The following is a 56,808-nucleotide window of genomic DNA, read 5'->3' as shown; positions in this document are numbered from 1 at the left end:
ACAGTGCGGTGCTCTACCACTGAGCTACTTCGGAATAATGTTTTAGTACTTGTCGACTTTTTCTATTATAAAGAGCTGCAAGACAATCGTCAATACCTTTTTCATTTATATTTATTATCCGCCGTTCTTTTCTGAAACTAATGAACCCGACAGCAATTAGAAAAGAAGATGCCCATAGGTGGACATCTTCTTTTCTCTGGAAAATATTATCGCGCGGCCAGTTTTCCGGAGCAGCGGCCGCACCTGTAACGCTCTGTGTTCATCCGGATCTTGCGCGTGTAATTTGTCTTGCATGCTACACATTGATAAACATACGACTTGGCGGAACGCCGTTTTGCTTTGTTTTCGAGCATGGAACAAAAACGCGGCGATCCGGTTTTCTTCAGCAGTTCTCTGAAGTCCTGGTCGCGGTGCTTGTAGCCTCTTCCTTCTATATGAAGATGGTAATGGCATAATTCATGTTTAATAATGCCTTCAAGTTCGGCATAGCCAAACTTTTCATAAGAGCTAGGGTTGATTTCGATATTGTGGGAACGCAGCAAGTATCTGCCTCCCGTGGTCCGAAGCCGGGAGTTGAAAACACCTTCATGCCTGAACTCTTTGTGAAAGCTCGTCCATGAAATCTCCCTGATCAGTCCAGTCAGTTCTTCGTTGGTCATGTTAACTCCCCTATGTTCAATGTTAAAGGGTCTGCTCTTTCGGCTGCAGCATCGTCAAAGCGATACGCCCCTTATCTTTTTCCACTTTCTCCACCCACGCCGTAACGATGTCTCCGACCGCTACCACTTCCAGCGGGTGCTTCACAAAGCCCTTTTTCAATTTCGAGATATGAACCAGTCCATCCTGCTTCACTCCGATATCAACAAACGCGCCAAAATCAACTACGTTGCGGACAGTACCTTGCACTTCCATGCCTGGAAGCAAGTCTTCCATTTTCAGAATATCATTTTTCAACAACGGCTGCGGAAATTCATCGCGAGGATCGCGAAACGGTTTTTTTAAGGCGTCTACGATATCTTTCAAGGTAATTTCCCCAATGTCCCATTTACCGCTCAGCTCTGACAATTGGAGTGCTTCGAGTTTTTCGGAGATGCCTGCTTTCCCGACAGATTTCTTATCTTCTCCTACCAGGTTCAATAGTTTCTCCGCGACGTCATAGCTCTCGGGATGGATGCCTGTTGCGTCCAAGGGATTCTTGCCTTCGGGGATCCTGAGGAATCCGATTGCCTGTTCATAAGTTTTCGCTCCTAAGCGCGGAATCTTTTTCAGCTGGACGCGTGAAGTAAAGCGGCCATTCTCATCCCGGACCTTAATGACATTTTCTGCTACGGTTTTGCTTAAGCCCGCTACGTATTGCAGTAAAGAGGACGACGCCGAATTGACATTGACGCCGACCTGGTTTACAGCTGTCTCTACAACAAAGGTCAGCTGATCCGCCAACTTCTTTTGAGAGACGTCATGCTGGTACTGTCCAACACCGACCGCTTTCGGATCAATTTTCACCAATTCAGACAGCGGATCCTGCAAGCGGCGCGCAATCGATGCCGCACTTCGCTCTTCAACTTTCAAATCCGGAAATTCCGCACGTGCGATATCAGATGCTGAATAAACGCTGGCACCCGCTTCGTTGACGATAACGTAAGAAATATCCGCAGTAGTTTCCGAAAGGAAGTCTGCAACAAATTGCTCCGTTTCACGCGACGCAGTACCGTTGCCAATTGCCATGATTTCAATCGGATATTTGGCGGTCAATCGCTCCATGATTTTCTTCGAGCCGGCTTGATCTGATTTAGGCGGATGCGGATAAATGACCGCGACTTCCAGCAGTTTGCCGGTCTCATCGATGACTGCCAGTTTGCAGCCTGTCCGGTAAGCCGGGTCGACACCCAATACCATTTTGTTTTTCATCGGCGGCTGCAACAATAGATTCCGCAGGTTTTCCGAGAAAATATGGATGGCTTGAGTTTCACCTTTTTCACTCAGTTCCGTACGGATTTCCCGCTCAACTGACGGTTGGATCAGCCGCTTGTAGCTGTCTTCAATGGCTGCAGCTACAGATTCGCCTGTTGAACGCGCTTGCTTCATCCACTTGTTTTTCATCAATGTTACGATGCGGTCGGCCGGCGGATTGATGGAAACTTTCAGTACATCCTCTTTTTCACCGCGGTTGATAGCCAAAATTCGGTGCGGCACAATTTTCTGGATGGCTTCTTCGTATTCGTAATACATTTGAAAAACTTGCTTCTCATCTTCATGGTTTTTCTTAGCGACGGTAGCGATCGTTCCGTCTTTCCGTGTCATGTAACGGATTTTTTCACGGATATCTGGATCATCAGCAAAAAGTTCCGCCAAAATATCCTGCGCTCCTTGAATTGCTTCTTCCGTTGACGCGATGCCCAATTCTTCATTGACAAATGCCTGCGCTTTGTCAGCCAACTTTTCGTTGCCCGGTTCCATCAGCCAGTCTGCCAACGGCTGCAGGCCTTTTTCTTTTGCAATGGTCGCTTTGGTCCGGCGCTTTTGCTTGTATGGCCGGTATAAATCTTCGACGCGCTGCAGGACGGTAGCATTATGAATTGCCTTTTCCAGTTCATCCGTCAGTTTTTCCTGTTCCGTGATGGAACGGATCACGTCTATTTTCCGCTGCTCTAAATTCTGAATGTATGTATACCGGTCATCGATTGCTTTAATCTGGACTTCGTCTAAAGAGCCTGTAGCTTCTTTTCTGTAACGTGCGATAAAAGGCACGGTGTTGCCATCTTCAATCAATGCGATGACTTGCGCGACCTGATTGTTTCGCACGCCAGTTTCTTTTGCGATCAACGTATGAATCTGTTGCATTTCCATCTGGACACTTCCCTTCAGTTCTCTTTTATTTTAACACATTAGGAAAAGAGGAAGCGGCCGTGTAGCTCTGACGGATATAAGAACTAGGGAATGGTGTCTGGACATAAAAAAGAAGCCTTCTCATTTGAGAAGGCTTCCTGTTATGAATGTCGCATCGTCACCCGTTTGGATGGATGCCAGGATGTCGCGGTATAATTGCTCAGGAACTGCAGCTTTACGCATCATGGCTTTTGGATTTCTTAAATCCACCCCATCGGAATGGATGAGGAATAAGTCGTCCTCGACATATGTGTAAAGCTGAGTCCGCAACTTTTGCGGCCGCCCTGACAAATAACCCATTACCGGCAACGGATAGATGATCTCATCGGTTGCTTTTCGGTACAGATAAAATCGGATATTACCGACACAGCTGTATTCAAGCGTTTTTTCTTTGAAATCCACTTTAAATATGGCTACGGCAGCTCCGCGTTTCTGGAGCATTAGTCCATTAAAGCGGAACATTAATTGATCGATGGTTTCATGATGATATTCTCGTAAAATTTGAGGAATGACCTGAGACGATTCACGCGCTACAGGACCACTGCCTAATCCATCGGCTACTGAGCAAATGAAATAATCTTCCGTCAACACTGTATGGTAACTGTCGCCGGATTCATAATTCCCTTTCTTTGCTTCATTGAAAATAAAAGCATCTACAAAACTATGCTGAATTTTTTCCACTACGAAACCCCACCGGCTGCCAATATAGCTTCCTGGAGTTTTTTGATGGCTTTTCTTTGCAGACGGGAAACATGCATTTGAGAAATACCGAGTTTGTCTCCGGCTTCTTTTTGGCTCAGCTGCTCTATGTAGGTGAATTGGATGATCTGCTTTTCCCGTTCAGAAAGCACGCTCATCGCTTCAGCTACAAGCATCCGCTGGTCCGCTTTCTCATACCCGTCATCTTCCTGGCCTACTACATCAAATAATGTAACTGTACTGCCGTCTGAATCTGCCTCCAAAGAGTGGTCCATTGAAAGTGCTTGATAGCTTTTGCCCATTTCCATTGCTTCCAGTACATCGTCTTCTTCAACATCCAGATATTCAGCAATTTCCCAAACCTGCGGTGAACGCTGAAGCTCTGTTGTCAGCACTTCAACGGTCGCTTTAATGCGGGGGCCCAACTCTTTTATGCGCCGTGGAACATGGATCGCCCATGTTTTATCACGCAAAAAGCGTTTGATTTCGCCGATAATCGTAGGCACAGCAAAAGCCTCAAAGCTACGGCCATATGAAGGATCGTAACGTCTGATAGCTCCTAAAAGTCCCAGCATGCCCACTTGCGCAATATCTTCGTGGTAAGATTTACCATTAGAATATTTTCGCGCAATGGATTCGACAAGACGCTTGTAATTCATAACTAAATTTGTTTGGGCTTCTTCATCTTCTGTCTTTTGATAAGCTTCAATCCATTCAAGCACCTGTTCTTTAGTAGGCTGATTAGGATGAGACTGTTTCGACATCCTTCTCCACCTGCTCTCCTTCAACATGCTTTGTCATGAAGATTGTTACTCCTTCTTGATGATGAACCTTAACTTCATCCATTAATGTTTCGATCAAATACAAGCCGAGACCTCCTTCGCGAAGAAAAGCACCTTCTTCTTGATCGTGATAAGGACCCACTTTTGCCTTGGTTTCTTCAAAGTTAAAGCTTTGGCCATGGTCTGCTACCATGATTTCGATCTTGTCTTCATAAAGTGCGCAGCCAATAACGACTTCGCCTTCTTCGCCTTCTGCGTAAGCATGCTGGACCGCATTGGTCACCGCTTCACTGGAAGCGATTTTCAAATCCTCTATATCATCAAACGAAAAACCGATACGACTGGCTAAACCTGAAATGGTAAGCCTGGCAACGCCAACATATTGGGATTTGGCAGGAACTCTCATTTCCACATAATCGAAAGGACGCATATCAATTACCACCCTTCCCGGCAGATTCGATATCCATAATATCGCCTAAACCTGTAATATCGAAAAGCCGTTTTAAACGTGCAGAGAGTCCTTTTAACTTTACATGGCCGCCATTGGCATTGACCGATTTATAAAAAGCTACAAAAACTCCCAATCCAGTACTGTCCATATAATTAACGTCGGAAAGATCCAACTCTGCTTTTAACCCTTGGTGACTCTGGTAAGTTTCTAATTTTTCACGTAGGACCGGTGCAGTGTGCGCATCGATTTCCCCGCGTATAAAACCCTCTAGGACATTATTCGATTCAGTTAAATCCACTTGAATATTCATTGTGATTCGACACCCCGTTTTTTTAAATTCTATCCCGTTCTAAAAAAAGCTATTCTAAGCCTAAATACCACAATATACCTACAACTAAACCTCGTCCTACACTTTTTTATAAATCACCAATGTAAAGTCATCTTGGAATTGCGCACTTTGCATACGTTCAAGCTCGTCATACACATACTGAACAATCGTTTGGGCAGGCTCTTTTTTCTTTCGTTCAATCAATTCATAAATAACTTCACGCTCAATAAAGCCGTCGTCATTCCGGCCTTCCGTCACACCATCAGTCATCATAATCACCAGGTCGCCTTTTTCCAGATCGACCGTATGCTCTTCATAGACGGCAGCGGGAGATACACCAAGCAGCAACCCTTTCGCAAACAGCTCGCTGAATTCCTTGTCCCTGGCACGATAAAGGATGGCTGGTTCATGTCCTGCAGAGCCATAAGTCAACCGGGCCTGTTTGGCATCGTAATTGCTGTAAAACATCGAGACAAACATCGAATCATCGACACTTTTTTCAACAATTCGGTTGATGACGCCTAAAACGTCTTTAGGAAGTGCATGCGAACTATTTAAACTGTCCATGCCGAATTTGATCATGGACATGCAAAGGGCAGCAGGCAGGCCTTTGCCGATTACATCCGCAACCGCCACTCCGGCATAGCCGTCATGATCACTGACAAAATAAATATAGTCTCCGTTCATTTTTCGCGCAGGAATAGAAAGAAGGCCGATATCCAGACCTTCCAGTACAGGTAATTTAGTTTTCAGCAGCGTTTCCTGAACATTTGCCGCAAGATCCATTTCCACTTTCAGTTCTTCCTGCTGTTTCAAAAGGCTTTGCCGCTCCTGAAGTGCCAACCCGTAATTGATCATCATTTCAATCAAAAAATCAAAAGAATGCCAAACGACATCCGGCAATTCACCATGAAGCTCTTGAATTGCCGCTTTGTGCATGCTGATGACTTCTTCGGGCGCAATGTTCTCCAGAATAAGCTGACGACTGAAATTTTGGCCGACATATAAATTTTGCTCTGTCTGCTTTTTTGTGTATTCCTCTAGAATCTCTTTGTATTGAACCTCAATTTCTTGAGACATTAGGCGTTCCCCCTAACGAAGCCACTTGGTAGCTCTTATATCTGTACCTTCGCCCAAAATTGTTTCGATTTTGAAATCGTCCATTAACCGTTTGACACCCGGAAGCCCCGCTCCTAGTCCGCCGGAAGTCGTAAAACCATCTTCCATCACTTTTCGGATATCCGGGATTCCTGGACCGCTATCTGCAGCAATAATCAAAATTCCTTTCATGCCATTTTCAGTCAATTGCTGAATTTCAATTCTGCCTTTACCGGCATATAAATAAATATTGCGAGCAAGCTCGCTGATGGCCGTCGTAATACGGGCCTGGTCAACTGTACCAAAGCCAAGCTCTTTCGCTACATTGCGTCCGAGTTGTCTTGCAGCCACAATATCCCATTCTGTCAAAATTTCCACCGAGGACTGGTCGCTCATTTTTAAGCCTCCAATTCCAATTGAAGTTTATCCAAACCATTTTCTAAATCTAGCGCTGTCATAACATCTTCAAGTCGAATTCCTAACTCGATCAAAGTGATAGCAACTGCTGGCTGGATACCGGTAATGACTACTCTAGCCCCCATCAGGCTTGACATACTGATGACGTCTCCCAGAACTTTCGCGATAAATGAGTCGATGAAATCAATGGATGTCAAATCGATAACGACGCCCCGTGCACTTGTTTCATGCAGTTTGGTCAATAAATCCTCTTGAAATTGAAGAGCCGTCTGATCATCTAGTTCCCACTGAATCGAAACAATTAATGTATCTCTTAACTTTAAAATTGGAATTCTAAAATTCATTAGTCTTCAACCTCCACAATTTTTCGGTTTGTCCAAGCAAGCGCCTGTTCCACGCCCCGTTGCAATGTGCTTGTTGTTGTAAAGTCGTTCAAGTTGATGCCGAGCGTGACGATCGTCTGTGCAATTTCCGGACGTATTCCAACGAGCATGCATTTTGCTCCGACAAGGCGGACAGCATCTGCGGCCTGAATGATATGGTGCGCGACCATCGTATCCACTACAGGAACTCCCGTAATATCGAGCAATACGACTTCCGCACGGTGCTTGACGACACCTTCCAGCAAATTCTCCATAATCAATTTCGCTCGCTCTGTGTCGATTGTTCCGACTAATGGCATAACTGATACTTTCTCAAAGACAGGAATAAGCGAAGCCGAAAGTTCCTGCAGCGCAATCTTTTGCAGGCTGACTGTACGTTCCCACGTTTTGGAATAAGCTTGAATTGTACTTTCGCGAATCGGTACGATCCAATTGCTGAATTCTTTTACATAAGCGGCAATATTGCCTTCATGAATGATTTCTTCTTGAGTCATGTTTTCATAAATAATTTCAGCAAAATGAGTAATTGCTTTTGTCACGAATGTAATGGACCATCCGAGGCGAACCACTTTTTCTGAAAAATCGTTTAATCGGCTTTCATACGCTTGATGGCTTTCAAGTAAATTTGAAATCATCAGCTCCGCAAACTCATGGCTTGTTTGGGTCATCAATTCTTCAGACATCATCTGAAAAGAACGTTCATTTTCTTCATTCTTCATTTTTTTCTGCCATTGCGAAATGATTTCGGTTAAATTGCCCTGTATATATTGAGCCATCTGTTTATTCATACTGGTTAAAAACCCTCCCTGTGACACTATGTATCTCAAATTTTATCTGCTACTCTTTATTGTATCGGAAATTCGTTTTTTTCACATCTTTTTTGTCGGCAAGACCATTTACTGGAATAAAAGGCACCTTGAGAAAAATCCTCAAGGTGCCTTTTACGGAGTATGTATGCTTAAAATTTTACGAGGCCGACACTGATTTCCAGTGCTTCGTCCACTTTTTCCATCAACGTGTCGTCAAGTTGAGTGATTTTATCGGTCAGTCGCGACTTATCAATGGTCCGCAATTGTTCAAGCAGAATAACAGAATCACGTTCAAAACCATATTTTTTGGCGTTGATCTCTACATGAGTCGGCAATTTGGCTTTTTGAATCTGCGCTGTAATTGCAGCAATGATTACAGTGGGACTGAAACGATTCCCTATATCGTTTTGAATCACCAGAACCGGACGGGTCCCACCTTGCTCAGACCCGACAACCGGTGATAATTCTGCAAAAAAAACATCCCCGCGTTTTACAATCAAGTTGTCACCCTCCGCTTACGAGTCGCACTGTCGTGTGCTCCGCTTCGTACTCAGCGTGAGAACATTCACAAGCAATCGATAGATTGATCTGTGACATCTCCACGTAGCCCTTGATCATCGCTTCCCGAATATGATATGAGTCGTACAGATTCTTAGTCACCCGATGCGTGGAAACATAAATGTAATCTCCACTTTCTTGAACACGTTCATCTGAATGAGTTGTCAACTCCGAAATAAATTGTTTTGGCAATTTTACAACCACTTCTTTTGTCTTTGACTTCTCGTACACAGCCGACACCTCCGAAAATCCCGTTCTTCTGTCTTTATCTTTCCCATCTTAACATTGTATCGGGCTCCTGAAAAGGTAAATCGGCAACTTTGGTGCTGTCCGAGTAAACCCGGGGCACCCTTTTTGTTAAAATACAAGGAATTTCATAGGGGATTGTTTCCAGTCTGCGCGCCCATTCATCAATGAAAATACGCTGGCCGCCCTGGCTTCCAATTAACTGCACTTTTTCTCCGACCGGTAATTTTTCAGACAAGCGAATCATGCATTGGTCCATGCAAATCCTGCCCACAACCGGCACGCGCTGTCCTTGCACTAGAACATCCTGCCCTTGCAGCCCTCGGAGCATGCCATCCGCATAACCGATCGGCAAAGTCGCAATCCACTCATCCTTCTCAGCGCGGTATGTCGCTCCATAGCTCAGTCCTTCACCGGCTTTCACTTTTTTCACATGGATGATTTCCGTTTCCAGGCTTAGAGCCGGCTGCAATTCAAAATCCATTTCCTGTCCGACATAAGGAGATGGGGCAATGCCATACAATGAAATCCCGACACGGACCGCATCACAGGCAATTTCCCTGTGCATAATGGCGGCAGCACTGTTGGAGACATGAACCATCACAGAAGGATCGTCCACTTTGTCTATAACAGTTCTCATTGCGCTTACCTGCTCCAGGAACAGTGAAGAATTCTCTTCATCGGCAGTTGCAAAGTGCGTAAAAATCCCTTTAAAGGAAAAATCATGGTCACCGATAAACCCCAGCGCCTCATCCACTTCATCCACCTGAATGCCGATGCGCCGCATTCCGGTATCGACTTTCAAATGGATATTTAACCGGTTTAAATTTGGCGACACATGCATCGCCGCCATCGACAGCCAATCCAAAGAAACTGCAGTAACGATAATGTTGCGCTGCTGTGCGACCGAAATAAAGCTCGATGGAGTCGCCCCCATTACGAGCAAATCGGTTTCAATGCCCTTGTCACGCAGAAAAAGAGCTTCGTCTGGCGTTGCAACCGCCAGCATAGTGACACCATTTTCAATCGCAGTCTTAGCCACTGCCAAAACCCCATGGCCGTATGCATCAGCTTTTACGACCGCGATTACTTGCGCTTTTCCGCTCCTTTGTTGAAAAGCCGTTAAATTCTTTTTGATTGCACCTAAATCTATGACCGCTTTTGTCGGCCGATATTGTTCTGTCATCGTAACACCGCCCAGTTAAATTGTTTGTATGAGAACTTGAGCCGCCGCAAAGTCCTTTGAATGCGTAATGGACACCATGCCCGTTTCGATGTCCTGAAAATAAACACTTGGCTTGCCCTTGGCATCTTTTCTGATTTCGATATCCTGAAAAGAACAGGCTCGGCCAATTCCCGTGCCTTTTGCTTTGGAAAAAGCTTCTTTCGCTGCAAAGCGGCCAGCTAAAAACTCCACTTTACGCGCCGCTGTTAATTGGTTATATTCATTTTGCTCATATTCGGTTAAAATACGTTCCCGAAATTTTGGTGATTTAGTATCCAATCGACGGATTCGTGACAATTCGACGACATCCAAACCGATTCCTGTAATCATAAATGTTTCTCCTTTCAATCGCAAACAAGTAACAGGTATAATTATAAATATGAAATAGAGGTGACAAAATGTTTATTCGAACAGAAAGTTTTAAGCAATACTTGCGTATGTATCCAGTCGTTTCCACTTTAATTGCACTTAATTTATTGGTTTACCTACTGGGATTACTGCCTTTATTGGGTGATTGGCTTTACTTTTATGGTGTCGGCTCCAACTTTTACATTGCGGAAGGCCAATGGTGGCGCTTCTTTACACCCATTTTTCTGCATGGCGGATTGATGCATTTGCTGTTTAATATGTTTTCATTGTTCCTATTCGGACCTGAATTGGAGCGTTTAACAGGCAAAGTCCGTTTTATTACAATCTACCTGTTGGCAGGATTATTCGCTTCAGCGGCTACCTACTTTTTGCAGCCGCTCGATTATGCCCACGTCGGAGCCAGCGGTGCCATTTTTGGTGTTTTCGGTGCATTCGGTGCGTTGGTGTATTATGGGGGACGCGCTTTGCCGCAACTCAAACAAATTATACTCCCAATTATCGTTATTAGTATAGTCATGACTTTCCTGACGCCAAACGTCAACGTTACAGCACACATTGCCGGAATGATTACCGGATTCCTGATCGGCCTCAGCTATTTCCATCCAAAACGGATAGTCAGCTGGCGCGCCAAAAAATAAAGACAGCCGGAATTAAAAATTCCGGCTGTCTTTTTTCGAGGAATTATAATTGTTCAGCTTTCAATTTCTTTTGTGCCAGATGGTTCATACCAGGCCAAAATCCGGCTGGCGTCATCTTTTTCCATATGCGGAGTGGCCGCAACAGCACCCATCATGCCCGATTTGATTGTCGAACTGATAGAAGCGATTTCCTTGCGCCTCTGGAAATAACTTTGTGTCACTTGGATTACCTGCACCCGTTTTTTCAGCATGAAGAAACGGTGCTTGCTGAACCCTCGGAATTGCATCGTTAATTGTTTTTCGCCAAGCGCATAACCGGCTGTCCGGTGCTGCCAAATCCCGACAGCAATAACAATCGGCACAAGAATCAGCGACAGCAGACCATAAGGATAGAAAAAATACCCCACAGCGGCAAACAAAGGCAACAGCCATAGCAAGTCTAGCCGGTAGAAAAAATGAACGCTGCGTTTCGGTGCCTTGATCAATTCCGGCGTCCATTCCAGCTCAGGGAACAAGTCTGCCAGTATCGGCAACATCCGCTCTGTCTTCACCAAAGGAAACAAACGAATTTTTTCATCTTTGTCCCCAATGGAACCGCCTGCACTTTCAACCAGAACCGTGGCATACCCGAACATTTCACGCAACGGGTTTTGGCTCACTTTGATTCCTTGTACGCGCTTCAATGGTACCGATACTTTCTTTTTCTCCAATAACCCTCTGGTAATATAGATGTGGTCCTCGTCACGCTGAATGGTGAATTGGTAATTCGCTACAATGGTCATAATTACTGAAATAATCCACGCAATCAACAGCACCAAAAAGATTGTCAAAGCCACGATCAATACACCAAAACGAAGAAACAGCATGACCTCCTCGTAAATTGCATCATACGGAATCAATTCCGAAAACTGCGACAGGAAAAGCGCAACTGCTGAAATTACTACGCCAATCCCTCCGGAAGTCGTAGCAAGAATCAATAATTCCTTCATAGACATGGTGTAAAGCACTGTTGCTTCTTTTTTAGCCGGCGCTTCTACATATTCCACTGGACCCATAACTGGAAGGGCTTCTTTCGGAAGCTGGTATTTGGCCTTTTCCATTTCGCTTTCGATGCGGTCTGCATCTTCTCTTGATATTGCTGTCAGTTCAGCCTCTGCCTGCCCAACTTTCCCAGAACCCCCTGTTTCCACTTTCACCTTCACCAAACCGAGCGGCCGGTGGAAAATGCCTTCCGTGTAATTGAGGCTTTGAATCCGGTCAAAAGGGATATATCTCTTTTTCTTTACAAAAAGCCCATATTCAATGCGCAATTCTCCATCCTCAAACCAGTATACAAAGCGCTTCCACTTAATGATTCCAGCTACCAGCATGAATATCAGCACAACACTGCCTATCATAACCGGAATCAAACCTTGCCATCCTTGATTGAACATCGAACTAATGCCGCCATCTCTAAATATATTGACGCCAAAAATGATGATAAAAGGCACAATCAGCTCTTTCAAGCCTTTAATAAAATTTAAAAACGCTGAAATCGGATGCAGTTTATAACGTTCTTCATACATCGTCTTCCGCCACCCTTGCCAATACCGAAATTCTAGCTCTCAGTTCATCCGCTTCTGCCGTGACCAACGCAGGAATTGTGTGAGTCGTGGCAGCGGTTGAAATGGAGATTTCAGCTAGGTCGTACTTCCGCAAAATCGGTCCCTGTTCAGTATCCACATGCTGCACCCGCACCATCGGCACCAACGTGCGAGTAACGACGAACAATCCATGCTGCAATTCAATCTCCTGTTCCCGTACTTCGTAGCGCCAGCGCTGCCAACGGATTTTGGGAAACAAGTAAATCAACAGAAAGCCGAACAGCAAAATGACCGCCCCGTAGACAGCATACAGCCATTGCGGCCAGTCAAAGAAATACGTCAATACCCCCGCTCCAATTGCAATCAGCGCGATAACTGCAGTTTCCATGCTGCCGTATACCCGCCAAACGGTTAGCCCTTTTCGGGAAATTTGATTTTTTGGTTGGTTGTCCATTTGCTTCTCTCCAATCGCTTGCCTATCCATTATACGATTTACTAATCATAACGTTTCATTCAATTGTAACCGATATCCGGACAGCAAAAAAGGACGTATGCAAAACAGTTTCCTGTTTGCATACGTCCTTGTATGGATCGGTATTAAGATTCGCTGCGGCGAGTCGTACGTCCTGGACGTCCGCCACCGCTTCCGCCTTCACGGCGTCGGCTTGCGCCTGAGCTCGCTCCACGGCTTGATGAAGATGGACGAGATGAGCTTGAAGAGCGATTGCCTTTATAGCCGCCGCCGCTTCCGCCAGTGCGTCCGCTTCCGCCTTTACCTTTATATCCGCCGCCTCCGCGTGATGGCAAAGGACGTTCTTCGGAGATAGAAACTGGAACATCTTCCGGTTCTTTAGTCATTGTTTTAAGTGCAGCAGCAACTAAGTCAACAGCTTCAAAGTTTTCAAGCATTTTAGTCGCAAATTCGCGGTAATCGCCCAAATTGTTTTTCTCTGTCATTTCTTGCAATTGTTCCATAGCAACGCGTTTTTGGCCAAGTACAGCCTCGTCAGCAGTTGGAGGAACTAGAGCTTCCATTTTTTTCTTAGTTGTGCGCTCAACGATGCCCAAGTAGCCCATTTCACGTGGAGTTACAAACGTGACTGCGACTCCTTTTTTACCTGCACGGCCAGTACGGCCGATACGGTGAACATAGCTTTCAGGATCTTGAGGAATATCAAAGTTGTATACGTGTGATACGCCTGAGATGTCAAGTCCACGAGCTGCTACATCTGTTGCAACCAAAATATCGATTTTGCCTGCTTTGAACTGCTTCAAAACGGACATACGCTTAGCTTGGCTTAGATCGCCATGAATTCCTTCAGCAAGGTAGCCGCGGATATTCAATGCTTTAGCTAATTCGTCAACCCGGCGCTTTGTGCGTCCAAAAATGATCGCAAGTTCAGGCTGTTGAACATTCAAAAGGCGTGAAAGAACATCGAATTTTTCGCGTTCCACTGCTTTAACATAGAATTGCTCGATGTTTTCAACAGTCATTTCTTTTGATTTGATTTTAACGATTTCAGGAGTTTTCATGAACTTCTCTGCAATGCGGCGGATTGCATCCGGCATAGTTGCTGAGAACAACAATGTCTGGCGAGTGTCAGGAACACTTGACATGATTGTTTGAATGTCTTCGATAAAGCCCATGTTCAACATTTCGTCTGCTTCATCAAGGATCAATGTGTTAACATTGTCCAATTTAAGAGTACGGCGGTTGATATGGTCTAATAGACGTCCTGGAGTACCAACGATAATTTGTGGACGGTTTTTAAGTGCACGGATTTGTCGGCTAATTTCTTGGCCGCCGTATACTGAAAGGATACGCACGTTTTTATCTTGGCCCAATCTGTAAAGTTCTTCAGAAACCTGGATAGCCAATTCGCGTGTTGGTGCGATGATCAATCCCTGAACATTACCGTCTTTAGTGTCGATTTTTTCAATCAAAGGAATCCCGAAAGCGGTTGTTTTACCAGTACCGGTTTGTGCTTGTCCAATGATGTCCTTGCCTTCCATTCCAAGACGGATTGTTCCCTCTTGAATCGGTGTTGCTTCTTCAAACCCCATGCGTTTTACGGACTTTAAAGTTGTTTCGCTAATATTTAACTCTGAAAATTTTACCAAATTTTTTCAATCTCCTTTTGTCTTCATCTGATTTACAAATGGTGTACATTTTAGATGAATAGTGACAAGGGCGAGCCTTTATGAGGAAGTTTCACGTCGAAAATCATACTCTGTAGTTTTAAGTCAGAGGGGATGTGTGAACAGGAAAAGCTCGGGCTTTGCCGAGCGGTCTGATCGTCGGGTGTTTGATGCCCTATCTATAGAACAAACCGTTTTGCTCAAAAAAATACTCTTCACAGGGAAGAGTGTTTCAAAAATGTATCCATTGCTTTCAAAAGAATAACACGTTTTTTTATCATTTGCAATCAATCTGCAAAGGTTCTAATAATCAGTTTACTCTGCGCCTTTGTTCATAAACTTGAAAACTTCTTTAAACCAATCGTCGCAATCATCGCTGTAGCAAATTAAATGCTTGCCAGTTTCTGAGTGTATCATGTGCTTTTCATCCGAACCGATATGGTCGTAAATGAAGTCTGCAGCTGAAGCCGGGACCACACTGTCTTTGCCGCCCTGGACAATGCAAACTGGAACTTTGATCTTATCGTAATATGGTTCCACCATCTTGACTACTCGAAGAAATTCGACGGCCGAACTGACAGGCGTATTCGTCAGCTTGTACTCATAAAGATGGAAAGATGCATTTTCCGCTATTTTTCCAGAAAGCACATCCCGCATGGCTTCCTGCACTTCCACAAAAATCTGAGCAGGGCTAATATATTTAGCAGCTGCGCTTAACAGAACCAGCCGATCGATTTTGTAGCGCATCGCCAAATACATGGCGATCAAGCCGCCCATCGAGAAGCCGGCAATGATGATGCGATCTGCTGATTTCTTTAGCCTTTTCAGCGCCAGTTCCGCTTCCATCATCCAGCTTTCCGCTGAAATGCTCTTTAAAGCCAGTTTTTCACCATGTCCCGGTAGTGTTGGTATTTCCACAATCCAATCGGTTTGCTCCATTAAAAAATCAGCAAATGGTTCAACTTCAAACGGGCCTCCCGTGAAACCATGGATGCAAAGAACGCCAGTCTTCAAATTGTTCCCCTCTTTTCACTGATTGCAACTACACATGCTTTTCTCCTTGATTGGTAAAAGGTTCGATAATATTCTCCAGCGCCATGCCTCGGGAACCTTTCACCAAAATTACCGAGTCTTTGTTTGTGTATTTTTTCAACAGGCCGATAATCGGCCCGTAATCATTTTCGCTCCACAGCAGCTTGCCGCTGTAGTCAGGCTGGAGCTTGTCGTATAGCCATTTCATGCGCGGGCCATAGAGGCACACCCCAGTCAGACTGCCAGAAATGTATTGGCTCAACGCTTCGTGATAAGTTTGCTCGTCATCTCCGAGTTCCAGCATATCGCCAAGAACGACCCATTTCTTTTCCTTCATCGTTGTTTCACGAATGAAATTCAAAGCCGCATTCATTGATGAAGGCGCAGCGTTATAGGCATCGTTGATAAACATTGCGCCATTTTCCGCTTGAACCATCTGCATACGCATATCGGTTAAAGCCGCATCCTTCAAGGATTTCCGAATTTGTTCTTCCGACAAGCCTGCTTCAAGCGCAATCAAGATAGCTGCCAATGTATTCTTTACTTGATGTTCACCCAATACCGGAATGGTGAACGCGGCATCTATAATTCCACTAACCATAAAACTGCTGCCGTTTTCAGTAGCTTTGATATCTGTCACTGTCAGTTCGTTATTGTCATCAAACCCAAAAGAAACTCCTTGCGGAAAATCTTCCATGAACGGTTGCAGCAAAGGCTCGTCACCGTCATAGAAAAGTTTGCCATGTTGCTGAAGGCCGGCAGTGATTTCGAATTTTGCTTCTGCAATGGCTTCACGCGATCCCAGATCCTGCAAATGCGCTTCCCCGATGTTTGTGATTATGGCGTAATCAGGACGGGCCAACTCAGACAGAAATTCAATCTGCCCTTTGCCGCTCATGCCCATTTCCAGTACAGCGACTTTAGTATCTTCGTCCAAAGAAAGGATCGTCAAAGGGAGACCCAATTCATTGTTGAAGTTGCCCGGTGTTTTTTGCACTTTGAAATAAGGTTTCAACACACTTGCCACCAGATCTTTTGTCGAAGTTTTGCCGTTGGAACCTGTAATTCCAATAACCAGCGCCGATAATTCATCGCGGTAGGCACGGGCCATTTCCTGCAAAGCGGCTTCGCAGTCATCCACATACAGCAAAGGCAAATCTTCCGGGGCACCAGGTTCATCGCGCTGCCATAAAGAAGCCGCTGCACCTAATTCAATGGCTGAACGGACATATTTATGTCCATTCACATTTTCGCCACGGAAAGGAATGAACAAATCGCCTGGCTTAAGCGTTCTCGTATTAATCGAGGCCCCTGTAATGTCAAAGCCTTTTAAATTAGTTTTGATATTCAGCCATTTGGCTACTTGCTCAATCTTTTTTTTCATTTGGTTTCTCCACTCAATCTATTTTAACTTGCAGTAATTGTTTTTCTTCATGACGTTCAATCGCTAAAGCGATCAGGCGTTCAATCAGTTCCGGGTACGGCAATCCGGTGTGTTCCCAAAGCAGCGGGAACATGCTGTAAGGCGTGAAGCCCGGTAAGGTATTGACTTCATTGATCAAAATTTCGTTGGCTTCAGTGACAAAAAAGTCTGCACGCACAAGTCCCGAACAATCCAGGATTTTGAAAGCTTTCTTGGCGTCAGTTTGCAATTTCTCATAAACTGCCTTTTCCAGCTCAGCAGGAATAATCATTGCTGTATTGCCGTCTTTGTATTTGGCCTGGTAATCATAAAACGCCTTTAGCGGTTTGATCTCCCCGGCAACCGAGCAGTCAGGCTCATCATTTCCAAGCACACCTACTTCAATTTCACGGGCAACCACTCCCTGCTCGACGACAATCTTACGGTCAAACTTCAAAGCTTCTTTAATGGCTGCAATCAATTCTTCGCGAGTATCCGCCTTGCTGATGCCTACACTCGATCCTAAATTCGCGGGTTTTACAAAAACCGGCCAAGCGAGTTCCGCCTCTATTTTATCCAGCCAGAAATCCTGCTTCTTGTCCCAGTCTCTTCTTATAAAATACACATAAGGGGTTTGTTTTAAACCTGCCTGCTCGAACAATTGCTTCATGACCACTTTGTCCATGCCTGCCGATGATGCCAGCACACCATTCCCAACATATGGGATATTCATGACTTCAAGCAATCCCTGGACAGTGCCGTCTTCCCCATTCGGTCCGTGCAATAAAGGAATGATGACATTCAGGGCTTCACCGCTTTCGGCGGGAAGGAATCCGGAGATGTCATTCGGCTTCGAAGATTGTGCAGCCAACTGAAGCTGTTCAATTGTTTTTGCCGTTTCTTCCAGGCGAGCGCCTTTTCTCCATTCGCCATCCTGCGTGATGTAGATCGGATACACTTCATATGCATCAAAATCGATAGCTTTTGTAACTGCAAGGGCGGTTGACAGGGAAACTTCATGCTCTGCCGATTTGCCTCCATATAATAAACCAATTCTTTTTTTCATCCAAGAAACCTCATTTCATTATCCATATTGCTTAGTTTATCACGAACCTTCAGTAACGAATATTTTTTTCCTGCCAGCCCTCGAAATTTTTCCGGCCGGGCAGTCCTGCGATGAAGCATCGCAGAAAAAATAATTTCGCCGGCTGCCGGCTTTCGTAAAAAAATAGCGTGCCGATTAAACCATCGCCAGCCTTTCCGATGCCTATCCATACTGCATACCCTGTTCCCAAGGCAATAGTCGTCAAGGCTAAAGACAATGGCCGGAAACCGAGTGCTCCAGACAAAATGGGCGACGCTGCATGTAACTTTTCTGCTGCATCAAAAGCAACTTCAAAAATCTTGCTGCTGCCAAAATCAGCCCGAAAAAAATAATACCTGTTTCCAGGTATTATTTCCATACTTTTTGTTTTCTGTCGTAGACGATCTTACGTGAAATCCCCTGCTTTGTGTATTCTTCAATATCGGACCAGAACTCGTCGAGAAAGGAGATTTCCTCTACCGGACGAATATGCAATTCGATGGTGTTCTTTGTTTTTTCGGGGTCTGCCAGTGAGATGAGCACGCCTTCACGGTAATTTTTCTTTAGGGATTGCAGAATTTCGGCAGGCAGTTCCGGAATCAGGTCTTTAGATTTTCGGCGCCAGAAATTCTGTCCATTCTCTTCCCGGCGAATTAAGTACGTGAAATAATTTCCGACAAGCTCATTCAGGCGCTCTAATTTGCGGAAGTAAATTTTTGTGGTTTCTTCTTCTTCGCTGGATAGATACACGAACTCATTTTGAAGGGTCGAGTAAAATGGCGTCTTGACTGGTTCTTTTTTATGGCCGATGTATAACAGTTCGGCTTGTTCCTGGGGCGTCAGGGAATTTAATTGTTTTTCACTTTTGAAATCAATCCAGCAAAATTCGCTTTTTTTGTTTGCCCGCGCTTTCCGCAGCTGCCCAAACTCTTCCTGTGTAGCGAATTCCATATGAGTATGCATGTTAAAAGAGGCATCTTCGTATGGGTGTTTTAACAACAACAGATTTTTAGGCAATTTCATCGCATCCAAAAAATGGGCAAAGGTAAGTCCGCTGAATAAGGCAAACTGATCAGATTCGTTCAGATAAATATATAAATGCTGTATGTAAGCATCCGTGTTCAACGGTTTTTTTACCATATCCCCCACTCCATTCCATTTTCTATTATACGACCAAAAGGGCTAAATATGAAACATCTCTGCTTCAAATGCGTCATTACTTTTGTCATGCGCATATTACAGATTTATACGTTATAATATATTCCGACTCATAATAATAAAAAGTACAGGTGAAAATACATGCAAACTAACAAAAGCTTCACCGATCGGATCGATTGGTCGCTGGCTTTCCTCTTATTTCTGTTCTTTATCGTCAGCTTGGTGGCTATTTCCTCAGCCCAGACTTCCGGTCAGTATTTAACGAATTTCGTCCCAAGACAAGCTTTATTTTACATCATTTCTACTGGAATGATTGCGGTATTGATGTATTTCGATCCAGAACAATATAAAAAGATGGCTTATTATTTATACGGATTCGGCATTTTACTGCTTGTCCTGTTAATGATTTCGCCAGACGGCGTTGGCCAAATAGCCGAACCGGTCAATGGCGCCAAAGCCTGGTTCCATACGCCATTTGTCAATATTCAGCCGGCTGAATTTATGAAAACCTTCTATATACTTGCACTCGCAAAAATGATTTCTACCCACCATGAACAAAACCTGCTGAAATCTATCAAATCCGACTTTTATTTACTTGGGAAAATTGCCCTTTGTCTAGCCATACCTCTGGGCTTTATCCTGCTGCAGCCTGATTTAGGAACTGCTCTGGTGTTTATCGCAATCACTTTAGCCATTGTCGTGGTTTCAGGAATCTCCTGGAAAATCATTGCGCCCAGCTTTGGCGGGGTTGCTGTCGTTGGCACGTTGCTGCTGTGGATGACCATCAATGCCCAGGAGTTCCTATCCAATGCTTTTGGTTTAAAGCCTTACATGTTCGAACGGATTTATACATGGCTCGATCCTTACTCTTATGCAGAAGCCGGCGGATACAACCTGATTGCTGCGATGAACGCCATTGGCTCGGGTGAAGTGTTCGGAAAAGGCTACCAGGGACGCCAAGTCTATGTACCGGAAAATCATACAGATTTTATCTTCACTGTTATCTCGGAAGACTTCGGATTTATCGGTGCCAGCGCCGTCATTATCCTATTCTTTATGCTGATTTACCACTTGACCAAAATCACACTGCAATTCAAAGACACATTCAGTACCTATGTATGTGCAGGAATTATCGCGATGATTACATTCCATGTATTCCAAAATATCGGCATGACGATTCAACTTTTGCCAATCACCGGGATTCCACTTCCTTTTATCAGCTACGGAGGGAGTTCATTGATCGGCAACATGCTGGCACTTGGCATCGTCTTCAGCATGAAATTCCATCATAAAAACTACATGTTCGATAAAAGCAAAAAATAAAAACTCCGACGTCCTGCGTCGGAGTTTTTATTGTTGAGATTGCGCTTGAATTGGTTGAGGCAAGCCAATCGCTTTTATTAATTCAACGCGGGATTTTGTGATTTTTGCTTGGATTCCAAGTTTCGATAAATTTGAAACAATATTGCGAACATCCACATTTTTCGCCATCCATATCACCTCTTTTTATTTTTCATTGCTTATAGGAACGTATATGAACTTGCCATGTTTCAGGGGCAAGGTATAAATTGTTGACTTTTCTGTGTCTATGTTTATAATACCATCATTTCAGGATTTTAAACTTATCATTTTGATGACAATTGCGAATATGATGTAAATTGCTTGATTTATATACCCCTAAGAGGTATGCTGTAGTCAGAAATAAAGATGGGAGGATCTTCAGATGAGCGAACTGATTGAAGAACCCTTTGTACTAGATAACTCTTGCCGCAAAAGCCATCATCCCCTGTCTGTTAAACGGGATTTGACCAATCGGTTGAATCGTATAGAAGGCCAGGTCCGCGGAATTAAAGGCATGGTGGAGAAGGATGTTTACTGCGATGACATCATTACGCAGCTTGCCGCCACTCAATCTGCATTAAACAGTGTCACCAAAGTTTTGCTGGAAGGCCATTTGAAGGGCTGCGTCAAAGACCGGCTGGAAAATGGAGAAGAAGAAGTGTTGGACGAATTGCTTATCACGATTCAAAAAATGATGCGTAAATAAAAGGAGGAATTTTTTATGAAAGAACAAATCAATTTGCAAGTCAGTGGCATGACATGCCAACATTGCGTGAGCTCAGTAAAAGACAGCGTTATGGCTTTACCCGGCATCGACAAGGTCGAAGTGTCTCTAGAAAACGGTTCTGTTGATGTCGCTTACGATGCAGCGGCAGTCGAAGTCAACCAAATTGCGGAAGCAATTGAAGATCAAGGGTACGATGTTGCAATGTTAAGCGAATAACTGCGGAAACGCAGTTATTTTTTTCAAAATAATATACCCCCAATAGGTATATATCTTCCAAAAGGATGGGATTGTTATGAGCACTAAACAAACTGAGCTGGCGATTACCGGCATGACGTGTGCCGCCTGTGCGAACCGCGTCGAAAAAGGGCTCCAAAAAATGCCTGGCGTTTCAGAAGCCAGCGTCAACTTCGCCACTGAAAAAGCTTCAGTGATCTATGACGACACCCAGGCATCCATGACAGATGTCCAGCACAAAGTAGAACAATTGGGATATGGCGTGCAACAGGAAGAAATTGATTTTTCCATACAGGGCATGACCTGTGCCAATTGCTCAGCACGCATAGAAAAAGTGTTGAATAAAATGGAAGGTGTTCAATTGGCCAATGTCAATCTGGCGATGGAAACCGGACATGTATCCTACAATCCCGGCACTGTCACTCCCGAGGACTTTGTCAAACGAATTCAGTCACTGGGTTATGATGCCGTCCTCAATCAGGAAACCGAAGAAGCGACAGACCACAAAGAACAGGAAATTAAAAAGAAAACACGTCTGTTCTGGATTTCTGCTGCTCTTTCTCTTCCACTGCTATGGACTATGTTCAGCCATTTTTCCTTTACTTCATGGATGTATGTACCTGAAATCCTCATGAACCCGCTCGTTCAATGGGCATTGGCAACACCCGTCCAATTTTGGATTGGCGCTTCCTTCTATAAAGGAGCCTACTTTGCATTGAGAAATAAATCTGCCAATATGGATGTTCTGGTCGCCCTTGGCACATCAGCCGCTTATTTTTACAGCGTCTATCTGGTTCTGGCAAACTGGAATATGGGGCATAACATGGGCTTGTATTTTGAGACCAGTGCTGTTTTGATCACTTTGATCATTTTAGGAAAAGTTTTTGAAGCAAGAGCCAAAGGCCGTTCTTCTGACGCCATCAAAAAGCTGATGAAGCTGCAGCCGCAGCATGCATTGGTTGAACGTGGGGACGAGTTTATCAGCTTGCCGATCTCAGAAGTGAAAACCGGAGATATCCTGTTGATAAAACCTGGGGCATCCATCCCGGTTGATGCAGCTGTCCTTTCAGGCAACTCTGCTGTAGATGAATCCATGCTGACAGGTGAAAGCTTGCCGGTCGACAAAGAAACGGGTGACGCGGTATTCGCGGCCACCGTCAATTCCAATGGGTCGCTTCGTGTACGAGCCGATAAAATCGGTAAAGATACCGTCTTATCGAATATCATTCGCGTCGTTGAACAGGCGCAAGGCTCTAAAGCGCCTATCCAGCGGCTTGCTGACCAAATCTCCAGCATCTTTGTTCCGATCGTCGTAGGGATTGCCATTGCCACATTTATCGTTTGGTATTTCCTGGTTGCACCCGGCAACTTTGCCGCTGCACTTGAAAGCACCATCGCGGTTCTGGTCATCGCCTGCCCTTGTGCACTTGGTCTCGCTACACCGACCTCCGTCATGGCCGGTTCGGGCCGGGCTGCCGAGCAGGGTGTCCTATTCAAAACCGCAGAATCCCTGGAGAATACCAAACACATCGATACTGTCGTTCTGGATAAAACGGGCACCATCACCAATGGGCGTCCTGTCGTAACAGACTTTATTCCGGCAGGTGATTTTGATTTGGATGAGTTGAAGAATTTGGCGGCCAGTGCCGAAAGCCAATCCGAACACCCGGTGGCGCAGGCTATCTCTGAGTATGGTGTATCATCCTTGAGCGTCAGTCTTTTTAGCGCGGTCCCGGGGCACGGCATCCGCGCAACAGTAGCCAGTCGGGAAGTAGTTATGGGAAATCGGGCCTTGATGGACGGGCTTGAGCTTGATGAAGCCCAGGCCGAAGTTTTTGAACGCGACGGAAAGACCGTTATGTTCATCTCAGTTGACGGGCAATACAGCGGCCTTATCGCAGTAGCTGATACCATTAAGGACACCGCAAAACAAGCGGTCCAGGAAATGAAAAATATGGGGCTCCATGTTGTCATGCTGACAGGAGACCAGGAACGGACAGCATCAGCTATTGCCAAACAAGTTGGCATCGATGAAGTGTTTGCAGGCGTCCTCCCTGCTGAAAAAGCAGATGTGGTGCTGAAGCTTCAAGCGCAAGGCCGGCGCGTCGCAATGGCCGGAGACGGCTTGAACGATGCACCCGCGCTAGCCAGCGCAGATGTCGGCATGGCTATGGGCACCGGAACGGCCATTGCCATGGAAGCGGCCGATGTCACCTTGATGCAAGGCGATTTGATGCGCGTCGTTGATGCCATTCAGATGAGCCGATTGACGGTCCGGAATATCAAGCAAAACTTGTTTTGGGCACTTGCCTACAATTCCATCGGCATTCCGATCGCTGCAGCCGGTTTCCTGGCTCCGTGGCTTGCCGGTGCAGCCATGGCGTTCAGTTCCGTATCGGTTGTCATGAATGCATTGCGCCTTCAGCGCGTGAAATTGGATAAATGACAATCCGCTTGCCGAAGAGGTCCAGAAATGGGCCTCTTTTTCCTGTCATTGTTCTATAGATGAAACAAGAGTAAAATAAGGGCATATTCTTTTGAGAAAGCAGGAACCTCTTCTTATGAAAAAAACCATTTTACTGCTGATGTCTGTCCAATTTTTCGTCTACTTGGGATTTGGCATTATCATCCCTATTTTACCTGAAGTCGTTGTTCAGCAAGGCTATTCGGAAATCCACGTTGGCGGCCTGATCACCATCTATGCGCTGTCTTCTTTTTTCACCGCCCCGCTATGGGGAAAGCTTTCGGACAAAACGGGCCGCAAGAAACTGATCCTTGTCGGTTTGGCCGGATTCAGCTTAAGTTTCTTCCTGTTTTCGCTGTTCCTCGATAACTTGGCACTGCTATACCTTTCGCGCATTGTCGGCGGCTTGTTCTCCGGTGCACTTTACACCGCTGTAACAGGATACGTGGCAGACATCACAACAAATGACGAACGCAATAAATACATGGGGCTTCTCGGCATGTCGATTGGCCTTGGATTTATTTTTGGACCTGCCATTGGCGGATTGCTCGGTTCAGTATCACTCTCTCTGCCGTTCACGGTATCTGCAGTTCTCGTTCTGCTGTTGATGGGCTACGCAAGCCTTGTTTTAAAAGAACCTGTCCGAAAAGGCGAAGCAGTGAAACGTGCGCTTTTGCCAAAAGGCTCAAGCACACTTTGGCAATTCCGCATCCGGTATTTGTTCCTGTTTTCCTTTATGGTGACTTTCCTGCTCGCCGGATTGGAATCAACTTTCCAACTGTTCCAAATCGATCAAATTGAAATTACACCGCTTCAGCTCGGCTACTTATTTATAGCCAGTGGACTTGTAGACGCTGCAATTCAGGGCGGCGTTGTCCGCCGCATCAAAGATGGCGCCGAAACAAAATGGATCATCGGTGCGCAAATTGTTACAGCTCTCGGTTTAGTGATCCTGCCCTTTACCAGCAGCCTGATTTTTGCCGGTGTCGCCCTCAGCATCTTTACTGCCGGCAATGCCTTGGCACGAACTGCCTTGGTGTCGCTGACCTCTAAAGAATCTGGCGGCAAATACGGGACAGCTGCCGGCATGACGTATTCAATGGACAACCTTGGCCGCATCATCGGGCCATTGACGTTTACATGGCTGCTGACGATGCAAGCAGGCAGCATCTATTTTTTATCGGCCGCTTTAGCGATTGCCAGCATCCTGCTGATCCTGCTCTATAAAGCTTCCACTAAAACCTTGCGAACGGCTGAAGAACCCAGTTCTTCTGTATGAAAATTATAAGCTCAACTTTAAAGGCATCGCGCTCAGCGATGCCTTTTTATACAAAAAATATAAAGCTCCCTTGCTTTACAAGTAAAGAGTCAGCCAAAATACGTGCAACAGCAAAATGAGCGTGTACAGCGTGTTGACGCCAATAAAGGCATAACGCCAACTGCGGGACTGGACCCAGACAAAAGGTGTGTATAAAAAGGCAAAAAGACAAAGCGATAAGAAAAGTTTTGTCGCTAAAAGAGCCAATGGAGAAAGGGATGCCAATAATGGATTCGCTTCAGTTATGGCACCAAATAGAAGGCCTACATACGTTAACAGCCCATCAAGGAAATTCAAGATAGCTAAACTCCAGACATGTTTCTTTAACGGTGCCTTATGCTTTTCCATTCTCTTATGCCACACCCTCATAGGATCAGTCATGTGTACTTAGTAATGGATTACCCAAAAATTAAAATTTTAAGACAAGAAAATCAGGTATTTTTTCATACATTATTTTTATTTGGATGTTAATCGAGTGTGAATTCCATTAAAAAATCCGGAAACTCTGAGTTACAGAGTTTCCGGATTGTTCAAAATGGCTTTTTGAAGCTCAGGATGCGCTTCTTCTAAAACAGATGGCCGCATCAAATAGCTGGTCAGGGCAATTAGGCAAAGGCTGCTTGCGCCTACGATATATTCTGCTGGCACTAAGTCGTAAAGCAAGCCAAACAGCAAATAACCGAGCGGCATCATGGCCATTGCCATCGACTCCAAAATCCCAAATACGCGGCCGCGGTATTCTTCCTCGACATCCTTCTGCATCATGACACCAATCGGCGTGTTGACACAGACGTTGGTAATCCCAAACACCAGCATGAGCAACAGGAAGTAAACAACGGCTGCAGCATAAGACATGCCGATAACGAGCGGAACACCCATTCCTGCAAGAAGCACGGACATTGCCAAGATCCCTCTTTTGGCAAACTGCAAAGGAAACTTCACTTCTTTGCTGACAGAAAAATAAATGGAAGCCGCCAGCATACCCACCGCAATCATTGCTTCAATCATCCCAAAATGCGTCGCTTCCACCCGCAATTGCTGTACAGCGATAAATGGCAAGCCAATCATCAATGAAGAAAAAAAGAAGTTGATGCCGATGGCAGTTGTCACAATGACCATGATGACCCGGTTGGATTTCAAATAAGAAAATCCTTCTTTCATCTCTGTCAGCATCGTCTTTTTCATTTCACCTGCCGCATTTTCGGCGCGCGCTGTAAACAGCCGGAAGTTCATCGTCGACTCCAACAGCACTGCAATAGCATAGGCAGCGACTTGAATCCCTAAAAACACGTTCATCGACACAAATCCGAAGAGAATGCCGCCAACCACCGGCCCGCCTATCGCAGCAATCGAAATGGCCGACTGGTTAAAGCCCATTGCCCGTTGAATGCGATCCGGATCAATGAGGTTGGCGATCGAAGAAGAAAACGTGACACCGGTAAACATCGAACTGACTGACAGCAGTGCGGTCGTTGTATAAATGGCTGTTAGCGACAAACCGTTTGTCAGACCAAACACCAGCAAGCCCGCTACTGCAAGCATGCTTGCCAGTTGAGACAGGATGACGATTGCTTTTTTTGAATACTTATCCGCAGCGTATCCGGCAAATGGTGCGAGTAAAGATCTTGGCAATATGCTGCAGATCAGGTTAATCGCAAAACTTGCGGCTGAACCGGTCAATGCCAATACGTATAAACTGATGCCAAATGCATAAACAGAGCTGCCGAATGTAGATATCAACTTGCTGGCCGTAAACGTGTACAGGTGATAGGTTGCCCGTTTGATGCGTACTGCTTCCTGCATGATTTCACTCCTCCAGTGAAAGTTTAATTTAATTAAACAAAATATAACACAGAAAAACTGGCGTTGCAAGATAAAGTTTAATATAATTAAACTAAGGAAAGGATCGGTGATGGCATGGCCACTTTAGGCGAACGCATCAAAGATTTGCGCAAACAAAAGGGCTTGACGCTGCAAGCTTTAGCAGGCGATCAACTGACTAAAGGCATGTTGAGTTTGATAGAAAATAATAAAGCAAACCCTTCAATGGAAAGTCTTTCTTATATAGCAGAGCGACTGGCGGTGGATCGCAATGAGCTGCTCGAAGATATCCCGACCAATGAATTGAGAAACTTACTGGAAAAGATCGAGCAGCTTTATACGCAGGAAATGATCAGTGATGAACTGATTGTGAAATACAAAGAAATTGCCCGTAAAATAAAACCTTATATCGACAAGCTTCCTTTCCGCTATGAGTCCGCACGGCTTCTCGAAATTTACAGCCGTTGCAGCTACCACACCAAACAGGATGGCTGGCTGGGACCTTTAGAAAAGGCGGAGGAAATTTACGAAAACCTGCACATGATCAACCAAAGTGCGGATCTCCATATTTTCAGAGCGATGATGGCTTTCACCGAGCATCGATACAGCGAAGCCTTGGATATGATCCAAGCATCGAGAAATGTTTTTAAAGAGCGCACCGGGATTTTAGACCCGTTAAAAAAACTGGATTTCGACTATTATGAGTCCATCCTCTATTCGGCGGTTGGAGATACGGATAGCTCCAAACGGCTGATGGAGGACGCTATCGATTTTTCCAAAAAGAAGCAGCTGTTTTACCGCATTGACGCACTTTATCGCCTCGCCGGCTTCCAGGCAGTTTTGAATGGGGATAGAGCAAGCAAAGATCACTATATTTCCAAGCTTCGCCTATTTGCTGACTTTACCGATAGCAAAGAAATCAAAGCTATCGCAGATGCCATAGAAATTCATTACTTGAATTCTTTTGCGCATGACTATAAGGCAGCTGATGCATTGATTGAGAAGAATTTGGAGAAGCATCAGGAAGATAAAATCTTTTTGTTCGCATTGGAAAAAGGCAAAGCCTTGTATGGGTTGGGGCAGTTGGAGGAAGCATTGGAATGGCTGAAAAAGCACACACTGTGGGAGTTTCTTCATCACCCTTACGATTTGTCCATGCACTACGAAAAGGATGCATACATGGCAATGATTTATATGAAGCTCGGCAACAGTGAACTCGCCGTAAAGCATGCCACGATCGCTAAAAACCTGATTGAACCCATGCCTGATTTGCCATACAAAACATTCATTCTAGACGTTTACAAACAAGTGACTGCATAGCAAAAGCCCGCCATTAGTCTGGCGGGCTTTTGCTATGCATGATAATGCTGATAAATTTTATAAAAATCCAAGAACTGCTGCCAGTCCTTTTCAAATTCAGGCTGGATGCAGGAGATTTGAAAAAGTGCACGGTCTTTCAAATAGCCGCTCGCTGCATGGAGTTCGAATCCCGACAGATGGGCGTCCTGAAAAAGAAAACGATTTTCTGCTGCCGTCTTAAAAGTCCGGGATGTCGGATAGCCAGCTGACAGCGATGGCCAATCTTCCGTATCTTCCTGTAACTGTTTAAAGCGCTTATCCAACAGCCCATAACGCTCCGGGTATGTGTTTAAGGCTCGCTTCAAGCTCTCCAACAAACTCGAGGGGAATGTAAAAGGAATGTTCGCCGAATATAGCCCCAGATCCAAATAGCTAGGCAACTTGTTATCCGGTATGATTTTATGATGCGCAAAGACAATAGCGATCCCGCTCATCGTTCCCACCGCCTTGCCGCTTGCAGCGGTTGCCAGCCAAACCCCTCTCAAGGAAAATGGCAGCGCTCCAAAACTGCTGATGCAGTCCAGGCATAAGCGGATCCCCTGCTGCAAACAGATCTCAGTTAATTCACGAAAATCATTTAGTTGGCCGGTCGAAGTTTCGCCATGGACCATAAGCACCCAGTTATAATTTCCTGTTTCCAGCTTTGAGACGATTTTTTCAATATCAAAAGCCTCGCCCCACGAAGTGCTTTCCACCACATAGTCTAACCCAAGGCGGTCTGCTTGATTGACCAGCCTCCTGCCAAATTCGCCATTCACCAAAATCAGTCCTTTAGAGTCCAACCGCTGGATTTGCGCAAGCATCGCTTCATTGGCTAAAGTTCCGCTGCCCGCCAACAAATAAGGAGTGGATTCAGCCATCCCGTAAAGGAGGCGGTCCACTTCCTGACGAATTTCCTGAAAAGCCACCGATCGATGGGAAATGGGCGGTTCCTGAAATGGCGCTGCAAGTTGCGCTGCCAAAATAACAGGGCCAGGCACGAACAGACGGCGTTTTGTCTGCAGCCTCGCCGCTACAGAATCGCTGTATTGACGGCGCGTCACAACCATCGGGACGAACACTGCCTCGCCCTCACCTACCGGATCGGCAAACGGCTGAAACCCTAATTGGCCATACAGTTTCAATTGCCGTGTTGTTCCGGAAATAATTGCAGCTTCGAAGCCTTGTTCCAGGCAATAATCGGATAAGGCGCGCGCTAAAAGAAAAAAGACACGGCCATTGCGATGCGCTTTGCGGACAGCCAGCAGACGGATTTCGCAGATCCTGACTACATCCGGCAGAAAACTTTCCACTTTCCCGATTTTCAGATCCAGGGAAAAAGGACGTTCAGACCGCAACGCAATCATGCCCACTACATCCATCCCCGACAGCACAATCAAGTAGGTATTCTGCCCATGAAAAGGATCAGTGCGCATGCTACTGGCATCTGCCTGATGTTGAGGAATTTCTTCGACAAATGTCTCGTAGTTCAAGCGCGCTATTTCATCAAATTCCTTTTTTGTCCGGGCAATTTTGCACCAATACACAGCTGTCCGCCCCCTTCAACTTTTAAATGCATCTTCTACTTGATAAAGACTTAAATCGATCTCGACAGGTTCCCCGAGCACGAGTTTTGCCAGCTGTCCGCCAAGATAAGGGCCGGCAGTCAGCCCTGAAGCTCCGAGCCCGTTTGCTGCAAAGAAGTTTGGTTGTCCCGGAACCTGCCCGATAAATGGCAGGGCACTCGTTGTTGCTGGACGAAAGCCTGTTGCCGCACCTGCTATCTCCGCTTTCCCAAGTCCAGGTGCCGCTTCCAGGGTTTTGTTTAGAATGTGGTGAACCCCATACGCTGTCAGTTTGTCATCAAAGCCAGCACCGTTTTCGTGCGTCGCTCCGGCGACAATCCTGCCGTCATCAAAAGGAACGATGTATTGGCCATAAGGGACCATTGCAACCGGCCATCTTCCGGTCACCTGCCCTTCTGCCTGCAAATGAAGAATTTGGGCTTTCTGCGGCACAATATCCAAATCCAATCCTAAAGGCTTGAACAATTCTGCAGCCCAGGCGCCTCCTGTTGAGACAACCCGATCTGCCACCAGATGTTCTCCATCTATATCAACGCCAATGACCTGCGAATTCTCAATCAGCAATTCGGCATTGCCCATCAGGCATTTCGCTCCAAGCTTTACCGCCGCTGAAATTAAAGCGTCGCGAATGGCCTGGCCATCGACACGAGCAGCCCCACTGACCCATAACGACCCGTATTCTTCTGTCGCAAACGGAAAAAGCGCTCTTGTTTCCTCTGATGTCAATCGCTTGATGTCCCCCATTTCAGGTGCATCCAGGCGGCGCTCATATGCCTTCTGCTCCATTTTATCGAGTTTGCTGTCTTCGTGGATACTGACAATGCCGACTTGTTTGTAGCCCGTGTCTGTTTCACCCAACGCCTCAAGCTCACGGATCAATTCCGGATAATACTTGGCGCCGTTTTTTGCCAATCCGTACCAGGCTTTATTTCTCCGCTGCGAAATCCATGGACAGACGATTCCGGCTGCCGCTCCCGTCGCCTGCCCTTTGTCGCCCCGGTCTATCAATACGACGGATGCCCCCGCTTTTGCTGCATGGTAAGCCGCAGAAGCTCCTAAAATTCCTGAACCGATAATAATCAATGATTTCATTTTTACACCCAGTTTCACAAAGTCTTGTGCCTCTATTCTAATCCAGACCGCAGAGAGACTCAAACTGATTCCATAAATTTTACAGTCAGCGGATTCAGATTTGAAATTTGGGGTAAAGTTATATTAGGAAATTAACGGAAGTTTACTAGAGGAGGAATCAGGTTTATGGAAAGAAGCACAGCAACCGAAAACATTTTACCCATGACATCTATTCGAAGCGGGTCTGGAACTGAAATAGCTCCTGACGTATATTGCTATACCGTGCAAGTGGCAAATGTCTTCTTTATCGGAAATCCCAATATCAGCAACGAGTGGGTATTGGTCGATGCCGGCATGCCACGTTCCGCAAAAAAGATTCTCAAAGCGGCCGAAAACCGTTTTGGCCCCGACCATCAACTAAAGGCCATCATTTTGACGCACGGCCATTTTGACCATGTGGGCGGGTTGATCGATATTCTCGAGCAACACAAAGTTCCGGTCTACGCACATCCGCTGGAATTCTCATATTTGAAAGGCATAACAGATTATCCAGAGCCCGATACTTCCGTTGAAGGAGGCATGGTAGCGAAAATGTCAAAAATTTTCCCTACCCAAGCCATCGACATCACTGCACATATCCATGAGTTGCCTTCAGACGGCAGTGTACCGGAAATGGCAGGCTGGAAATGGATCCACACGCCAGGCCATTCAGATGGCCACATCTCGCTGTTCCGGGAGCAAGGACGCATTTTGATTGCAGGAGATGCTTTTGTTACGGTAAAACAGGATTCACTTTACAAAGTCTTGCGCCAGAAAAAAGAAATACATGGCCCACCTGTCTACTTGACCACCAACTGGCGTGCTGCTTGGGAATCCGTTTGCAAACTGGCTGATCTTCAGCCTTCCATTGCGGCAACCGGACACGGCAAACCGATGACAGGAGCCCTGCTTGCCAAAGGGCTAGTCGATCTCGCTGAGAACTTCCAAACCACTGCTGTACCCGCTTATGGAAAATACGTCCATACAAAATAGGCGAAGCAATCAGCAAAAACAGCGGACGGTCCTGCCGCTGTTTTTTGCTGATTTCATATAATTCGAAAAAAATCCACAACTAAATGTTTAACCTTTTCTGGATACGGGTAAACAAATAAAGCAGTCTCTGCTTTTATCAGGAAATTTAGTAAGTCTAAATAAGGAGTTGAGCTTTGATGAGTAAGAAAGCATTATTTATTTCGGATCATGGTGATCCTTTAGCTAAACTCGGTGGCAAACAAGCGGGTGGCCAAAATAATTACGTAAAACAATTAGCACTTGCATTGGAAGATAAAGGATGGCAAGTTGACGTCGCCACACATTGGTGCGACTCTTCCGCTCCCCAAATAGAAACATTCGGAACCGCATGCCGTGTTATCAGACTGGAAGCGGGACACAGAGGATTTGTTTCAAAAGATGAAATGTACTCTATGCTTCCTGCCTTTTATGAGGAAATGAAAAGTACGATGAATCTTGAATCCTATGATATCGTCCATACCCATTATTGGCTCTCAGGCCTAATCGGCAAAAAGTTGAAAAAAGACTTTGGTCTGCCATACGTACACACAGCACATTCACTCGCGTGGGCAAAAGAAAAAGCAACAGGCGTCCATGACCAGCGCCGAATAAACGCTGAAAAAGCGATTTTAAAAAATGCTGATCAGGTATTGGCTACCACCAATAATGAAAAACAATTGATCAAAACTTTTGTTGATTCTCCTTCTCCCATCAAAGTTATCCCCATCGGAGTAGACCAAGCATTTAAAGTGCGCGGCAACCGAACGCATTTACGAAAGAAATTCGGCTACAGCAATCCTCTCTTTGTTTTTGCTGGAAGATTAGAAGTGACTAAGGGTATTTTCACTTTACTCAAAGCTTTTCAATTGCTGGCAGAAAAAACAGGCCCTTCCAACACTCCACATCTAGTGATTGCAGGCGGAGATGCAGAATCCATAGATTTCGAAACCAAACTTCCAAAAGATGAAAAGTTGCGTGAAGCCGTTAGAGGCATCGAGGATCGGGTCGAGTTTTTAGGACCACAATCTCAAGATGAGCTTGCCCTATTATTCAATTCAGCTACGGCAACAATTGTCCCAAGTTTCTATGAATCATTTGGAATGGTTGCTGCAGAAGCCCAGGCTTGCGGCAGTCCCATCATTGCGTCAGATGTCGGCGGGCTCAAGAACGTTGTTCAGGATGGCATCACTGGCCTGCTCGTTGAAACGAAAAACGAAATCGACCTGGCAATTGCAATGGAAGTCTTGTCAGCGAATACGCTGTTAACGGAACGTTTAAGCCGCCAAGCGGTGCAAATCGCCCGCAAAGACTTTGATTGGGATTCCATTTCCACTCGCATAAATTCATTGTATGAGGTGATCATTAGTGCACGGAGCAACGCATTTGTTAGCAACAGATTTGGACGGAACACTGGTCGGTAATGCCAGCAGTTTAAAAGCGCTGTTGGATTTCTATGACAGCCAACCCTATCAGGTTTCACTGATTTATATTACAGGACGCCATTATCAGTCCGCTTTATCTCTTATCACAGAAGAAAATTTACCGGTTCCCCACGTGCTGATTACAGATGTGGGAACCGGCATTTACATAGGCGATCAGCTGCAGCAGGATTGGGAATGGACAAGGCGCCTGGAACAATCCTGGAATCCCGAGAAAATCGATTTGGTTGCCAGCCGGATATCAGGACTCGCTTCCCAAAAACTGCCGATTACGAATCGCTGTTCCTATTTTGCTTCTGATGCCGCTGTCGTGGAAGCTTTCGGCTCAGCGTTGAATACAGCCGGCATCCCACACAAACTGGTTTACAGCGGCGGCAGGGATGTCGACATTCTCCCCGCGGGAAGTGGCAAAGGGCAGGCTCTCCAGTATATTCTGGATAAGTACAGCCTGGCCGATGCGAAATTATTAGTAGCAGGTGATTCCGGCAACGATGTGGAGATGCTCACCATGGGCTTTCCTTCGGTCATTGTTGGAAATGCACAGCCCGAGCTGCTTGAACAAGCTGAACATCCTTCTATTTACCGGGCCAAACAAAAATATGCCGGCGGTATCCACGAAGCATGGAACCATTTCTATACAGATTGACACCTATCCCCTTTGAGCATAAAAATTTGTTCAAGGGGATTGTTTTATTGTTCAATCGAAAAGCTTGCAGGGTAATCGTTTGTTTTTTTGCTTATATGGTTTATATTTAGTAGGAAGCTATTTTATATTCGGGAAGTTTTTATACATAAAGCCAGTTAACGTCAATCCACAACAGGAGGAAATTGAGATGAGCAAAGTTTCGAATCTACAAAAAGAGTCCCTGGTTATGCTAAAAGAAACAAGCCGGACCTTTTTCATCCCAATCAGCTTTTTGGAACCTACTTTAAAGAAAACTGTCGGCTCTGCCTACCTTTGTATGCGGGCGATTGATGAAATTGAAGATCACCCAGAGCTGGATGATCAAGTGAAAATCACTCTGCTGAGCAGTATACAGCAGATGCTGGCTACTGATTTTGATGAGGCGCGCTATTTAGAACTTGTCACTCCTTACGAACAGTTTCTGCCTCCTGTCACGATGCGCCTGGCTGACTGGATCAGCGTATGCCCTGAAGACATTAAAGGAAAAGTGATGGAGTCTACTGCCATCATGGCCGGCGGCATGTCCAAATGGGTGGAAAAAGATTGGGTTATCAAAACCAAAAAAGATCTGGATGAATATACGTATTATGTGGCAGGCCTTGTCGGCACCATGCTGTCAGACATCTGGCATTGGTATGACGGCACCGAAACCGATCCCGATCATGCCATCGCCTTCGGCCGCGGGCTGCAGGCAGTCAACATGCTGCGAAATTACGACGAAGATTTTGAGCGGGGTGTGACATTTGTACCGGAAGGCTGGACACGTGAAGATATGTTCAATTATGCCAAAGATAATTTGGCAAAAGCCGATTTGTACGTTAAACCGATCAAGAACAAGCGGATTTTGATGTTCTGCAAAGTTCCATTGGCTCTAGCCCACAGTACTTTAAAAGCATTAAAGTCAGGGAAAGAAAAGATGAGCCGACAGGAAGTGGAAGGCATCGTCGAGCAATTGAAACAAGAAGAGCGCTTAAGTTAATTTTTTTCCGGCCTTAGCTTTTCCGAGAGGCCGGTTTTTTTTGAATTGCTGTACATCATTTGTATAATATAGGAATTTTTAATAAGATAGAAGCTGAACCAGTAAATCACTTCTTGGAATTCCGCAGCAAGCTCTATAGAATCTGGTGCGCAAGCTTCAAAGTTAAAGAAAAACTTTTCCCATAACATGGAGAAGGCTAAGCGATTGAAATGATAGAGAAAAGTTGGTTTCTTTAACTCAGCTTACACAAGAACTATATGTTAGGAGAATCCTCATGACTGTGACCATTTTCAGTGTTTTCACTGCCGCTATTTTCATATTCAATATTGTCCTGGCTGCAGCTCTCGTTTTTCTCGAAAGAAGGGATGCTTCTTCAACATGGGCATGGCTGCTGGTTTTATTTTTCATCCCTATTCTGGGTTTCTTTATTTACTTGCTTTTGGGCAGACAATTGCGCAAAAAAACGCTTTTCAAATGGGAAAGCACCAGTAAACGAATCGGCATAGAAAGCCTGATTGGTCATCAAATGAACGAATTGCATGATGGTAATTTCAAATTTCAAGATGCCCATACAAAAAACTACAAAGATTTGATTTACCTGCCCCTGCGGAATAATGGTGCATTGCTGACACAAGACAACAGCATCCAAATTTTCAATGATGGACGCGTGAAATTTAATTCGCTCATTGAAGATATTGAAAATGCCACGAACCACATTCATATGCAATACTATATTTTCCGATTGGATGAACTGGGCACACGGATTGTCGACGCCCTGACCGAAAAAGCTAAAGAAGGTGTCAAAGTGCGTTTGCTTTACGACGATATGGGCTCGCGAAGTTTAAGCAAACGCCATTTCAAGGAACTCGTGGCAGCAGGGGGAGAAGTTGAAACCTTCTTCCCTTCTATTTTGCCGATTATCAATCCTCGATTGAATTACCGGAACCACCGAAAAATTGTCGTGATTGACGGCCAAGTTGGCTATATCGGCGGGTTCAACGTAGGTGATGAATACATTGGGCTAAGCCGAAAGTTCGGTTATTGGCGGGACACCCACCTGCGCATCGAAGGCAGTGCATTGCATCCTTTGCAGACACGCTTTATTCTGGATTGGAATCAGGCTTCTGCACACCACGATATTGAGTACGATGAATTTTTCTTCCCCCTCAAGCCAGCCAGAGGAAGCACCTCCATGCAAATTGTTTCCAGTGGCCCCGACGAAGAATGGGAACAGATTAAAGATGGCTACCTGAAACTGATCAACCTGGCTAAAGACTATATTTACATACAGACTCCTTATTTTATTCCAGACGCCAGTTTTTATGATGCGATTCGCATTGCTGCTTTGTCGGGCATCGATGTACGCATCATGATTCCCAACAAACCGGACCACCCGTTTGTTTACTGGGCCACCTATTCATATGCAGGACAGATGCTAAGAGCAGGAGCTCGGGTTTTTATCTACGACAACGGCTTCCTGCATACAAAAATGATTGTGACAGACAATAAAGCAGCTACCGTCGGAACAGCCAACATCGATGTCAGAAGTTTTAAACTGAATTTCGAAGTCAATGCCTTTATCTATGATGAGCAAGTATCCAGCGATCTCGCAGAACTATTCCATCAGGATATGAAGCTTTCGACTGAATTGACTTATGAAATGTATTTGGAACGCACCCGAATGATTAAAACCAAAGAATCCATTGCCCGTCTGTTGGCACCTATCTTGTAAAAATAAGAATTTTCGCCAAACATGAATAACCACTTATTTCCCCATAGAAAAACGTCTCCGAAAAAATGGAGACGTTTTTTGCTTTCTTAAATTCCTAAATATTCTTCCAGTGTAATGCCTTTTTCATAAACTTCTGCGGCAACGTCTTTGCCGACATAACGGAAATGCCAGGATTCATGCATATAGCCGGTGATCTGTTCACCGCCTTCAGGATAGCGCAAGATAAATCCATATTCATGGGCATTTGCTGCCAGCCATTTGCCGCCTTCGGTATCACCAAAGGATGCCGATGCCCAATGCTGTTCCTGTCCCGTTTCACCGATATCAAACGCTAGACCCGTCTGATGTTCTGAATAGCCAGGGCGTGCGCTGTATCGGTCTGCCGCTTGTTGGCCATCTTTGGCTACATAGCCTTCGTACAATTGTTTTTGCCGTGCAAAGTCGCGATACGTACTGAACGCTGAAAGATTAAGGCCCTCTTTGGCTGCGGCAGCTTTCATCGCTTCAAAAGCGGTTCGCGCTTCCGGCACTTCCCCGGGTGCATAAGTTTCAGGCAATGGATGCTGTTTGTTCGCAAGCAGCACGCCATTGATCAAAGTCGGTTCCGCGGGCAGTTCACTGTTTTCCGGATAAACGGTTGCATCAGGCGCCTCTTCTGCTGCAGGCTCTTCTTCCGGTGTTTCCGGCTCTACAGGTTCGGCCGGCACTGCGACTTCCTCTTTTGGCGCTTCTGTAGCAGGCTCTTCAATTGCCACAGCCTCTGCCAATGCTTTCATGCTTTGCTGAACGTCCCAGTCATGTATGTAAAACCATGCAGCTGCCAGAGCAGCCATAATTGCTGACACACTAATCACCATCCATTTTATATAGAACTTTTTGTCTTTTTGTTTTAGCTTCTCCATAAACTTCATGCCAAGCCTTCCTTCTGTCAACTTCTTTATTATTCTACCATTCTTGTTGCCGAATTTCTTCTTCCACGAGCAGTATTTTCTTGAAGGTTTATTCTGCATCTTCACAAAATCCAAAAACGATACTCCTATTTTCAAATGTATTAAACCAGATTATCCATGTTCAAAACGACCCCCACATTTCCTATGCTTTTTCCGAATAAATAAGTATAAACACATAGGGAGTGGAAATATTGGATCGTATAACAGAACGTGATATCCAGGCTTTGATGAACCAGTTGGATACACTGCTTGAAGAACGAATGAAAGAAAAGTACGAATATACAAAAACAGCACAATCTCATTAAATGAGATTGTGCTGTTTTTCATTTCTATATTAATATAGTCGACAGTACGACAAAGAACAAAATCCCGAAAATAACGCTCATGCCCAGCATCCATTTGGCTTCCCGGTGCATGCCTTGCGCCTTCATATGCCGGTAGCGGAAGCTGTTTGTCAGTACGAACAGCAACGTCATAAACAGTACAGCAACTTCCAGGTAGCCGAATATTAAGAACGTTAAAGCCGTAACGCTTAAAAGGGCAATTCCAATTCCCTGCAAAATTTTCATGTTCACGTAAGCATCCCCCAAAAAAGAAAGCCGGCAATATTTGCCGGCTCTTCATCATTATTTTTTATCTTCTACTGATTCAAGTGCTATTTCCGGATGGTTTGAATAAAACTTACGGCCAATGAAGGTTTGGATAATCAACAAGATCCCTCCGACTGCCCAGTAAACCGGCAACGCGGCCATCGATGTAAACGAGATGAACATGATCATGATAGGTGAAATGTAGACAAACAATTTCATCTGTTTTTGCTGCTGTTCAGGCATAGTCCATAACGACACTTTGGCCTGGAAGAAATACACTGCCCCAGCAATTAAGGTCATAATGACATCCGGTGATCCCAGATTAAACCAAAGGAATTCATGAGAACGAACGTCTGGCGAGTACAGAATGGCGAAATAAAGGCCCATGATGATCGGCATTTGGATAATGACAGGCAAACAGCCCATATTCAGCGGGTTTACTTCATGCTTCTTGTAAAGGCCCATCATTTCCTGCTGCAATTTCATCTGTTCTTCTTTATCTTTTGTTTCTTTCAAACGCTTCTGAATATCTTCCATTTCAGGGCGCATTTTATCCATCTTGACTTTCATACCTTGCTGGCGTTTATATGTGCGCAGCATAAAAGGCATTAAAACTAGGCGGATAATGATCGTAATGACAACAATGGCCATACCATAACTGCCGCCAAACAATCCTCCTAAATAATCCAATGAAATATCAAATGGCTTTACAAAGATGGTATAAAAAATTCCTTCTTTGTTTTCAACAGCTGCACAGCCACTCAGTAAAACAGCAGCAACAGCCATCATCATTAATAATGTAATTTTCTTTTTCAATTTAGTCACCTTCACCTTTTTCAACTACTAAGAAGTATAACGATAAGCGCAGCAAAATTCAATCCATGTATAGAACACGAGAGGTTTTTTTAATTTTTGTGACAAAATTACGGCTTTCCATATTACAGGAGAGACCGCTGATTTACCGCCCCACTTTGTTTTAGCAACGGGCTAGACAGCATTTCCCAAAGCCAAAAGACTGTTTGTTGAGTCCATTAAACTCAGTTTGATTTAAATGAAAAATGAACAAGAAAAAAAGGAGAATTTCTTCTCCTTACTTGGCATTCGGCAATGTGTAGCGGAAATATGGAATATGCTGGCTGTCACGGAATTGCTTTGGCGTGACGGCTGTGTATTTCTTGAAGATCCGCGTAAAATAGCTTTGGTTGCAGAAGTGAAACTGCTTGGAAATATCAGAAATGCCTTTGTCTGAGTGGCGAAGATAGTATTGCGATTCTTCAACACGGCGGACGTTCAAGTATTCAACAAGAGTAATGCCGGCATGCTCTCTGAAGATCCGGGACAAATGGCTTGTCGAAATACTGAAATGCTTCGCAATTTCCTCGACTGATAAATCGCGCTCTACTTCATCATTAATGTAGATCACAACTTTATTGACTGTTTGGTGGCCAAAAGAAGGCTGCTTGCGCTCAGAAATAATCGATACAAAGAACTCGATCAGTTCATCAGCTACAAACATAAATTCTGAATCGTTCATGTGCTTGTCCACTAATTCCACACAAGCTGAGTTGAAAGCAAATGCTTTTTTAGGGGGTACACGCATCTCGTAAAGTTTGCGTGCCATGACAGAAGACAGGATGATGTAATAGTTGCGGATAGAACGGATAATGTCTTTTTCCGAACGAAGTGAAAGCATGTCGATCAATTCTCTTAACGTCTCTTTTGCCCGCTCTTTTTCCAGGTGGTGAATCTCATACATTAACTGTGTTTCAATTTCAAAAAATTTATCCAACCCTTCAATTTGGTTTAAATTTTCTGTTTCGTTCATAAAGATTTTTGAAATAGTTTCTTGAATAGATGGTGCTGTAATAATATTCATCGTTTCCCCGTCTTTCTTTTTACAAGTTTTTGCAGCAATGTTTCAACTATATACTGAAATAACCTAAAATAATAGAGTTAAGCTGCTAATTTTGTAATTTTTTTGTGTAATTTGCTCTACTCGTTAAAACTGCATCTTATGCCATCTGTAACGTTTTAATACAAAATTTATACTATATATAACGTATTAGTTTTAAAAAGGTTTCATTTTGATAGATGAAACTCAATTTTAACAGGAATGTAAAACAAACTTCTGAAAACAGACAGTGTGCTTTAAATTCCTGTTTGGCATAAAAGTGGATTTCAAAGTTTACCAGCTAAAATCCAGTTGATAAACTATGATGTTGTTATTCTTCTTTGTCAGGTGGAATTAGCGCCCTCACATGCCGCGGCAATACTTCGATCACGAAAGGAGTTGTACAGCCTTCGTCACCATCTATGTTGCAGGACAAAGGTTCATTGGTTTTAATCGATACTCTTGTGGTATGGACTGCCTCCACTGAAGGATCTTCCTCCAGCTTTCCTCTTATAACCGACGTCGCAATCCGAATAAAACCTGGCAAAGCTGCGTTTTTCACAATATACAAATGCAGCAAGCCATCATCAGTCAAAGCTTCCGGCGCTAACTTTTCAAACCCGCCAACAGAGTTAGTCAGCGCAACCAGCACCAGTTTCGCTTCTCCAGACCATGTTCCATGATCATGCTCGATTTCAAAATAGGTTTCTGTATCTGCCGTAATGGCTTTTATACCTTCGACAAAATAGGCTAAAGCACCCAATTTGGTTTTCAAATCCGGATCAACGTCATAAGTCGACTCTGCTATATCCCCGATTGCCAGTATATTCATAAAGAAATGGTCACCGACTTTGGCGATATCCACCCGTTTTTCATAGCCCGTTTTAAGAGCTTCGATTGCTTCCGACGGATCCAGTGATATTCCCAACGCCCGTGCAAAGTCATTCACAGTGCCAAGCGGAATCAACGAAAACAATGGCTGGTGCGGCTGTTCGGCTAAACCGGATACCGCCTCGTTTATGGTACCGTCGCCGCCCATGGCGACAACAAAATCGTATTCTTTTTCACAGGCTTCTGCTGCAAAATGGGTCGCATCTTTTGCTTTTTGTGTTTCTCGCGTATCCACTTCATACCCCATTGAAGCAAGCATCTTTTCTACGTCCTCACGATATTCCGCAGCGCGCTCTTTTCCAGAAGATGGATTTAATATAAACATTGCTTTTTTCATCATCAGACCTCCGATGTTATAATACAGCCATAACTATCTTTACCCGTAGATCAGTGTGAATAAATCCAAGAAACTGCGATTTATCCAAGAAAGTAGGAACTGTCTTGCGCCTTTTCATATATATTATTATCTTTTTTGCCTTTTTTGACCTGTTTGCCCAACTTCCCATCATGAGCACCTATGCGATGACTTTAGGGGCCAGTCCCTTTATCGCCGGATTGGCAGTCGGCATGTACTCATTGTCCAATACCTTCGGAAACATAATTTCCGGTATTTTTTCAGATCGAAAAGGACCCTTTGCCATTTTAGTCATTGGCCTATTGTCGACAAGCATGACCTTATTTGCCTATTCCGCAATTGATGGGCCATACAGTCTGCTTGCTGTCAGGTTTCTTCACGGCCTGGCAGCAGGGCTGACCGTTCCGGCAGCTTTTACTTACCTGGCCAATCGCACTGAATCCGCAAAACGCGGAAAAGGCGCGGCATTGTCAGGAGCCTTTGTCGGCTTGGCCGCAATTCTTGGTCCGGCTTATGGAGCCATTTATACAAGCCGCAATGACGTTCCGCAAACCATGGTATTGACAGGAACAATAATTTTGCTGATTGGTATAGCCGCATTTTTCACATTGAGGCAGTCTGCCATAAAAAAAGATAAAGTTGTTAAAGAGGCTGCCCCTTTCATGGATATCTTAAAGAACCGTGGATTACTCCGTTCGTTTTCCGGCGCTTTTTTTCTGATGTTTTCACAGGGAGTCCTGGCTTATATGCTTCCCCTGAAAGTTGAAGGGCTCGGACTGGATTCACAACTCAGCGGATTGCTGCTCAGCACTTTCGGAATTTCGGCAATTCTTGTTTTCCTGCTTCCGGTCAATCGAATTTTTGATGCCGCCAAACCCATCTATACTCTGATCGCCGGATTTGCAGCAATGGGACTTTCCCTGTTCTTCCTGAGCACTGCATCGGTTGAACTGCTGCTGTATGCCAGCATGTGTACTTATGGGCTGGGTTTCGCCTTGCTCTTTCCTTCGATCAATTCCATCTTGATTGATTCGACGAATCCTGTCTCCCGAGGCCGAGCATACGGTTATTTCTACGCCTTTTTCTCCATCGGCGTCGTAGCCGGCTCAAGCGTTACAGGAGCATTTGCTTTAAGCCCCGATCAAGGGTTTATCGTCAGTGGCTCACTGTTGCTGCTCGTCGCTCTGCTCAATGTAATGACTTTTAATAAAAAATAGTAGGCAGTAAAAAGGATGGTCCTGGACCATCCTTTTTACTTATAGATTATCTGTACCGATTTTGTTTTCTGGTGCAGCTGAAGTTGTGTTTTCAGATTTCTCGCTGCTGTTATCGTTTGATGAAAGCTTCACATCGCCTTTTTCTTTGTCATGCTTTTTTTGCTGCTGCTCATTGTAATACTGAACGCTTGCTGAAGCTCCGCCTTCTGCAACCATTTTGTCTTCACGTTTTTCTGTAGTGCTTGGTGTGTCAGCCGTTTTCGAGGTGGGGCTGCCATCTTTATCAAGGTTTTGTGATTCCATGTAAGAATTCACCTTCACTTTCGTATCATTGAAAGCCTTTGTGGCTTTTTCACGGTTTTCAGGATTTTTAAAATACGCATATGCTCCAGCAGCCAATCCTGCTAATAAAAGACCTCTTCCTCTTGCCATTTGCAGCACTCCTTCATCAGTTTTGTTTAATATTTAATAATTACCCTTTTTCTCATAATGCTAATCCTTTTTTATATGTCAAAAGTATTACATTTTGCTGTACGTTAATTTCATGTCCACATGGGGTATGCCATCTTCATCATAGCTGTCCGACACCGGCTCAAATCCAAAAGATTGATAAAATTCCTGGAGATAGACCTGTCCCTGCAATTGAATCGAAGGGGCATTCCATTCTTTGAAGATGTACTCAATGCTTTTCTCCAGCAGTTCTTTTGCCAATCCGCGTCCTCTGGCATCTTTACGGACTATGACTCTGCCAATAGAAGGCAGCTCATATTTCACGTCAGCCGGCACTAAACGGGCATAGGCCAGTACCTCGTCATCCTCACTGTAAACTAAATGAATCGACTGTTGGTCTAAATCGCCAAGCTCTGGGTAAGGGCAGTTTTGCTCGACTACAAATACATCCACACGCAGCTTTAACACCTCATATAATTTTCTTGCTGCTAATTCGTCAAATTGGTAGGTATTCCAGTTCATATCTTACATCCTCCTTTTGGTTCTATTATTCCACATTAGTGGCTATTGAACGCTTTTTTTGATATGATTGCAGAAAGAATTTCAGAGGTGATTGCATGATTAGAACCGTTACATCCGCAGATATCACATCTGTACAGGAGATTGCTAAGATTAGCTGGAATGATACATATGCCGGCATCATTCCCTCTACAATCCAACAAAGCTTTTTGGAAAAATCATATTCTATTCCGATGATGGAAATGCGTTTAAAAAGAACGATTATATTGCTTGCGGAACATGAAGGCCAGCCCGTTGGCTTCGCTAACTTTACGAAGGTGGATGAAGATGGCGATGCAGAGCTAATTGCCATTTATATGAAACCGGAATTTCAACGCTCCGGCTACGGCAAGCAATTGCTGAACAGCGGCTTGAGCTACCTGCTTAACGGCAATCAACTATTTGTCTATGTAGAAAGCGAAAATACAAAAGGCCGAAACTTCTATGAAGCCAACGGTTTTAAATTTTTGGAGGAATTCGAAGAATTATTCGAAGGCCATCCTTTGCAAACGGCTAAATACGTTTATCATTTGAAAGAAGCTGCCTTATAGGCAGTTTCTTTTTTGGGGAAAAAACATTATAAAAGACGTTCAGGCACTTCCAGCCTGAACGTCTTTTATGCTTACTGACACACCTTATAGCGGACGGTAAGGCGTATCATCATCATTGCGGGTTGTTGTATCATCACGGCGTATTTCATCTTCGCGTCGTGTTGTGGTATCGTCGCGGCGCACTGATTCTTCTTTGCGGCGAAGCTGATCTTCCTGATACTTAAAATCATCATCACGTGTGTTTTGATTGTTTTGTGTACGCGGCTTGCGGACAAAACACATAATGGCAGCGATATAGAAAAGAATAGACGTTAAAGATAATATTCCCGCAAACAAACCAGCTAGGATAAACAGGACGCCTGCAGTCGATGCCTTTTTGTTTTTACGGAGATTGATTAGGGCGATAATAGCCAAAATTGTACTTAATACCAATAGTGCAATCAGCACCCATCCTACTACGCTAAAGCTTGATGACATCATGTCAATGACCATCTGTGCTTCTTCTGGGGTCGAAAATGCAGGATCTGACATGATTTCATCTTCTATAAACTGTTGGAATTCAGGTGTGCCCTGAACGTTCGCATAGCTTGCCATTGCAAAGCCGATTAATGCGATTGCTAAAATATTAAAAATGATGCCGATAATGCCGAGCACTTTTTCTCCCGCTCTGTTCACTGTCTCTTGATTCATTCAAACCACCTCTTCCTTTAGACTTTCAATCTCTTAATTGTATACGTATAAGTAAGAATTTGGTTACTTATATTACACTGTTCCCGTAATAAAATTAATAAAACCTGTTTAGAAACTTGAAAGTGGGGTAAATTACTAATATCAAACATTTGAAAGGGGTTCTAAATAATGGAAAAAAATATAATTTTTAACCAAGCAGATTTTTTGTACGGCATCGGAGGAGCTTCAGTTTTAACAGCAATCGTCTTCTTTATCACAAGCATCTAAAACGGAGGTACCGAATGATCAACTACATACTTTTTCATTAGCAAAAGCAATCCACTCGACTGACAGCGGATTGCTTTTTGTGTGTTCAATATTCGGTTTTTATATAGCCGGAAGAAACTCCTCACTGCATAAAGCGTTTCTATATTTTGACGTCGTCGTATTCTTTATAGCGGTCAAATGCCGTTACGGCGTAAGAGCAGACTGGCTCCATTTTATAATCGTGTTCGCGTGCATAGTCTGCTGCACGGTCCAGAAGTTTTTTCGCCAACCCTTGGTTGCGCATCGATTCATCGACAAAGGTGTGCTCAATGACCATAACATTCGCCAGCTCGGTCCAGGTGATTTCTGCTGTGACTTTGCCCTCTTCTTCCAGACGGTAAGCAAACTCGTCGCTGCCCAATTCAATTAATTTAAAATCCATACTCTATTCTCCTCCTATTCACTTGTTGATGCTTAATGGCCGAAGAGATGCTTCGATTTGAGCGCGTTTCGGCTCAAGAAATGGCGGCAATGCCAGCTCTTCACCCAAAGCATCCATCGATTCGTCCGTTGCAAAGCCGGGCTCATCTGTCGATAATTCAAAGAGAATCCCATTGGGCTCACGGAAATAAATTGCCTTAAAGTAATAACGGTCGACCTCACCCGAAGTTACAAAACCATTCGACCGCAAATAATCGTCCCACTTGCTGTAATCTTCGTACGTCTTTACACGGAACGCAACATGGTGGACGCTTCCTCTTCCGGGACGCTCCGGCGGAAGGTCTGAACGTTCTTCTAAGTGTATTTCGCCAGCAGGTCCTCCTTTTCCTGTTGAAAAGACCAAAATATCTTTTTGCCCCTCTACAGTAGACGGATAGTCCCCAACTTGTTCAAAGCCCATAATGTCTGTCAAAACGGATGCTGTTTTGTCGCTTTTTCGGACTGTCAAACGGACAGGCCCCAAACCAACAATCGCAAATTCTTCCGGAATCCCTGCTTTGTCCCAAGGTACTCCATATTCAATGCCGGTGCCATCATCGACAACCAGCATTAATCTCGAGCCCTCGAAATCCTGAAATGTTAAAGTCGAACGGTTGAAACGCTGCTCAATGCTGCCATGCGGGACTTGCAATTCAGCAAAGCGCGCGATCCAATAATCCAGCGCTTTTTCGCTTTTCACACGGAATGCCGTGTTGCTGATGCTTGAAACACCGGGATGCGTGCGCCCCGCCATCGGTATATCGAAGTATGTCATGTCAGTACCCGGCGTTCCGACAGCATCAGCATAAAACAAATGATAGGAAGATGGATTGTCCTGATTTACGCTTTTTTTGACTAGGCGCATTCCCAGTATCCGTGTAAAAAAATCATGATTGGCATCGGCATTGGCTGTCAAAGCTGAGACATGGTGAATTCCTTCTAATTTCATTGTTATTTCCTCCTATTTATCTTGAATTCGAGATATTAATTCCATATTATCACTGTCTTTTCGTGTGCGCAAGCCATTAAACTCCAGTAAAAAAGCAAGCAAACCCTAAAGTTCCGGGTTTGCTTGCTCTCATTAATTCATCCAGCCGCGTACTGTATCAGCTATATTTCTAAAGAAATTTTTGACGCTTTCCCAAAATCCTTCGTCATTGACGATAGTACTGATATTGTCTTCAATGGTCTTGCTCAAATCTTCCAGTTGCGTGGACCATTGTGAAAAATCGATATCAAGTTGACGAATGCGGTCCATCAGATCCACTAATAATTGGCGGTCTTCCGGGCTCAATTCGATTTGAAGATTGCTCAATTGCTCTTCAACTATCTGTTCCACTTCTTCACGGGTTGCCGGATTTTGCTCAGCAATCTGCTTTTTGATTTCTGTTAACAGTTCGCTGACTTTAGCGTCTTCTACGCCGCCGTCTGCCAGTTCAGTTGCCACGGTCAATTCGTCATTTGCAACGTCTGTCCGCTCTGGGTCCAGCTCTTCACCATTCACTTCGTAGGCTTTGTAGATCCCTACGAGCGCTGAATGGCCAGTTACCGCTTTAGGTGCAGCCACTTCCACAGTAGCGTTTTCGATACCTGCAGTCAGCATGGCATTGCCGTACATTTCAGATGTAACTTGTGTAATGTTGTCAGGAGTGACGATTTCAATGACTAGGCCCGCGCCTTCATCTTTGCGGGTAATTTTCGCGGATGAGTACATATTGGCACGGGAATCCCCGTCTTCAATATAGTTGATCAGATCCTCGCCCGTCACTTCAATTTCTTCCACGTCGGCTTCTCCTGCAACGTCCAGGCTTTCAGCTACAGAAGTTTTTTCTTCGGCCGATAAATCGCCTCCATAAACAACGATTGGCAGACCGAATTTTTCATTGATGCCGACATTTGCCGAGCTGTACGATGGCAGCATGACAGACAGCGTAAACAGTAATGCTATAACAGTGAGTAATTTTTTCATTTTTTAATTGCCCCTTCCTTCAAATTAATACGAAATCAATTTGAAAAGGTTCCTTTACTTCGTAGACTTGGTCCAGCCTTCTTCTTGGATGATCTGGCGGTTCTTATATAGTTTGCCGAGTGCGCGCTTGAAAGCCGCTTTGCTCATGCCGAAAATTTCAAGGATTTCGTCCGGGGAAGATTTATCGGTAAACGGCATTTTACCGCCCGATTCTTCGAGATAACGCATGATTTCATCCGCGTCATCTGACAATCGTTCCTGTTTTCTTGGAAGCAAAGAACCGTTTAGCGTGCCATCGTCTTTGACATCGATGATGCGGACCGTTTTTTCTTCACCGAGACGCGGCTCTTCTTCCCGCTCTGTTTCATGTACGAAAATTCTATACATTTCAGGCACTGACAGCATGAAGGTACCAACCGGCAGCAAGCGGTAAGCTCGTGCCTGCAGGTTTTGGTTAAAGGCTGTTTCCGGTGCCGGCTGCATCAATTCCAAAACTTTTTCCTCTGTTGCCAGGCGTCCGTACAAATCGCCGTGGCGATCGGTACGGAGCGTCATGAAAATATGGTCGCCTTGCTGCGGCCATAATTCCATGATTTGCGGAAGATCCGCAGGCAGCAAATAAACTTCGCGCGTCGTGCCGATGTCCACTACTGCGCCTTCACGTTCGGAAACTTTCAAAACCTTCGCCCAGCCGTATTCACTTGGCAGGATATGTGGAATCATCGGTGTTGCCGAAACGCCGCCTTGGCGGTTGCGGTATAGGAAAACTTCAATCTCTTCCCCGATCTCCTGTCCTTCTTCTATTTCTGACGCGTTCATCATTACTTCATCGCCTGAACCGTCTGATAGGATCCATTGGGATGTTGAACGGTCTTTTACTTGTAATGTCGCTTTTAATCCTGGGTGTAAAGCCATAATATTCTCCTCCTATTTTTGTTAACTGTCTTTTCCTTCTTTTTTCAGCTGTTCTAGCTTGTCCCTGAAATCCGGGCTTTCTTCCAGCAATTGGACCAGATCGGCAATCCGATCGATTGAATTCCAGCTCAAATGGTGCTCGATTCCTTCAACGTCCACGTAGATCCGCTCTTCTTCCACACCGATCAACCGAAGAAATTGCTCAAGCAAGCCGTGCCGCTGCAACAACCTTTTGCCCAGCTTTTGGCCTTTTGGCGTCAGTACAAGGCCTCTATAGCGTTCGTAGATCAAGTATCCGTCTTTATCCAGCTTCTGGACCATCTTGGTGACAGAAGAAGGCAACACCGATAAGGCTTCCGCGATATCCGATACACGCGCATAGCCTTTTTGCTCAATTAATGAGTATATGATTTCAATATGGTCTTCCATACTTGGAGTAGGCAAAATTCTTTCCTCCCTCACGTAGCTATGTTCAGTTTACTATACCGCCATCATTGAAACAACTGGGCTTGTGCCCTCTCATAACAGTCCGTTTTTTCAGAAAGGTTTAAGGTGAGCGAGGCTAGGGTATATCTTACTATATACAAATTACTTATTATTGAAAGGGCAGGTGAAAAACATGGGACGCATTCTTTGGATTATTTTAGCGGTTATTATTGTAGTATGGCTAGTCGGATTCTTATTGGACGTAGCAGGCGGACTAATACACATTCTTTTAATCATTGCAGCAATCGTTTTAGTTATCAATTTGGTTACTGGACGTAAAGGCGTATAGCCATAGCAACGATTAAACATAAAGGGTTGTCTCAAAAGCCATGATAAATGGCTTTTGGGGCGACTCTTTTTTGTTTGCCGTTAAATTCATTAATCCAATATAAAAAAGCAGGAAAGAAATCGATGATTTTCTCTCCTGCTTTACCGAGTAACCGGTTTTATTGTCTAACTTTCGCATAAACACAAGTATCCCGAAGCTTGTTTCCTACCCGGGAAACCGCATCGTTGCGCAAAATTCCTTCCAGCTCAAAATGCAGGCGGTTAGCTACGGCGCGGCTTCGGACATTGTCCGGGTCGCAGCGGATTTCGACGCGGTTGGCTCCTAGCTCCTCAAAAGCAAAGCGCGTGATGCGCTCCACAGCTTCCGTAACAAACCCCTTGCCTTCAAATCGGCTGTCGACCCAATAGCCAATCTCGAATTTACGCACTTCCCAGTCAATGCGGTGAAGTCCTGTAGAACCAATAAACTGGCCGGTTTCCTTCAGGAAGAAATGGAGGCGCAGATCCTTGCGCAGTTTGAAATTGGCCTCTGCCTCGATTAAGGTCACTTCGGTTTCCGACAAGTCAGGCTTTTGCTGCGCAAATGGCAGCCACGGGCGGAACGCTTCCAGTGAATGCATGACTGCCTCGTAGCTCGCTTGCGCATCTTCTCTTCTCGGTGCACGGATCAATAGGCGCTCCGACTCGAATTGTTCCGGAAAATCAAGCAATACCGGATTGAACGGCGGCTCTTTTGATTCTATTATGGCATCGTCCCACAGCACCGGCGTTGTGATGCCTGCCTGCCAGTCTTCACGTGTCATGCCGTATGTCACCGCATCGTAATAGCGGTTTTCCCTTGGAGAAAACCAGGCTTGGCGAAGATGCGCCTCTTTGACAAAACCGGTCCGTTCAAAAGCTTTGCGCATTGCAAAATTATCGTGCCGCGTGTTGCCTTCCAGACGGATTTTCTTCTCTGGCATTGAAAAGACGAAATCAGCGACCAATTTCAACGCTTTCGGACCATAGCCTTTGCTGCGGTATGGATCCGCTATCCGCAAATCAAAAAGCGGAATATCGTCCTGCAAATCAAAAATTTTCACCAAGCCAATCTGCTGGTTTTCTTCATTTTCAATCCAGAACGTCGTCACCTGATCCGACTTATAGCCGCCTTCTTCAATCGTTTTTTCGATTAAAGCCCGAACTGGATGTTCATGCCCGTGAAAAGGCCATGAATTTGTTGTCATAAAATGAATCAGCTGTTCCTGCTCTTCCATCGTCCATTCTGTTAACTTCAACACAAAACCCCCAAACGTACCTCACTTCTGAACTTTCACAAGACGCAATGCATTCAAGATCACCAGGAGCGTGGCACCCATATCTGCGAAAATCGCAATCCACAGTGTCAGCCAGCCTGGGATAATCAAAAGCAATGCAATGATCTTGAGCCCTAATGCAAAGACGATATTTTCTTTTATTATACGCAATGTCTTTCGGCTGAGTCGAATCGTATACGGAAGTTTCTCCAAATCGTCGGCCATCAAGGCAATATCTGCCGTTTCCAGTGCTGCATCTGTCCCTGCCCCGCCCATTGCAATGCCGATGTTTGATGCAGCCAGTGCGGGTGCATCGTTAATGCCGTCACCGACCATCGCAACACGGCCGTATTGTTTTTTCAGCTCTTTAATTGCAGTTAGCTTGTCTTCCGGCATCAATCCCGCCCGAACATCTGTCACACCAATTTCAGCGGCAATCGCTCTTGCTGTTGCCGGATGATCGCCTGTCAGCATGATCGTCTGACCGATTCCCATTGCTTTCAACTTTTTGATGATTAGAGGACTTTCCGTTCGGATGGCATCTGCAACTGCAATCGTTCCAAGCAGCGCAATTTCTGAAAATACGGCGGTAACGGACTTTCCGCTCTCTTGCAGTTTACGCGCTTTTTCCGGAATGCGTAAGCCCTTTTCTTCTGCCCAATCCAAACTGCCGACATAAACCGTTTCTCCATTAACTAGTGCATAAGCGCCTTTGCCTGTCACCGAATTAAAACCTTCGGAAGCATAGACGCCCGCTGCCGCTTGTGAAATGGCTTTTGCCAAGGGATGCTGCGACATCGCTTCTACGGATGCCGCCAGCTTCAAAAGTTCTTCATTGGTGATTGTGCCTTGCGTGAGCACGTCTGTCACTTCCGGATAGCCTTTGGTCAATGTTCCCGTTTTGTCGAAAGCGACAGCATTGATCCGTCCCGTTTCTTCCAAGTGAACGCCGCCTTTAATGAGCACGCCCTGACGCGCAGCATTGCCGATCGCCGTTACAATCGCAACCGGCGTTGAAACAACCAGCGCACATGGACACCCCACAACAAGTACGGCCAAGCCCTGGTAAACCCATAGCTCCCAGTTGCCGGTCACAAATCCTGGGATCAACGCAACGAGAAAGGCGATGGCGATAATTACCGGTGTATAGTATTTGGCAAACTGATCAATAAACTTCTGAGTCGGCGCTTTTTCAGCCTGCGCTTCTTCCACCAAATGAATAATCTTCGCGATGGTGGTATCTTCGACACGTTTGGTAACTGTGACTTCTAGTGCACCTTCTTCATTCATCGTACCGGCGAAAACTTCATCACCTGCCGTTTTGGCCGCAGGAAGCGACTCTCCGGTAATGGCTGCCTGGTTGACCGAAGATTGCCCGCGAAGGACCATACCGTCCATCGCAATTTTCTGTCCGGGTTTGACGATCAAAATGTCTCCGATGCGGATGTCTTCGGTATCCATTTCGATCAATTCACCACTGCGCTGAATGAGCGCACGTGCCGGAGCCAAATCCATCAGGCTGCGGATTGACTGGCGCGCTTTGTTCATCGAAAAGGATTCCAATGCTTCACTGACAGCGAAGAGGAACACCACAACAGCGCCTTCACGCCACTCCCCGATAATGACCGCACCAATAATCGCAATCGTCATCAATGTCTTCATATCAAACTGGAATGTGCTGAGGTTTTTCAGCCCCGTCCAGAACATATGGTAACCGCCGATTGCCATGGAACCGCCAAACAGCGCGATGGACCATGGATGCGTTTCGCCCATCTGGAACGAAACGATAATCCCCGCTATCAGCAGCAATAACGAAAAAGCGGTTTCTATGGTCTGGCGACGCTTATAAAAAGGAACATGCGGTACTTTTTCTTTTTCCGGATAAACACGGATGTGGTCAAAAGCTCCTGCTTTTTCCAGCGCTTCAATCGTCACATTCCCGTCGATGGTCAGTTTGGATGCTCCAAAATTCAAATTGACGTTTTTGATATCAGGCAAATCTCGGACATTTTTTTCAAACTTGGCCGCACAGCTGGTACACGATAAATTTTCAAGACGATAGGTTTTAACCATTTTCCACACCTTCTTTCGTGTGTTCATGGGCGATGGTCACCAGTTGGCGAACGTGGTCGTCCGACAGTGAGTAGTAAATCTGTTTTCCTTTGCGCTCGGATTTTGCCAGTGCCCGTTCACGCAAGTAGCGCAAATGATGCGAGGCTGTAGCTGTAGAGGACCCGATAACCGCAGCGATATCGCAAACACACATTTCTTCTTCTATCGTTAAGGCATACGCAATGTTCAAGCGCGTTTCATCTGCCAGCGCTTTGAATAAACTTGCTACATCCCCTAAATCGGTCATGTGTTTTTGGACACGCTCGACCGCTTCTGGATGAACTTTCGTCACTTCACATACTTCTCTCATGCCGTCACCTCTTTCATTCAAATGGATATTTGATTGTTTTCCTCAGTATAACCGCTCACCCCACTACAGTCAAACGCACATTTGAATGAGCTTTATTTACTTCGTTTTAAAAAGGTGATACAGTTTTAAAGTTATTGCCCGGAAAATTTTTGTCGAACCGGAAAGAAGGATCTTTTCATGGTGTGCCAACCATTAAATAATCGACTCAATTAATATAGAAGGAAGTGGACATTTTTGAATACCTTATCTTATAAAGAGCAATGGTTCGGCAATATTCGCGGAGACATTCTGGCCGGAATTGTTGTTGCACTTGCGCTTATCCCGGAAGCAATCGCTTTCTCCATCATTGCAGGAGTCGATCCGATGGTCGGCCTGTACGCTTCGTTTTCCATCGCCGTCATCATTTCCTTTGTCGGCGGACGCCCTGCCATGATTTCTGCCGCGACAGGCGCCATGGCACTGGCGATGGTCCTGCTGGTTCGCGACCACGGACTGGATTATTTACTGGCAGCTACGATCCTGACCGGGGTTCTGCAATTGATTTTCGGCGTATTGAAAATAGCACGCTTTATGAAATTCGTTCCACGCGCTGTAATGATCGGCTTTGTCAATTCACTCGCGATCCTGATTTTCATGGCACAAGTGCCGTTCATTTTCGGAGTCAATGCCATTACTTACGTTTTTGTTGGAATCACGTTGGCGATTGTTTACATCCTGCCGCGCTTTTTCACAGCCATTCCGGCTCCTCTGATTGCGATTCTCGTATTGACAGGAATTGTCATGTACAGCGGCATCGATATGCAGAATGTCGGCAGTCTCGGTACCATCTCGCAAACTTTACCAAGTTTCTTTATTCCAAATGTGCCATTCAACTTTGAAACCCTGCAAATCATCTTCCCCACTGCCCTGGCTTTATCCATCATCGGTTTGCTTGAATCTTTGTTGACCGCATCCATTCTGGATGATGCAACAGAAACCGATTCGGATAAAAATCAGGAAGCACGCGGACAAGGGATTGCCAATGTTATCACCGGATTTTTCGGGGGTATGGCAGGCTGTGCCATGATTGGCCAGTCCGGCATCAATGTCCGGTCCGGCGGCCGCGGTCGTCTGTCCACTTTTACGGCCGGCGCTTTCCTGATGTTCCTGATCATTGTCCTTGGCAATTGGGTCGTCCAAATCCCGATGCCGGTTTTGGCGGGCATCATGGTCATGGTTTGTATCGGCACTTTTGATTGGGGGTCGTTCAAGTATTTGGCAACTGCGCCGAAAGCGGATGCCATCGTGATGCTGTTGACTGTTGTCGTTGTCGTATACACGCATGACTTATCCAAGGGCGTATTTGCCGGCGTTATTTTAAGTGCTTTGCTGTTTGCAGCCAAAATCTCCAAAGTCGACGTCCGCAAAGAAGGATTGGAAAGCAATACGTCGAATAGATATACGATACACGGACAATTGTTTTTCGCTTCTTCCCAGGACTTTGTTTCCGCATTCGATAAAGTCGAAGCTTCCGAAGGGATCGTTCTGGATTTTTCAGATGCGACTGTCTGGGACGATTCAGGCGTCGGGGCAATCGACCGGGTCATGAACAAACTGCAAGCACAGGGACAAACTGTTGAAATTGTCGGTTTGAATGCCTCCAGCCAGAAACTCGTGGATAAATTAGCGACTTACGGCCAGGCAGGCAAGAGCACACACTAAGGGGGTTGCTCCATGTACGAGAAAATATTAGTAGCGGCCGACGGCTCCGATCATTCAAAAAGAGCTGCTCACGAAGCAGTCCGCATGGCCAAAGCCAATCCACAGGCTTTCGTTACTTTGCTGTATGTCATCGATTACGAAAAAGCCCGAACTGAAATTCTTCACAGCCAAAGCAGCGACGAAGTTCACTTTGAACGCCGCAAGCATCTAGTCCCGCTCGAAGAAATCTTTCGTTCTGCGGGCGTTGATTTTGAAACCAAAACGCTGCACGGCGTTCCTGGACCGACCATCGTTAAGCACGCCAATGAAACCGGCTATGATGTCGTCTTGATCGGCAGCCGCGGACTGAACGCGCTGCAGGAAATGGTGCTTGGCAGCGTCAGCCATAAAGTGGCCAAACGTGTTCAAGCCCCTGTCATCATCGTCAAATAAACTCAGCCGCTTTTCGTGAATCTGCGAAAAGCGGCTGAGTTTTTGTTTGTTTTCAGTTTGCAGTCGCTCAAAAGAGTTTATCCCCATGCACGAAAAAACTCTTCCCGCAGCTATCACAGGAAGAGCCCAAATCTATTGCATCAAGACGTAACCGAGGCCAAATAATAAAAGCCCACTCGCTAAAGTAGCGAGAATGTAGCTGCCACCCTGCAGCCAGTTGCCGTCTTCAAAGTCTTTGACGGCATCCAAGGCCATCGTTGAAAAAGTAGTAAAGGCTCCGAGAAAACCTGTGATCCAGAAAGCCGACAAACTGCCGCTTCCGACAAACGCACCAAGCACTAATGAACCGATGCTGTTGACCAGCCAGGTTGCGGCTTTCGCCTGCCATGATCTGCTTTCAACCAGCAAGTAGAACAGATAACGTGTGACGGCGCCTAAAAATCCGCCCATCGCGATACCAATCATGACGCCACCCCTCTTCGCCCAATCCACAGTCCTGTGGCCGCTGAGGCAATACATGCCACTGTCATGCTCCCGGCAAACGCCAATCCTACCCAAACGGATGACTCCAAGTAATGAAACCAATCAGCGGAGAATGCCGAAAAAGTGGTAAACGAGCCAAGCAGGCCTGTCGACACCAGCAGCCGCAGCTCTGCCGACTTGCGGGCTAAACGGACGGCCGCAACTCCTATCAAAAAACTGCCAGCTATGTTAACGAGCCAAAGTCCAAGCCCTCCTGCAACTGCCATATATATTCCTGCACGCAGCAACGCGCCAGCCATTCCGCCAACCCCTACCGCCAGTATCCGCTTCATCCCAAACGCCCCGCATCCGTTTTTCTTCAGTATAACTTATTAAAAAGAAACGTGTTTTTCACTTGAAGAGATAGTATTCTTCAATTTCGAGCTTTGTTTTGCATTAAACTTAAAGGAACCCCTGTAATCTTGACATAAAAAGGTTACAGGGGTTCCTAAGGTTCATACTCCGTTCATGATAGCTTCCGATAAATTGATGATATGTAAACTCTAATTCAGTCAACATTACGATTTTAAAACCTTACAAAACAGTCTTTTGTGAACTAAGCCCCAAATGGATCACTTTTTAAAGTGTTTACCATTTGGGGCTTAGTTCAATCATAGGGAAGGTCTCTTTTTCTGTGAATTGGTTTTGGTGACTTAATTCTACAAGAAAAGGTCTTCCTTTTTCTATTACTCATTTACAAAAGATATTTTACGCTCTCGACAATATAATCCAAGAAAATAAACATTTATTAAAAAAATTACGACTAACTAAACAGTATATATATAAATCCTATCAATATGGCATAGCCTACAATGTATTTCCAAATATTTTTTTTCC

The 56,808-nt window shown here is 45.1% G+C and carries 63 protein-coding genes (1 of these 63 cut by a window edge); 17 read left to right on the top strand and 46 right to left on the bottom strand.

Features of this window, described 5'->3' with window-relative positions:
- Positions 1-206 precede the first annotated feature (206 nt).
- From GJB59_RS11250 to acpS, 14 genes are all read right to left on the bottom strand, one after another.
- A complete protein-coding gene (locus GJB59_RS11250) occupies positions 207-659 on the bottom strand; it encodes a SprT family protein (protein ID WP_142827244.1) in 453 nt (150 codons plus the stop codon).
- A 22-nt stretch (positions 660-681) separates the two neighbouring features.
- The gene (locus GJB59_RS11245) at positions 682-2,847 is read right to left on the bottom strand and encodes a Tex family protein (RefSeq protein ID WP_142827245.1); all 2,166 of its coding nucleotides are present in this window, start codon (positions 2,845-2,847) and stop codon (positions 682-684) included.
- A gap of 120 nt (positions 2,848-2,967) precedes the next feature.
- Positions 2,968-3,567: a PP2C family serine/threonine-protein phosphatase gene (locus GJB59_RS11240; protein ID WP_142827246.1), complete on the bottom strand. Its 600-nt coding sequence runs from the start codon at positions 3,565-3,567 to the stop codon at positions 2,968-2,970.
- Positions 3,567-4,349 (bottom strand): RNA polymerase sigma factor SigB, encoded by a 783-nt coding sequence (sigB, locus tag GJB59_RS11235; protein WP_142827247.1) that lies wholly within the window; start codon positions 4,347-4,349, stop codon positions 3,567-3,569. Before sigB ends, GJB59_RS11240 begins: the two co-directional genes overlap by 1 nt.
- The gene (gene rsbW, locus GJB59_RS11230; protein WP_006830181.1) at positions 4,327-4,797 is read right to left on the bottom strand and encodes an anti-sigma B factor RsbW; all 471 of its coding nucleotides are present in this window, start codon (positions 4,795-4,797) and stop codon (positions 4,327-4,329) included. The genes sigB and rsbW overlap by 23 nt, the downstream gene beginning before the upstream one ends.
- 1 nt (position 4,798) lies before the next feature.
- Entirely contained in the window at positions 4,799-5,128 is a 330-nt protein-coding gene (locus GJB59_RS11225) for an anti-sigma factor antagonist (RefSeq protein ID WP_142827248.1), read from the bottom strand.
- Between the two features lie 96 nt (positions 5,129-5,224).
- Positions 5,225-6,226, bottom strand: a complete 1,002-nt coding sequence (locus tag GJB59_RS11220; protein ID WP_142827249.1) for a PP2C family protein-serine/threonine phosphatase — start codon at positions 6,224-6,226, stop codon at positions 5,225-5,227.
- Positions 6,227-6,238: 12 nt separating this feature from the next.
- Positions 6,239-6,640, bottom strand: coding sequence for an anti-sigma regulatory factor (locus GJB59_RS11215; protein ID WP_142827250.1), 402 nt, complete (start codon positions 6,638-6,640; stop codon positions 6,239-6,241).
- Positions 6,641-6,642: 2 nt separating this feature from the next.
- The gene (locus GJB59_RS11210) at positions 6,643-7,005 is read right to left on the bottom strand and encodes an STAS domain-containing protein (protein WP_008432419.1); all 363 of its coding nucleotides are present in this window, start codon (positions 7,003-7,005) and stop codon (positions 6,643-6,645) included.
- A complete protein-coding gene (gene rsbRA / locus GJB59_RS11205; RefSeq protein ID WP_142827251.1) occupies positions 7,005-7,832 on the bottom strand; it encodes an RsbT co-antagonist protein RsbRA in 828 nt (275 codons plus the stop codon). Before rsbRA ends, GJB59_RS11210 begins: the two co-directional genes overlap by 1 nt.
- Positions 7,833-8,002: 170 nt before the next feature.
- Positions 8,003-8,353: a type II toxin-antitoxin system PemK/MazF family toxin gene (locus tag GJB59_RS11200; protein ID WP_008432415.1), complete on the bottom strand. Its 351-nt coding sequence runs from the start codon at positions 8,351-8,353 to the stop codon at positions 8,003-8,005.
- Between the two features lie 4 nt (positions 8,354-8,357).
- Positions 8,358-8,642, bottom strand: a complete 285-nt coding sequence (locus GJB59_RS11195) for a transcriptional regulator (RefSeq protein ID WP_142827252.1) — start codon at positions 8,640-8,642, stop codon at positions 8,358-8,360.
- A gap of 34 nt (positions 8,643-8,676) precedes the next feature.
- Positions 8,677-9,843 (bottom strand): alanine racemase, encoded by a 1,167-nt coding sequence (alr, locus tag GJB59_RS11190; protein WP_142827253.1) that lies wholly within the window; start codon positions 9,841-9,843, stop codon positions 8,677-8,679.
- A gap of 15 nt (positions 9,844-9,858) precedes the next feature.
- A complete protein-coding gene (gene acpS / locus GJB59_RS11185; protein ID WP_142827254.1) occupies positions 9,859-10,212 on the bottom strand; it encodes a holo-ACP synthase in 354 nt (117 codons plus the stop codon).
- 68 nt (positions 10,213-10,280) lie between these two features.
- On the opposite strand from acpS, the gene GJB59_RS11180 reads away from it, so the two are divergent.
- Positions 10,281-10,889 (top strand): rhomboid family intramembrane serine protease, encoded by a 609-nt coding sequence (locus GJB59_RS11180; protein ID WP_142827255.1) that lies wholly within the window; start codon positions 10,281-10,283, stop codon positions 10,887-10,889.
- Positions 10,890-10,942: 53 nt separating this feature from the next.
- Here GJB59_RS11180 and GJB59_RS11175 read toward each other — a convergent pair whose 3' ends face one another.
- From GJB59_RS11175 to GJB59_RS11140, 8 genes are all read right to left on the bottom strand, one after another.
- On the bottom strand, positions 10,943-12,454 hold the full coding sequence (locus tag GJB59_RS11175; protein WP_142827256.1) for a PH domain-containing protein: 1,512 nt from the start codon (positions 12,452-12,454) through the stop codon (positions 10,943-10,945).
- Positions 12,447-12,926, bottom strand: a complete 480-nt coding sequence (locus GJB59_RS11170) for a PH domain-containing protein (protein WP_142827257.1) — start codon at positions 12,924-12,926, stop codon at positions 12,447-12,449. The genes GJB59_RS11175 and GJB59_RS11170 overlap by 8 nt, the downstream gene beginning before the upstream one ends.
- Before the next feature lie 143 nt (positions 12,927-13,069).
- Positions 13,070-14,593, bottom strand: coding sequence for a degradosome RNA helicase CshA (gene cshA / locus GJB59_RS11165; protein ID WP_142827258.1), 1,524 nt, complete (start codon positions 14,591-14,593; stop codon positions 13,070-13,072).
- Between the two features lie 333 nt (positions 14,594-14,926).
- Positions 14,927-15,625 carry an alpha/beta hydrolase gene (locus GJB59_RS11160; RefSeq protein WP_142827259.1) on the bottom strand — a complete coding sequence of 233 codons (699 nt, stop codon included), beginning with the start codon at positions 15,623-15,625 and terminating at the stop codon, positions 14,927-14,929.
- Positions 15,626-15,653: 28 nt separating this feature from the next.
- Positions 15,654-17,027, bottom strand: coding sequence for a UDP-N-acetylmuramoyl-tripeptide--D-alanyl-D-alanine ligase (locus tag GJB59_RS11155; RefSeq protein WP_142827260.1), 1,374 nt, complete (start codon positions 17,025-17,027; stop codon positions 15,654-15,656).
- A 13-nt stretch (positions 17,028-17,040) separates the two neighbouring features.
- On the bottom strand, positions 17,041-18,111 hold the full coding sequence (locus GJB59_RS11150; protein ID WP_142827261.1) for a D-alanine--D-alanine ligase: 1,071 nt from the start codon (positions 18,109-18,111) through the stop codon (positions 17,041-17,043).
- A 49-nt stretch (positions 18,112-18,160) separates the two neighbouring features.
- Positions 18,161-18,508 (bottom strand): DMT family transporter, encoded by a 348-nt coding sequence (locus GJB59_RS11145; RefSeq protein WP_142827262.1) that lies wholly within the window; start codon positions 18,506-18,508, stop codon positions 18,161-18,163.
- Entirely contained in the window at positions 18,499-19,269 is a 771-nt protein-coding gene (locus tag GJB59_RS11140; protein ID WP_142827263.1) for a hypothetical protein, read from the bottom strand. Before GJB59_RS11140 ends, GJB59_RS11145 begins: the two co-directional genes overlap by 10 nt.
- Positions 19,270-19,428: 159 nt before the next feature.
- On the opposite strand from GJB59_RS11140, the gene GJB59_RS11135 reads away from it, so the two are divergent.
- Positions 19,429-20,610: an FtsW/RodA/SpoVE family cell cycle protein gene (locus tag GJB59_RS11135; protein ID WP_142827264.1), complete on the top strand. Its 1,182-nt coding sequence runs from the start codon at positions 19,429-19,431 to the stop codon at positions 20,608-20,610.
- Between the two features lie 27 nt (positions 20,611-20,637).
- Here GJB59_RS11135 and GJB59_RS11130 read toward each other — a convergent pair whose 3' ends face one another.
- A complete protein-coding gene (locus GJB59_RS11130; protein ID WP_185960011.1) occupies positions 20,638-20,778 on the bottom strand; it encodes an Lmo0850 family protein in 141 nt (46 codons plus the stop codon).
- 232 nt (positions 20,779-21,010) lie between these two features.
- Here GJB59_RS11130 and GJB59_RS11125 point away from each other — a divergent pair, with 232 nt between their 5' ends.
- The 4 genes from GJB59_RS11125 (at position 21,011) to GJB59_RS11110 (ending at position 25,332) form a co-directional block, all read left to right on the top strand.
- Positions 21,011-21,334 (top strand): metal-sensitive transcriptional regulator, encoded by a 324-nt coding sequence (locus tag GJB59_RS11125; RefSeq protein WP_142827265.1) that lies wholly within the window; start codon positions 21,011-21,013, stop codon positions 21,332-21,334.
- A 15-nt stretch (positions 21,335-21,349) separates the two neighbouring features.
- Complete coding sequence (gene copZ, locus GJB59_RS11120; RefSeq protein WP_142827266.1) at positions 21,350-21,571, top strand: copper chaperone CopZ; 222 nt, start codon at positions 21,350-21,352, stop codon at positions 21,569-21,571.
- Positions 21,572-21,647: 76 nt separating this feature from the next.
- Positions 21,648-24,035: a heavy metal translocating P-type ATPase gene (locus GJB59_RS11115; RefSeq protein WP_142827267.1), complete on the top strand. Its 2,388-nt coding sequence runs from the start codon at positions 21,648-21,650 to the stop codon at positions 24,033-24,035.
- Positions 24,036-24,150: 115 nt separating this feature from the next.
- A complete protein-coding gene (locus tag GJB59_RS11110) occupies positions 24,151-25,332 on the top strand; it encodes an MFS transporter (protein WP_142827268.1) in 1,182 nt (393 codons plus the stop codon).
- Between the two features lie 75 nt (positions 25,333-25,407).
- Here the strand turns inward: GJB59_RS11110 and GJB59_RS11105 are convergent, their stop codons facing one another.
- On the bottom strand, positions 25,408-25,719 hold the full coding sequence (locus GJB59_RS11105; protein ID WP_142827269.1) for a DUF5658 family protein: 312 nt from the start codon (positions 25,717-25,719) through the stop codon (positions 25,408-25,410).
- Positions 25,720-25,881: 162 nt separating this feature from the next.
- Positions 25,882-27,174, bottom strand: coding sequence for an MFS transporter (locus GJB59_RS11100; protein ID WP_142827270.1), 1,293 nt, complete (start codon positions 27,172-27,174; stop codon positions 25,882-25,884).
- Between the two features lie 114 nt (positions 27,175-27,288).
- Here GJB59_RS11100 and GJB59_RS11095 point away from each other — a divergent pair, with 114 nt between their 5' ends.
- Complete coding sequence (locus tag GJB59_RS11095) at positions 27,289-28,512, top strand: helix-turn-helix domain-containing protein (protein ID WP_142827271.1); 1,224 nt, start codon at positions 27,289-27,291, stop codon at positions 28,510-28,512.
- A 32-nt stretch (positions 28,513-28,544) separates the two neighbouring features.
- Here the strand turns inward: GJB59_RS11095 and GJB59_RS11090 are convergent, their stop codons facing one another.
- Positions 28,545-30,077 carry a GNAT family N-acetyltransferase gene (locus GJB59_RS11090; protein ID WP_142827272.1) on the bottom strand — a complete coding sequence of 511 codons (1,533 nt, stop codon included), beginning with the start codon at positions 30,075-30,077 and terminating at the stop codon, positions 28,545-28,547.
- Between the two features lie 15 nt (positions 30,078-30,092).
- On the bottom strand, positions 30,093-31,208 hold the full coding sequence (locus tag GJB59_RS11085; RefSeq protein ID WP_142827273.1) for an NAD(P)/FAD-dependent oxidoreductase: 1,116 nt from the start codon (positions 31,206-31,208) through the stop codon (positions 30,093-30,095).
- Between the two features lie 165 nt (positions 31,209-31,373).
- On the opposite strand from GJB59_RS11085, the gene GJB59_RS11080 reads away from it, so the two are divergent.
- The 5 genes from GJB59_RS11080 (at position 31,374) to cls (ending at position 37,072) form a co-directional block, all read left to right on the top strand.
- Positions 31,374-32,219 (top strand): MBL fold metallo-hydrolase, encoded by an 846-nt coding sequence (locus GJB59_RS11080; protein WP_142827274.1) that lies wholly within the window; start codon positions 31,374-31,376, stop codon positions 32,217-32,219.
- A 176-nt stretch (positions 32,220-32,395) separates the two neighbouring features.
- Entirely contained in the window at positions 32,396-33,658 is a 1,263-nt protein-coding gene (locus GJB59_RS11075; RefSeq protein ID WP_142827275.1) for a glycosyltransferase, read from the top strand.
- Positions 33,621-34,322 (top strand): HAD-IIB family hydrolase, encoded by a 702-nt coding sequence (locus GJB59_RS11070; protein WP_142827276.1) that lies wholly within the window; start codon positions 33,621-33,623, stop codon positions 34,320-34,322. The genes GJB59_RS11075 and GJB59_RS11070 overlap by 38 nt, the downstream gene beginning before the upstream one ends.
- 187 nt (positions 34,323-34,509) lie before the next feature.
- A complete protein-coding gene (locus tag GJB59_RS11065; RefSeq protein ID WP_142827277.1) occupies positions 34,510-35,340 on the top strand; it encodes a squalene/phytoene synthase family protein in 831 nt (276 codons plus the stop codon).
- A 274-nt stretch (positions 35,341-35,614) separates the two neighbouring features.
- Positions 35,615-37,072 (top strand): cardiolipin synthase, encoded by a 1,458-nt coding sequence (gene cls, locus GJB59_RS11060; RefSeq protein ID WP_142827278.1) that lies wholly within the window; start codon positions 35,615-35,617, stop codon positions 37,070-37,072.
- A gap of 86 nt (positions 37,073-37,158) precedes the next feature.
- Here cls and GJB59_RS11055 read toward each other — a convergent pair whose 3' ends face one another.
- From GJB59_RS11055 to GJB59_RS11035, 5 genes are all read right to left on the bottom strand, one after another.
- The gene (locus tag GJB59_RS11055; protein ID WP_425325249.1) at positions 37,159-37,983 is read right to left on the bottom strand and encodes a M15 family metallopeptidase; all 825 of its coding nucleotides are present in this window, start codon (positions 37,981-37,983) and stop codon (positions 37,159-37,161) included.
- A 368-nt stretch (positions 37,984-38,351) separates the two neighbouring features.
- A complete protein-coding gene (locus GJB59_RS11050; protein ID WP_236015628.1) occupies positions 38,352-38,591 on the bottom strand; it encodes a hypothetical protein in 240 nt (79 codons plus the stop codon).
- A 57-nt stretch (positions 38,592-38,648) separates the two neighbouring features.
- Entirely contained in the window at positions 38,649-39,428 is a 780-nt protein-coding gene (yidC, locus tag GJB59_RS11045) for a membrane protein insertase YidC (protein WP_142827280.1), read from the bottom strand.
- Between the two features lie 274 nt (positions 39,429-39,702).
- Positions 39,703-40,488 carry a helix-turn-helix domain-containing protein gene (locus GJB59_RS11040; protein WP_142827281.1) on the bottom strand — a complete coding sequence of 262 codons (786 nt, stop codon included), beginning with the start codon at positions 40,486-40,488 and terminating at the stop codon, positions 39,703-39,705.
- 346 nt (positions 40,489-40,834) lie between these two features.
- Positions 40,835-41,731, bottom strand: coding sequence for a diacylglycerol/lipid kinase family protein (locus tag GJB59_RS11035; protein ID WP_142827282.1), 897 nt, complete (start codon positions 41,729-41,731; stop codon positions 40,835-40,837).
- 104 nt (positions 41,732-41,835) lie between these two features.
- On the opposite strand from GJB59_RS11035, the gene GJB59_RS11030 reads away from it, so the two are divergent.
- Entirely contained in the window at positions 41,836-42,966 is a 1,131-nt protein-coding gene (locus GJB59_RS11030; protein WP_142827283.1) for an MFS transporter, read from the top strand.
- A gap of 39 nt (positions 42,967-43,005) precedes the next feature.
- Here GJB59_RS11030 and GJB59_RS11025 read toward each other — a convergent pair whose 3' ends face one another.
- On the bottom strand, positions 43,006-43,398 hold the full coding sequence (locus tag GJB59_RS11025; protein WP_142827284.1) for a YbyB family protein: 393 nt from the start codon (positions 43,396-43,398) through the stop codon (positions 43,006-43,008).
- Positions 43,399-43,485: 87 nt separating this feature from the next.
- On the bottom strand, positions 43,486-43,938 hold the full coding sequence (locus tag GJB59_RS11020) for a GNAT family N-acetyltransferase (RefSeq protein ID WP_142827285.1): 453 nt from the start codon (positions 43,936-43,938) through the stop codon (positions 43,486-43,488).
- Between the two features lie 95 nt (positions 43,939-44,033).
- On the opposite strand from GJB59_RS11020, the gene GJB59_RS11015 reads away from it, so the two are divergent.
- Positions 44,034-44,525 carry a GNAT family N-acetyltransferase gene (locus GJB59_RS11015; protein WP_142827286.1) on the top strand — a complete coding sequence of 164 codons (492 nt, stop codon included), beginning with the start codon at positions 44,034-44,036 and terminating at the stop codon, positions 44,523-44,525.
- Between the two features lie 84 nt (positions 44,526-44,609).
- Here GJB59_RS11015 and GJB59_RS11010 read toward each other — a convergent pair whose 3' ends face one another.
- The 6 genes from GJB59_RS11010 to mntR form a co-directional block, all read right to left on the bottom strand.
- Positions 44,610-45,215, bottom strand: a complete 606-nt coding sequence (locus GJB59_RS11010) for a DUF4064 domain-containing protein (protein ID WP_142827287.1) — start codon at positions 45,213-45,215, stop codon at positions 44,610-44,612.
- Positions 45,216-45,621: 406 nt separating this feature from the next.
- Complete coding sequence (locus GJB59_RS11005) at positions 45,622-45,903, bottom strand: GNAT family N-acetyltransferase (protein WP_142827288.1); 282 nt, start codon at positions 45,901-45,903, stop codon at positions 45,622-45,624.
- 18 nt (positions 45,904-45,921) lie between these two features.
- Positions 45,922-46,890 (bottom strand): ring-cleaving dioxygenase, encoded by a 969-nt coding sequence (locus tag GJB59_RS11000; protein ID WP_142827289.1) that lies wholly within the window; start codon positions 46,888-46,890, stop codon positions 45,922-45,924.
- A gap of 132 nt (positions 46,891-47,022) precedes the next feature.
- The gene (locus tag GJB59_RS10995) at positions 47,023-47,910 is read right to left on the bottom strand and encodes a DUF1002 domain-containing protein (RefSeq protein WP_142827290.1); all 888 of its coding nucleotides are present in this window, start codon (positions 47,908-47,910) and stop codon (positions 47,023-47,025) included.
- A 54-nt stretch (positions 47,911-47,964) separates the two neighbouring features.
- Positions 47,965-48,825: a CvfB family protein gene (locus GJB59_RS10990; RefSeq protein ID WP_142827291.1), complete on the bottom strand. Its 861-nt coding sequence runs from the start codon at positions 48,823-48,825 to the stop codon at positions 47,965-47,967.
- A 21-nt stretch (positions 48,826-48,846) separates the two neighbouring features.
- On the bottom strand, positions 48,847-49,269 hold the full coding sequence (gene mntR / locus GJB59_RS10985; protein WP_142827292.1) for a transcriptional regulator MntR: 423 nt from the start codon (positions 49,267-49,269) through the stop codon (positions 48,847-48,849).
- Positions 49,270-49,444: 175 nt separating this feature from the next.
- On the opposite strand from mntR, the gene GJB59_RS10980 reads away from it, so the two are divergent.
- Entirely contained in the window at positions 49,445-49,600 is a 156-nt protein-coding gene (locus GJB59_RS10980) for a lmo0937 family membrane protein (RefSeq protein ID WP_142827293.1), read from the top strand.
- A 157-nt stretch (positions 49,601-49,757) separates the two neighbouring features.
- On the opposite strand, the gene GJB59_RS10975 is transcribed toward GJB59_RS10980, so the two are convergent.
- The 3 genes from GJB59_RS10975 to GJB59_RS10965 are packed head-to-tail and all read right to left on the bottom strand — an operon-like array spanning position 49,758 to position 53,316.
- Positions 49,758-50,876, bottom strand: a complete 1,119-nt coding sequence (locus GJB59_RS10975) for a GNAT family N-acetyltransferase (protein ID WP_142827294.1) — start codon at positions 50,874-50,876, stop codon at positions 49,758-49,760.
- Positions 50,877-50,897: 21 nt separating this feature from the next.
- Positions 50,898-52,967: a heavy metal translocating P-type ATPase gene (locus GJB59_RS10970; RefSeq protein ID WP_142827295.1), complete on the bottom strand. Its 2,070-nt coding sequence runs from the start codon at positions 52,965-52,967 to the stop codon at positions 50,898-50,900.
- The gene (locus GJB59_RS10965; protein ID WP_142827296.1) at positions 52,960-53,316 is read right to left on the bottom strand and encodes an ArsR/SmtB family transcription factor; all 357 of its coding nucleotides are present in this window, start codon (positions 53,314-53,316) and stop codon (positions 52,960-52,962) included. The genes GJB59_RS10970 and GJB59_RS10965 overlap by 8 nt, the downstream gene beginning before the upstream one ends.
- Before the next feature lie 234 nt (positions 53,317-53,550).
- Here GJB59_RS10965 and GJB59_RS10960 point away from each other — a divergent pair, with 234 nt between their 5' ends.
- Positions 53,551-55,017 (top strand): SulP family inorganic anion transporter, encoded by a 1,467-nt coding sequence (locus GJB59_RS10960; RefSeq protein ID WP_142827297.1) that lies wholly within the window; start codon positions 53,551-53,553, stop codon positions 55,015-55,017.
- Between the two features lie 12 nt (positions 55,018-55,029).
- Positions 55,030-55,449 carry a universal stress protein gene (locus GJB59_RS10955; RefSeq protein WP_142827298.1) on the top strand — a complete coding sequence of 140 codons (420 nt, stop codon included), beginning with the start codon at positions 55,030-55,032 and terminating at the stop codon, positions 55,447-55,449.
- Between the two features lie 132 nt (positions 55,450-55,581).
- Here the strand turns inward: GJB59_RS10955 and GJB59_RS10950 are convergent, their stop codons facing one another.
- The 3 genes from GJB59_RS10950 to GJB59_RS10940 all read right to left on the bottom strand — a co-directional run.
- Complete coding sequence (locus GJB59_RS10950; RefSeq protein WP_142827299.1) at positions 55,582-55,914, bottom strand: fluoride efflux transporter FluC; 333 nt, start codon at positions 55,912-55,914, stop codon at positions 55,582-55,584.
- On the bottom strand, positions 55,911-56,264 hold the full coding sequence (locus tag GJB59_RS10945) for a fluoride efflux transporter FluC (RefSeq protein ID WP_142827300.1): 354 nt from the start codon (positions 56,262-56,264) through the stop codon (positions 55,911-55,913). The genes GJB59_RS10950 and GJB59_RS10945 overlap by 4 nt, the downstream gene beginning before the upstream one ends.
- 470 nt (positions 56,265-56,734) lie before the next feature.
- Positions 56,735-56,808: the final stretch of a hypothetical protein gene (locus GJB59_RS10940; protein WP_142827301.1), read on the bottom strand. Its footprint extends 154 nt past the window's final position; only the last 74 of its 228 coding nucleotides appear in the window; its start codon lies off the right edge, out of view; the stop codon is at positions 56,735-56,737.

Source organism: Planococcus soli, assembly GCF_016881065.1.
In the GTDB taxonomy this organism is placed as follows: Bacteria; Bacillota; Bacilli; order Bacillales_A; family Planococcaceae; genus Planococcus; species Planococcus soli.
This window is presented reverse-complemented; position numbering and strand designations above follow the sequence as displayed.

Excerpts from the sequence above, each read along its gene's own strand:
- GJB59_RS11220 (WP_142827249.1), bottom strand. The coding sequence starts at position 6,226 with ATGTCTCAAGAAATTGAGGTTCAATACAAAGAGATTCTAGAGGAATAC.
- GJB59_RS11225 (WP_142827248.1), bottom strand. The coding sequence starts at position 5,128 with ATGAATATTCAAGTGGATTTAACTGAATCGAATAATGTCCTAGAGGGT.
- GJB59_RS11135 (WP_142827264.1), top strand. The coding sequence starts at position 19,429 with ATGCAAACTAACAAAAGCTTCACCGATCGGATCGATTGGTCGCTGGCT.
- GJB59_RS10950 (WP_142827299.1), bottom strand. The coding sequence starts at position 55,914 with ATGATTGGTATCGCGATGGGCGGATTTTTAGGCGCCGTCACACGTTAT.
- GJB59_RS11155 (WP_142827260.1), bottom strand. The coding sequence starts at position 17,027 with ATGAAAAAAAAGATTGAGCAAGTAGCCAAATGGCTGAATATCAAAACT.
- GJB59_RS11110 (WP_142827268.1), top strand. The coding sequence starts at position 24,151 with ATGAAAAAAACCATTTTACTGCTGATGTCTGTCCAATTTTTCGTCTAC.
- alr (WP_142827253.1), bottom strand. The coding sequence starts at position 9,843 with ATGACAGAACAATATCGGCCGACAAAAGCGGTCATAGATTTAGGTGCA.
- GJB59_RS10965 (WP_142827296.1), bottom strand. The coding sequence starts at position 53,316 with ATGAGAGAAGTATGTGAAGTGACGAAAGTTCATCCAGAAGCGGTCGAG.
- GJB59_RS10990 (WP_142827291.1), bottom strand. The coding sequence starts at position 48,825 with ATGGCTTTACACCCAGGATTAAAAGCGACATTACAAGTAAAAGACCGT.
- sigB (WP_142827247.1), bottom strand. The coding sequence starts at position 4,349 with ATGTCGAAACAGTCTCATCCTAATCAGCCTACTAAAGAACAGGTGCTT.
- GJB59_RS10945 (WP_142827300.1), bottom strand. The coding sequence starts at position 56,264 with ATGAAGCGGATACTGGCGGTAGGGGTTGGCGGAATGGCTGGCGCGTTG.
- GJB59_RS10995 (WP_142827290.1), bottom strand. The coding sequence starts at position 47,910 with ATGAAAAAATTACTCACTGTTATAGCATTACTGTTTACGCTGTCTGTC.
- GJB59_RS11100 (WP_142827270.1), bottom strand. The coding sequence starts at position 27,174 with ATGCAGGAAGCAGTACGCATCAAACGGGCAACCTATCACCTGTACACG.
- acpS (WP_142827254.1), bottom strand. The coding sequence starts at position 10,212 with ATGATTACAGGAATCGGTTTGGATGTCGTCGAATTGTCACGAATCCGT.
- copZ (WP_142827266.1), top strand. The coding sequence starts at position 21,350 with ATGAAAGAACAAATCAATTTGCAAGTCAGTGGCATGACATGCCAACAT.
- GJB59_RS10980 (WP_142827293.1), top strand. The coding sequence starts at position 49,445 with ATGGGACGCATTCTTTGGATTATTTTAGCGGTTATTATTGTAGTATGG.
- GJB59_RS11065 (WP_142827277.1), top strand. The coding sequence starts at position 34,510 with ATGAGCAAAGTTTCGAATCTACAAAAAGAGTCCCTGGTTATGCTAAAA.
- GJB59_RS11095 (WP_142827271.1), top strand. The coding sequence starts at position 27,289 with ATGGCCACTTTAGGCGAACGCATCAAAGATTTGCGCAAACAAAAGGGC.
- GJB59_RS11075 (WP_142827275.1), top strand. The coding sequence starts at position 32,396 with ATGAGTAAGAAAGCATTATTTATTTCGGATCATGGTGATCCTTTAGCT.
- GJB59_RS11130 (WP_185960011.1), bottom strand. The coding sequence starts at position 20,778 with ATGGCGAAAAATGTGGATGTTCGCAATATTGTTTCAAATTTATCGAAA.
- GJB59_RS11140 (WP_142827263.1), bottom strand. The coding sequence starts at position 19,269 with ATGGTAAAAAAACCGTTGAACACGGATGCTTACATACAGCATTTATAT.
- GJB59_RS11125 (WP_142827265.1), top strand. The coding sequence starts at position 21,011 with ATGAGCGAACTGATTGAAGAACCCTTTGTACTAGATAACTCTTGCCGC.
- rsbRA (WP_142827251.1), bottom strand. The coding sequence starts at position 7,832 with ATGAATAAACAGATGGCTCAATATATACAGGGCAATTTAACCGAAATC.
- GJB59_RS11150 (WP_142827261.1), bottom strand. The coding sequence starts at position 18,111 with ATGAAAAAAAGAATTGGTTTATTATATGGAGGCAAATCGGCAGAGCAT.
- GJB59_RS11180 (WP_142827255.1), top strand. The coding sequence starts at position 10,281 with ATGTTTATTCGAACAGAAAGTTTTAAGCAATACTTGCGTATGTATCCA.
- GJB59_RS11085 (WP_142827273.1), bottom strand. The coding sequence starts at position 31,208 with ATGAAATCATTGATTATTATCGGTTCAGGAATTTTAGGAGCTTCTGCG.
- GJB59_RS10970 (WP_142827295.1), bottom strand. The coding sequence starts at position 52,967 with ATGGTTAAAACCTATCGTCTTGAAAATTTATCGTGTACCAGCTGTGCG.
- GJB59_RS11020 (WP_142827285.1), bottom strand. The coding sequence starts at position 43,938 with ATGAACTGGAATACCTACCAATTTGACGAATTAGCAGCAAGAAAATTA.
- GJB59_RS11145 (WP_142827262.1), bottom strand. The coding sequence starts at position 18,508 with ATGGAAATAATACCTGGAAACAGGTATTATTTTTTTCGGGCTGATTTT.
- GJB59_RS11000 (WP_142827289.1), bottom strand. The coding sequence starts at position 46,890 with ATGAAATTAGAAGGAATTCACCATGTCTCAGCTTTGACAGCCAATGCC.
- GJB59_RS11040 (WP_142827281.1), bottom strand. The coding sequence starts at position 40,488 with ATGAATATTATTACAGCACCATCTATTCAAGAAACTATTTCAAAAATC.
- GJB59_RS11210 (WP_008432419.1), bottom strand. The coding sequence starts at position 7,005 with ATGAATTTTAGAATTCCAATTTTAAAGTTAAGAGATACATTAATTGTT.
- GJB59_RS11050 (WP_236015628.1), bottom strand. The coding sequence starts at position 38,591 with ATGAAAATTTTGCAGGGAATTGGAATTGCCCTTTTAAGCGTTACGGCT.
- GJB59_RS11215 (WP_142827250.1), bottom strand. The coding sequence starts at position 6,640 with ATGAGCGACCAGTCCTCGGTGGAAATTTTGACAGAATGGGATATTGTG.
- GJB59_RS11035 (WP_142827282.1), bottom strand. The coding sequence starts at position 41,731 with ATGAAAAAAGCAATGTTTATATTAAATCCATCTTCTGGAAAAGAGCGC.
- GJB59_RS11170 (WP_142827257.1), bottom strand. The coding sequence starts at position 12,926 with ATGGACAACCAACCAAAAAATCAAATTTCCCGAAAAGGGCTAACCGTT.
- cls (WP_142827278.1), top strand. The coding sequence starts at position 35,615 with ATGACTGTGACCATTTTCAGTGTTTTCACTGCCGCTATTTTCATATTC.
- GJB59_RS11080 (WP_142827274.1), top strand. The coding sequence starts at position 31,374 with ATGGAAAGAAGCACAGCAACCGAAAACATTTTACCCATGACATCTATT.
- rsbW (WP_006830181.1), bottom strand. The coding sequence starts at position 4,797 with ATGCGTCCTTTCGATTATGTGGAAATGAGAGTTCCTGCCAAATCCCAA.
- GJB59_RS10955 (WP_142827298.1), top strand. The coding sequence starts at position 55,030 with ATGTACGAGAAAATATTAGTAGCGGCCGACGGCTCCGATCATTCAAAA.
- GJB59_RS11175 (WP_142827256.1), bottom strand. The coding sequence starts at position 12,454 with ATGTATGAAGAACGTTATAAACTGCATCCGATTTCAGCGTTTTTAAAT.
- GJB59_RS11055 (WP_425325249.1), bottom strand. The coding sequence starts at position 37,983 with ATGAAGTTTATGGAGAAGCTAAAACAAAAAGACAAAAAGTTCTATATA.
- GJB59_RS11010 (WP_142827287.1), bottom strand. The coding sequence starts at position 45,215 with ATGAATCAAGAGACAGTGAACAGAGCGGGAGAAAAAGTGCTCGGCATT.
- GJB59_RS11005 (WP_142827288.1), bottom strand. The coding sequence starts at position 45,903 with ATGGATTTTAAATTAATTGAATTGGGCAGCGACGAGTTTGCTTACCGT.
- GJB59_RS11025 (WP_142827284.1), bottom strand. The coding sequence starts at position 43,398 with ATGGCAAGAGGAAGAGGTCTTTTATTAGCAGGATTGGCTGCTGGAGCA.
- GJB59_RS11250 (WP_142827244.1), bottom strand. The coding sequence starts at position 659 with ATGACCAACGAAGAACTGACTGGACTGATCAGGGAGATTTCATGGACG.
- GJB59_RS11015 (WP_142827286.1), top strand. The coding sequence starts at position 44,034 with ATGATTAGAACCGTTACATCCGCAGATATCACATCTGTACAGGAGATT.
- GJB59_RS11105 (WP_142827269.1), bottom strand. The coding sequence starts at position 25,719 with ATGGAAAAGCATAAGGCACCGTTAAAGAAACATGTCTGGAGTTTAGCT.
- GJB59_RS11245 (WP_142827245.1), bottom strand. The coding sequence starts at position 2,847 with ATGGAAATGCAACAGATTCATACGTTGATCGCAAAAGAAACTGGCGTG.
- GJB59_RS11115 (WP_142827267.1), top strand. The coding sequence starts at position 21,648 with ATGAGCACTAAACAAACTGAGCTGGCGATTACCGGCATGACGTGTGCC.